Here is a 55,002-nt window from a genome sequence, read left to right on the forward strand (position 1 = left end):
GGGGTATGAAGGCCGGCTTGTCGCCACGCCCGACCCCTCGATTCCTAGCGGCGACTGCAGGATTGAATGGCGCGGCGGCGGCGCGGAACGCAGCATGCAGCATTTGGAAGAAGCTATCGGCGAGGTCATTGCCCGTCGGATAAGCCAAGACGGTATGAAAGGATAAGCCATGGCCGGCAACGATGACATCGACCTGCCCGACCTCTCGCACGAACCGCAACAAGGTTCTGGCTCCGCTCTGCTGACGGGCGCCAATACGGGCGAGGCTGAAGTCAAACATACCGCGCAAGATCTGGAAGCGGTGTTCGACGTGCCGGTCACGGTCTCCGCAGTCCTGGGCAAATCCGCGATGGAAGTGAGCTCGCTGTTGAAGCTTGCCAAGGGAACCATCGTCGAGCTCGACCGCAAGGTCGGCGAAGCCATCGATATTTATGTGAATGACCGGCTGGTCGCGCGCGGAGAAGTGGTGCTGGTAGAAGACCGGCTGGGCGTGACCATGACAGAAATCATCAAGGCCGGCCAAAGCTGACCTGGACCGAGGAATAAGGAACTAGACCATGCGGCTTCTCATCGTCGGCTCTCTTTCGGGTCAGATCGGTGCGGCGACCAAGATCGCGATGGATCGCGGCGCCAAAGTCACCCACGCTTCCTCCATTGATATGGCGCTCGCCATTCTTCGCGGCGGCTCGGGCGCGGATCTCGCTCTTTGCGATATCGTTTTGGATATCGGCACTCTGGTTCGAGGCCTAGCCGCAGAACATATCTGCACCCCGGTTGTCGCCTGCGGCGTGGGCAGCGATGCCCGCAAAGCCGTGGATGCCATTCGCGCGGGTGCCAAAGAATACCTGCCCCTCCCCCCCGATCCGGAACTGATTGCGGCCGTTTTCGCGGCGGTGGCTGACGAAAGCCATCAGATGATCGCCGAAGACGAGGCGATGCTGTCGGTGATCGGTCTGGCTGATCAGGTCGCCCCCTCGGAGGCCTCGATTCTGCTCACCGGCGAAAGCGGTACGGGTAAGGAAGTTCTCGCTCGGTATGTACATAAGAAGTCGAACCGCGCTGACAAGCCCTTTATCTCGGTAAACTGCGCGGCCATTCCGGAAAACCTGCTGGAATCAGAATTGTTCGGCCACGAAAAGGGCGCCTTCACCGGTGCCATTGCCCGGCGCGTCGGCAAGTTCGAGGAAGCCAATTCCGGCACACTGCTGCTGGACGAAATCAGCGAGATGGATGCGCGGCTGCAGGCGAAGCTCTTGCGCGCCATTCAGGAGCGCGAGATCGACCGTGTAGGCGGCACGCGTCCGGTGAAAATCGATATTCGCATTATCGCCACCTCCAATCGCGATCTTGCTGAGGAAGTGCGCAAAGGCACTTTCCGCGAAGACCTTCTCTATCGCCTCAACGTCGTGAACCTGCGCCTACCGTCTTTGCGAGAACGTCCCAAGGACATTCTCGCCCTGTCGCGCCACTTTGCCCGCAAATACGCCGAAGCCAATGGCGTGGCCTTCCGTCCTATCGGTTCTGCAACCGAACGCCTCTTGGTGCAACACCCCTGGCCGGGTAACGTTCGCGAACTGGAAAACACCATTCACCGCGCCGTGCTCTTGGCGAGCGGCAATGAGATCGGGCCTGAGGCCATTCGCCTGCCGGATGGCAAGCAGGTCGGCAGCAGCACTTTTGCGGCTGGCACGACCGACCTTCCCACCCCAGTCCGCTCGGCTGTAGAATCGGCGGCGGCCGTGACCCGCGGATTGGTGGGCCGGACTGTGGCGGATGTGGAGCGCGATCTGATCCTCGACACGCTGGATCACTGCCTCGGCAATCGCACCCATGCGGCCAATATACTCGGCATCTCCATTCGCACGCTGCGCAATAAGCTGCGTGAGTATTCGCAAGCCGGTCTTGCCATTCCAGGCCCCGGTGAGCAGCGCGCCGTCGGATAATCTTCCCGGCGTCAGATGTCCAAATCTGGCGCCGGTTCTTGCGTAAATGCGTTAACGTTAGCGGGATAACTCGATTATGGCCGACACCAACAGCGCGACGCCGACCGCCTTAGGCGGGCTCGACCTGTCGCCCGCCGGCATTCTCGATATCATCAAGCGCAGCGACCTCGGCCTCGCCATCGGCATTATGGCGATTCTGGTGGTCTTGATCCTGCCGCTGCCGACGCTGCTGCTCGACTTCATGCTGGCGCTGTCGCTCAGCTTTGCCATCCTGATCCTGATGACGGCGGTCTTTATCCGCCGCCCGCTGGAATTCTCCTCCTTTCCGGCAGTGCTGCTCATCACCACGATGCTGCGCCTGTCACTGAACCTTGCCTCCACCCGACTGATCCTTAGCCACGGCAATAACGGCACAGCATCCGCCGGCCATGTGATCGAGGCATTCGGCAAGCTGGTCATGCAAGGCAACTTCGTGATCGGCTTCATCATTTTCGCGATCCTGGTGATCGTGAACTTTGTGGTCATCACCAAAGGTTCTGGCCGTATCGCCGAAGTGGCCGCGCGCTTCACCTTGGATGCGATGCCGGGCAAGCAGATGGCGATCGACGCCGATCTTTCCTCCGGTCTCATCGACGAGAAGGAAGCCCGCAAACGGCGCAAGGAGCTGGAATCGGAATCCAACTTCTTCGGCGCCATGGACGGTGCCTCCAAATTCGTCCGCGGCGATGCCGTCGCGGGCTTGATGATTGTCGGTATCAACGTGGTGGGTGGGATCATCGTCGCGGTGGTCCAGCACGGCATGAGCATTGGCGATGCGACGAAGACCTTCACCCTGCTCTCAGTCGGTGAAGGCCTGGTGGCCCAGATGCCGGCCCTCATCATCTCCATCGCCGCCGGCCTTATGGTCTCCAAGGCGGGTGTCGAAGGCTCGACCGACCGCGCCCTGATGACCCAGTTTTCCCATTACCCGCAGGGCCTTGCCATGGCTTCCGCGGTGATGGGCTTTGTCGCGCTGCTGCCCGGCATGCCGAACTTCATCTTCGCCGCGCTTTCGGGCGGCATCGGCTTTCTGTCGTACAAAGCCTTCGAACACAAAAGGAGCGAAGAGAGCAAAGTCGTCGCCGAGACCGAAGCCGCAAAGACCACCGAAGCGGCCAAGGAAGAGCCGATCTCGACCGCGCTTGCCCTCGACATGCTCAGGGTGGAGCTAGGCTATGCCCTTCTCGCCCTGATCAATGACGTCAAAGGACATCGTATCACAGATCAGATCAAGGCGTTGCGCCGCCAGTTGGCTCAGGAAATGGGCTTCGTCATGCCCGCCGTGCGCATCCTCGACAATATGCAGCTCAGCGCCAACGAGTACCGCATCTCGGTCAAGGAAGTGGATGCGGGCCGCGGCGAGCTGCATCCCGGCAGCTTCCTAGCCATGGATCCGCGCGGGCTTCCCATTGATCTGCCCGGCACGCATACGACCGAACCCGCCTTCGGCCTGCCCGCGACTTGGGTTTCCTCGTCGTTGCGCGAAGAAGCCAATTTCCGCGGCTATACCGTGGTGGATCCGGGCACCGTGCTTACCACCCACCTGACTGAAGTGCTCAAGACCCATATGGCCGAGCTGCTCTCCTATGCGGAGACCAAGAAGCTGCTCGACGATCTGCCGGCCGAACACAAGAAGCTGGTCGAGGAACTCATCCCTTCGCAGATCTCGGTCACGGGCGTGCAGCGCGTGCTGCAGACCCTCTTGGGCGAACGCATCTCCATCCGCGACCTTCCCGCCATCCTGGAAGGGATCGCGGAAGCCGTCGGCCACACCAAGAACGCACTCTACATCACCGAGCATGTCCGCGCACGGCTGGCGCGCCAGATCTGCAACGCCAACATGTCACCCAATGGCTATCTGCCGATCCTGGCCATGTCGCCCGGCTGGGAACAGGCCTTCGCGGAATCCATCATCGGTCAGGGCGAAGATCGCCAGCTCGCCATGGCGCCAAGCCAGCTGCAGCAATTCATCACCGCTGTGCGCGATCGCTTCGAGGAAGCCACCGGCCGCGGCGATATTCCGGTACTCCTTACCAGCCCGCAGGCGCGGCCCTTCGTGCGTTCCATTATCGAGCGCTTCCGCCCGCAAACGGTGGTGATGAGCCAGAACGAAATTCATCCTTCCATTCGTCTTCGCACGATGGGACAGGTGTAACGCGTCATGCAGCTTCGCACCTTCCTTGCCAAGGATATGAGAGAGGCCCTCACCGAGGTGAGGAATGCCATGGGGCCGGAAGCGGTCATCGTGGCAACCCAGCCGACCAAAGGTGGCGGGGTGATGGTGCGTGCCGCCCTGGAAGAGCCCGATCCGGAACCTCTGCCACCGCCCGAGCCGGAGCGGTCTAGCACATCGCAAGACTATGATCCCGACGATATCGATGCCCTGTTCCAGCAGAGCATGATCCGCCGTCTCAGGGAAAAGAAAACCACGCTGCAGGGCAAGCGCAAGTTCGACCGCACCGAGATGCTGGCCGCCTTCGCCAAGAGCCGCCTGCCCGAAGCGCTCGGCCATTCCCTGGCCGAGGCCGCCGCCAAAACCGGGCTCAACGACATGACATTGGCCTTAGCAGCGGCCATCGATGCGCGCATGACCTCGGCCCCGGTCGACTTCGTGAACGCCAAGGCGATGCTTCTTGTCGGCCCCAATGGCGCAGGCAAGACCGCCATCGCCGCCAAGATCGGTGCCCATGCCCGCCTTGCTGGGCGTCCGGTGCGCCTCGTCGCCCATGACGTTACCGGCGCTGGCGCGGTGGCGCGCCTTAAAGACTTCGCCGATCATCTCGACGCACAGATCGTCACCGCCGAAAGCGCCCTCGCCTTAGCTGGTGTCGTCAATCAAGCGGTGCGCGACGGCGCGCTTGCCGTGATCGACACAGCGGGCTTTGATCCGCGCCAGCCTAAAGCTGCCGCTGCTTTCGGCGCGCTGGCCCAGATCGAGCCGGTTGAAATCATCGGCGTGATCTCCGCCCTCACCGATAGCGAAGAAGCCTCCGAAATGGCGGAGGCGCTCGCCAAGCTCGGCGCCACGCGCCTTGTCATCACCGCCGCCGATATGACCCGCCGCATGGGCGCGCTGGCGGCTGCCGCGATGACGCCCGACCTCGCAGTCGGCTTTGTGACCCGCTCGCCCTTTGTGGCAGGCGAACTTGAAACCCTGACGCCGCTGGCGCTTGCCCGGCTTCTCGTCGAACCAGCGGAGGGCGCGCAATGAGCCTTTTCGGACCTCGTCTTACCGCCATCGGCTCCGGCAAAGGCGGCACGGGCAAAACCTTCATCTCGTTGAGCCTTGCCCAATCCTTCGCCGATCTTGGCGAACGCGTTCTGGTCTGCGATGCCGATCTTGGCCTTTCCAATACGGCGGTGCATCTGGGCCTCGCACGTTCCGGCGATCTGCCCGGCTTTCTTGCCGGACGCACACCGCTCGCCGCAGCCGTGGCAAAAGTTGAAACCCAAGGCCATCAGAGCTTCGATCTTCTGGCGGCACCGGCGGGATCAGGCGCGCTTTCCAATGCCGATGGCGCGATGGCCGAAAAGCTCACCCAGCTTTTGCGCCGTACCAATTCCTATGACCGGGTGGTGATCGATCTCGGCGCCGGGATCAGCGAGCCAGTCCTTACCATCGCGGCGGATGCCGATGATGTTGTGGTGGCGATGACGCCCGACCCTGCCGCGCTCACCGATGCTTATGCCTTTGTCAAACTGGTCTTGAAGCGGACGGGCGGACGCTGCCCCTCGCTGATCGTCAATATGGCGGCGGGCGCCCCCGAAGCCAAACGCACAGCCGAAGCGCTGACCAATGCGGCGCGCACCTTCTTGAAGGCGACCCCGGCCTTCTTAGGCTTTGTGCCGAGCGATGCGCGGGTGGTGGATTGTTTGCGCCGTCAGGCCTCGCTCTTCATCGCGCATCCCAACTGCCCCTCGCTCACCGCCATTGCGGCGCTGGCGGGCAAGCTGGGCGGCGCCGGGCAGCATATGCGCGCGGCAAGCTCGATCCGGTGAGCCTTACTTCCTCTTCCCGCCACCGCCGCCTTTGACGTTATCAACAGCAAGCGGCCCAGGCCCCATACCGACCAGGAGCAAAAGCCCCCCCGCAACCGCCGCGTTGGAGACAAAGCGGTGGAACTCGGCGGCGCGCTCGGCGGCGTTTGGGATGCGCCAGTAATCGTTCAAGGTAACAGTGGCGACAATGGTGACGATGAAGAGGATCAGCGCGCCATAACGGGCATGAAAGCCGAAAATCAGCGAGATCGATCCCATCACCAGGAGCAGCAGCACCAAGGCCAGGATAAAGGCCGCCCCCGGCACGCCGCGAAAATTCATCAGGGTGATCGTGTTCTCCCAATCCCCCGCATAGGTGACCACCTGGACCAGGAAGAACCAGGCAAAGACCAGCCTCCCCACCAAAGGTGAGAGTTTCTCGGAGAACGACATTCGACAGCCCCACAACGCAGAGTAACCTGGACGTCAGTTTTACAGAACTGACCCAAAATGTGACAGTGCGGTCAGGGTTGAAATTGCACACAATATATGGCGTGTCGTATATCGACTCCACCAATATCTTGATCTTTGTTTGTCGCCTCTACGATGAAATGGGAGGGGGGAGACCCCACACCGGGAAAGCGATACTGCCTGCGCGGAATGATTCGGGTGACAGGGGCGGGGATAAAGACGGCCGGGGCTGAAATTGAATTTTTTGCGTTCGAGTGCCCGATTTTATGCGTAAGTCATTGAAATCGTGCAGTTTTCGCCAGAAAGTTTGGTGGTAAGCAGTGTCCCCTGCGGCTAAGGGTATCCCGGGAAGCCCCCGGCGGCGGACATCTCGCGAGGTCAAACAGCCTTCAAGATGTGGGAAGCCGACCGGTGATGCGCAAGGCGGCGCGGCGAGAAGGTGGGGCCAGCCTCCTTCCCCCCTTCGCGGAGAGGTCGGAAAATCGAGACGCACAGCGGTGCGGTTTTTCGGGCGTGGCCCCCACCCGATCGGCCTTCGCTACGCAACGCCGGACCGCTTATACGCTGGCGCTACCCGCCCCGCGAGGGGAGGTTAAAAGCATCTCGGACAACGCGAGAACGCATGTGCAGTGATCTTCAGAAGCCTTCGTTGCGCTCTAATGCCTTCTTCATGTTCGGACACGGTCCGCCACGGCTCATAGATCCGCTTGCACTGAAGAGCAGATACCCTCACCCGCCGCGCTGCAGCGTCTTCTGCACCCGGGTGATGTCGTAGCCTTGGGCTTTGGCACGCGCGAGGATGGCGGTGTAGAGCGCCTCGTCCATCCGCGGCTTGCGGGAGAGAATCCAGAAATAGTCGCGGCTGGGATGGCCGATTACCGCGTAGTCGTAATTCTCGCCCAGTTCGATGATCCAGTAATCGCCATAGAAGGGCCAGAAGAAGGTGACCTTGAGCTTGGCGTTCGTCGCGCTGTCCACCACCTTGGCCCGGCCATGGGCTTCATCACGCGGACCATCAAGGCTGTTCTTGGCACAAGCATTCAAGACATCAATCTGACCATCTTTGCGCAAGCTATAGGTCGCGGTGGTGGCGGTGCAGCCCTGCTGGAACCATTGCGGAATGGCGCCGATTTCGTACCAGGTCCCAAGATAGCGATTAAGATCGACATGGGAGACGGTTTTGAGCGGCGGCAACTCTTCTCTTGAGTGGCTGCACGCGGCCAGCGCAAAAGCCGCAGCGAGAAGAACGAGCGCGGACATAGTGAGGCGCTTGGAGCTTGGCATCGGTGCGGGTTCCAAAGAATGCGACAGCAAAACTATCCGCTGATGCGCCAAGGCTTGCAAGGAGGGCCGCCAAATCTGCTAGAGAGACGTGTTCCATCAGGCATGAAGACATGATTGAGATCGCTGAAGGCATTCACCCCATTAAAGCTTGCGCCGTGCGGCGCGCGGGCGAGTGCTGGGCCTTTGCCGAGGCGAAGAAGAACGAGATCGACACCCATTGGCAAAAACGCCTCGCCGAGAATCCCAAATTCTTCAATGGGCGGGTTTTCATCATGCCACGCGGCACCATTGTGGACGGCGTGCTGCGCGGAGATGTGGTGGAGACGGATTTCTCAGCATCCCTCTATTGGCGCGATAGAGACTTTGCCGACAAAAGCGTGGTCGATTGCTTTGCCGTGGCGCTTTTGTTGAGCGCCGATGGCGCGCTGATCTATGGACGGCAAGCACCGGGCAATGTCAGCTCCGGCTTGACCGCACCGCCGAGCGGTTTTTTGGATAGGCGCGATGTGGCAGGCGACGGCGTGGTGGATTTCGAAGCCAGCGCGGCACGCGAAATCTTGGAAGAGACCGGATTTGATGCCAGCGAGATGGCACGCGCGAATGGGTTCCTCGCCGTGCGGCAGGGACCTTATCTCTGCATCGGCGTCAGCTATCGTTTGCCGATGACGGCGGAGGCCTTCATCACCGCGGTGGCGCACCGCGATAGAGACCCCGAACTGGAAGCGCTGGTGGCGCTCAGGCGGAGAAGCGATGCCGCCCAATATAGGATGCGCGATTTCTCGCGGCAGATCGCCGAATACCTATTGCCGGAGTAGCGCACCCATGATCCTGAGGTTTCGCTCCACATCGGAATGTAAACGAAAAATTGCATAGCCCACAGCGGGACCAAAATGTTTGCGTTACCAATTGCTGTTGGTGCGTTTTGTCCATGCCACATCGTCACGGCATCTGCGCCTTTCAGCTCACCGCCGATATTCGCAGCCTGAAGCCTGCAAATATGGCCTTATAAATCAACAAAATGCACGTGCGCACAGCCTCCCGCGCAGCTTTACCCACGGCCCACATTGCGCGCGCGACGATGGCGCGGAGCAAGAAAATCCATTCGCGATTTCAACGGGAGGGCAAATCTATCCAGGTCCAGACGATATCCTCCATTCCAAGATGGCGCGCGGCGACGTAAGCAGATTTATAAGATAAATGCCGCAAAGAGCTACAAAAGTAGTCAGGAGGATGAAAAGGGGGGCATTCATGCGGAGATAGGGACAAACTATTTGTTTGCGCAAATACCGGCTTTTGCCGCGATCGAGATTGACCTCTGCGTGAAATCCGAACGAAGGAGAACCCTGGCGGTATCACAGCAGCCCCGGTCATCGCGCGGGCAAAAATCGCACGGCATTTGACGCGAAGCGGCTTGCTGCCATCGCCGCCAATATAAAGAGAGAAATATCGCAGAACGCACCGGCCCGCAGAGGCGCGGGTTCTGCAGCATCTCTCAGGCAGCGGAAAATCGAAACAGTTACGTCACCTGCAAGCAATGCAGCCGTGAGGCTGCACGGCCCGCCATAACTTTGCCTCTGCAAACCAAAAACCAATACCGCAGAGGATCAGACGCCATAGAAACAAATCAGGGAGGTTTGGATCGTGCGTAAATATGGACTTATAAGCAGCGCATCGACGCTGGCACTCATAGCAGCCTTTCAATGCGCCTCGGCGCAAAATGCCGAAACGCTGGAAACCGTCGTGGTTTCAGGCGTGCGGGATACCTTGGCTTCGGCGCAGACCGTGAAAGCGCAATCGCAGGCGATCGTAGATGCCGTAGTCGGCCTCGATATCGGCAAGCTGCCGGACAATCAGGCCGTTGAAGCGCTGTCGCGCCTGCCCGGCATTCAGGTGAACTATTCCGAAAACGAAGCCCGCAGCCCCAGTGTGCGCGGCCTTCCCAATCTTATGACCACCTTCAATGGCCGTGAAATTTTCACCACGGACGGACGCGGCACGCATCTGCAGGATTTTCCCGCGGGCGCGCTGGCCGGTATTGAAGTTTATAAATCGGTTACGGCCGATTTGATCGATCCTGGCATTGCCGGCCTTATCAATGTGCGTCTGCGCCGGCCGCTGGATTTCGATGGCTTCGCGCTGAAAGGCAATCTGCAATTTTCCTTAAGCGAGCAAACCGGCCGCGTTGATCCCGTCGGCAGCCTGCTTCTGTCGGATCGCTGGAGCACCGGCGTCGGCGATATGGGCTTGCTGGTCAATTTCGCCATCGTGCGCAGCAGTTGGCTGACCTCTGATCGCTGGGCCTCCAGTTCCTATTCCCCGCTCAATAGCAACGGCACCAACGTCACGACGACGGGCATTTCCCCCACCATCAACATGCCGAACCAGGTCGGCGTTTATTATGGCCGCGGTTCGCGCACGCGCCCCTTCTTCAACGGCGCGTATCAGTGGCGCCCGAGTGACAACTTCGAAGTCTATGTCGAAGCCTTGTGGCAGGGCTATCGCGGCCAGAATTCCGATGACTGGGCCGGCGACAACCTGATGGATACCGATAACGGGCGGGATTTCAGCGGCAGCTCACTGAGCGCTTCCCAGAAATATTGGAAGAACTGCTCCGACGCAGGGACTTGCATTGTCAATCGCCACGCGACACTGAGCAATATCGTGCTCGACGCCAGAGATCCCAACAGAGTGGGAAGCCTGGTCAAGGCGGGCGGCGTGCCGCTGCAGACCTATCGCTCCACCACCAACGACCGCGGCGACACTCTGCAAGCCGCCTTTGGCTTCAAATGGACGGCAGGCATCGCGGAAGTCACGAGCGATTTCGCCTGGACCGACAGCCGCTATGACTCCATGAGCTATAGCGTGGACGGCCAGACGGCAGATCCTGTGCGCATGAGCATAAACTTCAACGCGGATGGCGGCGAAGGCTTTGCCCTGAACGGATTTGATGGCCTCAATCCCGACAACTGGATCTGGCGCGGCTATTACGAATCCAAAAGCTTCTATGCGGGCGATGGGCTTCAGGGCCGCACCGATGTGAAGCTGACACCCGGCTGGAACGTTATCGACGAGATCGATTTCGGCGTCCGCGCCACCACCCACCATGCCAGCGCCAACTCTATCGACCGCTATGCCTGGCTGGCGGACCTCGCCATGGTCGGCAAAGGGATTCCTTTGGCGTCAACGCCGGTCGGTTCGCTCCAAAAAGTTACGGACGCATTCCGCGATGATGGCGCACAAATTTTCCAGAACTGGCTCGCTCCAACCCGCGAGGCCATCCGCACCCGTCACGGCGACATGCGCGCAGCCGCATTGGCAGCGCTACAGCTCAAAGCTCAGCTCGGCATTGGCGGCGACAACTTTGCTTCGGATATCGCCAATTGGAGCAAAGCCTCGGTCGAATATGATCCCAATCGCGGCTATGGCGCCGACGAATACACCTACGGAGGCTATGCCCAGGCGCATTATAATCTCAAATCGCTGATCGGCCTGGATGTGGATGGCACGGTGGGGCTTCGCATCGTCAACACAGATGACAAGACATTCGGGGCGTTGACGCTGACGGATGCCAAGGGCAACACCACCATCACGCCGACAACAATGGCCAGCAACTACACCTATCTGCTGCCCTCTTTCGGCGCCCGCTGGAAAATCGACGACGCCTTTGTCTTGCGCGCCGCGGCGACGCGCACCTTCACCCGCCCGGGCTATAGCGATATGAGCCCGACCACGACGGTGACGATCGTCGACGCCTCCAACAGCAACAGCACGTATAATGCCTCGATCAGCACCGGCAATCCGAATCTGCGGCCGCTGACGGCGACCAACTACGACACCTCTCTTGACTATTACTTCTCGGATGTCGGCTACCTCTCCGTCGCGCTGTTCTGGCATGACCTGAAAGGCTTCTTCAGCAACTACACCCAGATCCTGAAGAACTATCCTACCTATGGCACGGTCCAGATCTCGCGGCCGGAAAATGCGGGCGATGGCGCGGTCAAAGGTGTCGAACTCTCCGGTCAGACGGTGTTCGACTTCCTGCCCGGTTGGATGTCGCATTTGGGCCTTTCCGGCAACGTCACTTTCCTCGATGCGCAAAATCAGATGCCGCAGGCCTTGGGCGTGAACAGCCAGATGGTTCAGCTTACCGGCATCTCTAAATGGGCCTATAGCCTCACCGGCTTCTATGAAGACGGCCCTTATGGCGTCCGCATGGCCTATAATTGGCGCAGCCAATATGTGAACAGCTACAACCGCAACGCCAACGAACAGCAATATGCGGGCGAGCTGGTGCGGGCACGCGGGCGGCTGGATTTCTCCACCTATTACAATGTCACCGAAAAGCTCAACCTGTCTCTCGAAGTGAGCAATCTGCTCGCCGAACCCTTCGAGAGCTATCGCTATATGAACCAGACGTCTTACTACCCGCGCGATGTGCGCGATGAAGGCAGATACCTATCGCTGGGTCTGCGCTTCTCCTACTGAGCGATCTGACTGCCTCTCCCCTCGGTCCCGCATCCTTCAAGGTGCGGGACTTTTTTATGAGCTGGGCCCGGAGCAAAAAAAGGGCGGGAGTGATCCCGCCCTTTAAACTTTCGATGTAGGAGCGTTGTTCAGGCTGTGTTGCGCAGCGCGTGTTTGCGCAAGTGGCGCACCAGGGCCATTTCGTCGAGACGGCTTTGCGAGCGGCGTGCTTCGATTTCGGCGAGGCGCTTTTCCTGCTGCTCTTGCGCGAATTCGAGACTCTTCAGCTCCTGGAAAGCTTCGGTGAGTTCTTCCTGACAGGCGGCGCGCTCGCGTTCGATGTCGCGCAGCGTGTCCTTCAGCTTGTCCCGGCGAATTTCAATGGATTTGAGGAAGGACGGAAAAGCGAGACGCCCGATGTCGGTGTCACCGGCGCGCTGGCGTTCACGCGCCACGCTCTCATCGAGGTCGGCGAGCTTGTGTTCCACATCGGCACGCATGCCTTCGATGGTGCCCATGCGGCGCTTCAGTTCATCTACACGGAACCTGCGCAATCTGAGCAAGGTATCTTGCTTCTTCATACCGCCTTACCTTCTCCCACCCTGCAATATAGTGCCTAACTCGTCATACCCTTCGGTTAACAAGGCCCGTTCGTCCTTGCGCTGTGTCAGAAATTTTTCCAACAGCGGGTGCAGCTGTATGGCATCGTCCACTTCAGGATGCGTGCCAGCTTTGTACGCGCCCAGCCGGATCAGCTCGGCCATGTCTTCATAGGTCGCCATCGACTTGCGGGCGGCGGCGACAAGTGATTGTTCGTACTCGGTATTGCAGCCCGGCATGGTACGGCTGACAGAGCGTAAGATATTGATCGCAGGGAAGCGTCCGCGTTCACCAATCATGCGTTCCAAAACGATATGGCCATCGAGAATGCCGCGTACGGCGTCCGAAATTGGTTCATTATGGTCATCGCCTTCGACCAGCACGGTAAAGAGTCCGGTGATCGAACCGTTGCAGCCTTCCGGCCCGGGACCGGCCCGTTCCAAGAGTCGCGGCAGTTCCGCGAAGACCGTCGGCGTATAGCCCTTCGAGGCAGGCGGCTCACCCGCCGACAAGCCAACCTCGCGCTGTGCCATTGCGAAACGGGTGATGGAATCCATCATCAGAAGAACGTTAAGACCTTGGTCGCGGAGCTGCTCGGCAATGGTCATCGCGGTATAGGCCGCCTGACGGCGCACCAGCGGCGGCTCATCCGACGTGGCCGCCACGATCACCGAGCGCGCGAGACCTTGCGGGCCAAGATCATCTTCGACGAACTCTTTTAATTCGCGGCCACGTTCGCCCACCAGGCCGATGACAATCGCATCCGCACTCGAATAGCGCGCGAGCATAGATAATAGAGTGGACTTGCCGACGCCGGAGCCCGCGAAGATGCCCATACGCTGGCCTTCGCAGCAGGTGATGAACTGATTGAGGGCACGCACGCCCAAATCGAGCTTGCCGCCTACTCTATTACGGGACTGCGCGGGCGGCGGTGCGGCTTTGATGGGATAAGCGACAGGGCCTTGCGGCAGCGGGCCTTTGCCATCGGTCGCCTCGCCAAATCCGTTCAGCACGCGGCCCATCCAGGCCTCGCAAGGATAAAGGACGGCGCTCATGCCTTCGAAATCGGCCCGCGCCCCCAATGTGATTCCATCCAGCGACCCCATGGGCATGGCGAGCGCCCTGCCGTCGCGGAAGCCGACTACTTCGCAGGGAATGGCAGGGCCATGCTGAGGCCGAATGCGCAACTGACCGCCCAAGCCAATGGCGCCAGCGGCACCCGTGACCTCGACCATCAGCCCTTCCACACGGGCTACCCGGCCAAAACGTCGCAAGACCGGAAGATTTTCTATCTCCGCGTGCAAAGAGGGCATTCAGGCATCTTTCGCTTCGTCAACGCGGCGATTGTGCCTGGAAGGAATTAAGTCGAGGTAAAGTTAACAAATTCAATCAATGGGATAGTCACGGAATAGCCGCTGGAGTTACCGCTGTGGGAAGGTTTCTGAAGGCCTGTTAAGTGACATTCGCTTTATCTGAAATGTCGTTCGTGACAAAAAGGGGATATTAACCTTTTCCGTTTACCGTCTTGCCGTGGTTAACCAGTCCGGTAAAAAACACGGTACCGGCTTCATGACCAAAAGGGGTCTGACATGCGCGTGCTCCTGATCGAAGACGATAGCGCTATGGCGCGCAGCATTGAACTCATGCTGCGGTCGGAGGGCTTTAACGTCTATACAACGGATCTGGGCGAGGAGGGGATCGATCTCGGTAAGCTGTACGATTACGACATCATCGTTCTCGACCTTCAGCTTCCGGATATGAGCGGCTTTGAGGTCCTCAAGGGCCTGCGTGTGGCGAAGGTTCAGACGCCGGTGCTTATCCTTTCCGGTAACGCCATTGTCGAAGCCAAGGTTAAGGCGCTGGGTTTCGGTGCCGACGACTATATGACCAAGCCCTTCCACAAGGATGAGCTGGTCGCGCGAATTCAAGCCGTGGTCCGCCGCTCCAAGGGTCATTCCCAGAGCGTCATCACCACCGGCAAGCTGGTGGTTAACCTCGACGCCAAGACGGTGGAGGTGGATGGCCAGCGGGTGCATCTGACCGGCAAGGAATATCAGATGCTGGAGCTGCTTTCCTTACGCAAGGGAACAACGCTCACCAAGGAAATGTTCCTCAACCACCTCTATGGCGGGATGGACGAGCCGGAACTGAAGATCATCGACGTCTTCATCTGCAAGCTCAGGAAGAAGCTGGCCGCCGCTACGAACGGCGACAACTATATCGAAACGGTCTGGGGCCGCGGTTATGTGCTGCGCGACCCGTCAGAAGAAGCCATCGCGTCCTAATCAAAAAAAATCAGGGACGTTTTAAGTTTAGGGACACCAGGGGGCAGCAAAGGCGCCGTCGCGAATACGCGGCGGCGCTTTCGTTTTAGGCACAGGCCCCTCCACCAAAACTTCACCGAAACTTTGCTTCTGCGCAGATTGCAGAACGGCAAAGCTCTAAAGCAATTCTTTCACACCCCTGTTTTCGCGCTGTCACACCGCTCCCGTTAGGTGTGCCCCGACCGCATCTCGCGTCGCATCGTTTGAGAGAACAGGGGTATCGAGTGAAGAAGTCTCTGCTGCTGGCCTCCGCCAGCCTTTTTGCGTTTCCGGCTTTCGCTGCGGAAAATACTGAGCTCGCTATGGCGGATACCGGCGCGAATTCGGAAATCGTCACCATTTATGGCCAGGGCGAAACCCGTCAGATTCAGACGGTGACCCAAGCCGATCTGTCGCTTAAGGAACCCGGCGCCAGCCCCTTCCAGGCGGTGGCGTCTCTGCCGGGCGTGAACTTCCAGTCTTCCGATTCCTTCGGCGCTTATGAGTGGTCGACCCGCATTTCGCTGCGCGGTTTCAACCAGAATCAGCTCGGTTTTACGCTTGATGGTGTGCCGCTCGGCGACATGTCCTACGGCAACTACAACGGCCTGCACATCTCCCGCGCCATTTCGTCTGAGAACATCGGCCGCACCGAAATCGCCCAAGGCACCGGCTCGCTCGGCACCGCCTCGACCTCCAATCTCGGCGGCACGCTGGCCTTCTATTCCATCGACCCCAGCGACAAAATGGGCCTGACGGCGTCGACCTCTTACGGCAGCTTCAGTTCCCTGCACGAATATGTCCGCCTGGATTCCGGCGAACTGCCGACCGGCACCCGCGCTTATGTCAGCTACAGCTTCCAGCAGTCGGACAAATGGAAGGGCGACGGCCTGCAGAAGGCGCAACTGATCAACGGCAAGGTGGTGCAGACCATTGGCGCCGATGTGACCCTGACCGGCTTTCTGAATTACTCGGTCCGCCGCGAGAACGACTATCAGGACATGTCGCTCGATATGCTGAACCGCTTAGGCAGCGATTGGGATAACATCTCGAACAACTGGCCGCTGGCGGTGCAGGTGGCCAATGCCTATCAGCAGGGCAAGCCCCTGCCGGCGCCTTTCGCCACGGTGGATGATGCCTATTACAACGCCGCGGGCCTGCGCAACGACGTCCTTGGCGGTGTCACGGCCGATTGGTCGATCACCCCGAATCTCGAATTCAAAGTCACCGGCTACGGTCACAACAACACCGGCCGCGGCTTGTGGTGGACGCCTTATGTCCCGACCAGCGCCTTCATCCCCGGCGGCGCGCCGATTTCCGTGCGCACCACCGAATATTCCATCAGTCGTTACGGCACCATTGCCTCGCTGGTCTACACGCTCGACAATCACGAGATCGAAGGCGGCGTCTGGTACGAGAACAACAACTTCCGTCAGGCGCGCCGCTATTATGCGCTCGCCGCCGATGGCTCGGGCGTGACCAGTCTGCAGTTCCCCTCCAATCCGATGGCGACGCAATGGGCCTTCGCCTTCAACACCACCACGCTGGTCTTCCACCTGCAGGATAGCTGGAAAGTCACCGATGCCTTGAAGGTCAATTTCGGCTTCAAGACCCAGACGGTGAACAACGGCGCGCACTTCCTCGCCAATCAGGTGACCGAGCCCTTCAAATCGGGCCTGGCCGCGACCCAGTTCACCGGCGGTAAGATCAAGACCGATAATGGCTTCCTGCCGCAGGCCGGCGTCAATTATCAGATCGACGAGAGCAACGAAGTCTTCGCCGATTACTCCAAGAACCAGCGCGCCTTCGTGAGCGCGGCCACCTCCGGTCCGTTCTCGACCACCCAGCCGGGCTTTGATGCCATCAAAACCACGCTGAAGCCGGAAACCTCACAGACCGTCGAAGCCGGGTATCGCTTCAACAGCGAAAAGCTGCAGGCGCTAATCGCGGGCTATTATGTGATGTTCAAGAACCGCCAGCTCGCCACCCAGGCCGGCGCGGGCATCGTCGGTGCTCCGTCCGTGCTATCGAATGTCGGCTCGGTGACCTCGAAAGGTATCGAAGCGGCAGCCACCTATCACTTCACCCACGAGCTGTCGCTCTCCGGCTCCTATTCCCTCAACGAGTCGACCTATGATGATGATGTGACGAACGCCTCCGGCACTGTTCTGATGCACACCAAGGACAAGACTACGACGGATGCGCCCAAGCACATCTTGAGCGTCGCGCTGGGCTATGACGACGGCGCGCTGTTCGGCAACGTCAACGTCTCGGCCATGAGCAAGCGCTATTTCACCTATGAGAACGATCAGTGGGTGAACGGCCGCACACTGGTGGGCCTGACGGCAGGCTACCGCTTGCAGACCGACAACTTGCTGGACGGCCTTGAGCTGCAGGTGAACGTCGACAATCTGTTCGACGAAAAATACATCTCCACCATCGGCTCCAACGGCTTTGGGGCCAAGGGCGATAACCAGACGCTGCTGCCCGGTTCACCGCGCGCGGTCTTCGTCAGCCTGAAAAAGAGCTTCAATTAAAGTAGCTTGTTTGTCAGGGGCGCTGACACGGGCAGCGCCCCTTTTCTTTAGCGGCCAAAGCTTTCAGCCGCAGCCACCGCTTCCGCCGACAGCTGCGGCGCGTTTACGAAAGCCGCATCGGCGCCGACTTCGATAATACTGGTTTTGCGCCCCGGATCAGAGAATTGGCGGATGGTTTTCAAGGACACGCCCGCCGCGATCAGGGTGAGGGCGACCTGCTTGACTTGGGCCAAGGGCACATCGCGCCCGAACCACACCGCATTGGTTCCCACCCGCGAGATATATCCCCTGCCCGGCACCACCTGCACCGCGTAGCCAAGATTGGAAAGCTTGGGGAAGACCACCTTCTGATTCAGATCTTTCTCGAAATTCTTGGCGTAGAAGGTGACGGTCACTGGCGCCCGTCCCTGACCCGACGCAACAGTCTGGGCGAGCTTGTCAGCCTTCAATCCCTGCACAACCTGGCTGGCCGTGACGGAGCGCTGTTGCGCGATTCCCAATGTTTCCGCGCCCACCGCGGTGAGGGCTTTGTTTTCGGCCAAAAGCCGTTTCTTGGCAGCTTCCAGATTTGTGATCTCGTCGCTGACATGGGCCTTTTGGGCATTCAAGCGGTCCACCTCAACGGTAGCTTGCCGCACCGTAAAGACCGCGAAGGCCAGCGCCCCAATGATGATCGCCGCCCCTGCCCCGGTGACCAGCGAAGCGCGATGCGATTTCTGCCGAATCTCCGCCAGCGCTGCCGGGTCCATCCCTCACCCCTCCGGCTTGGTATATTGCTGCTGAAGCAGCGCGAAAGCCTGATCCCACATATGGAGCAGACGCCCAATCGAATAGGTGATGAGGCCCGACGAGCCGAAGAGCGCCGTGACCACCGCATAAAGACTCATGCCGTTCTCGGAGGGCTTGAGCAGCAGCACCACAGCGCTAGCGAAGAGCATCAACAGCGCGATCACATTGACGGCAAGATAAGTGTAGCGCTCCACGCGGAAAAGGCTGAGCATTTCGCGCACGGCACTCAGCTGCTGAGCTGGATCCGGCATAGGAATCCCTCGATTCATCTACCCACGTATCACGGGAGGCAGTATTTATGCGGAGCCGACAGTTGTAAAGGTTGACGTTGTTACTTGGCTATTTCACCCGCAGAAAGGGCGGACCGAATTAATGAACAGGCTTTCGATTCTGGATGCCCCACGCGGCAATGGCGCCGCGCTGGAAGCGGGCAAGGTGGTGATGCTGCCCAGGGGCGGCTTTACGTTGTTACCCACAGAGGAAGCCTTGCGCGATCCGGCCCTCTTGGGCGGGGCCAAGAACATCTCGCTTTCGCCGGATGGCAAGGTGAAACACACCGCTGCGTCAGGAGACGCGCGTGACAGGCTTGCCGCGTTGATGGCGCGCTATGCCGATTTCGCGACCGCGCTGGTGGAGACGATCGCTCCGGCCTATCGCGGCAAGCTTGTGAGGGGGCGCACCAGCTTTCGCCCGGCGGAAATCGAGGGGCGCAAATCCACGGCTCTCGCAGACGACACACGGCTGCATGTCGATGCCTTCCCCACTATGCCGATGCGGGGGCGAAGAATTCTGCGTGTCTTCGCAAATGTGAACCCCAGTGCGGCGCGGGTTTGGAATCTGGGCGAGGATTTTGCGGCAGTAGCGGAGCGATTTATTTCGCAAATCACGGTCAAACCTGATGCATGGCATGCCCTTCTCGCGGGGCTGAGGATCACCAAGGCGCGTAGAAGCGCTTATGATGACGTGATGCTGGGGCTGCATGACCGCGCCAAGCTGGATGAGGCCTATCAAGCGACTTGCGATAAGGAACGGGTGGAGTTTCAACCCGGCTCAGTCTGGCTTTGCTATACCGATCAGGTGATGCATGCGGCCCTTAAAGGCCAGCACGCGCTGGAACAGACCTTTTATCTGAACCCCGAAGACATGGAAGATCCCTCAACCACGCCGCTGGCGATGCTGGAAAAGATGATGGGACGGCGGCTTATTTAGCACACGCCACAAGGCTCTTATCCGTGCCGATGAGCAGAGTGCCATTAAGCTCGGCGGCGGCGCGGATCTCTTCGCCTTTCTTGGCATAGAGAAGCGTTGCAGTTTTCGGCGCACCATTCTCGAGGCTGACGCGATAGACTTCCGCGGCCCCAGTTTTAGGACGCGCGGCGACGATCAGGCTGTCATCCGGCGCGGTAGAGATGTGCAGCGGGCCCGATGGGAGCGTGAGCGCGACAGGATTTTCCACCGCGCCGGAAAAATCATTGCGGGCGATCGCGACGAGGCTGCGCGGATAATCCTGCGCGATGAAGAGGCGTGCATTATCAAAGGACAGCGCAAGGCCGCTGGGCGTGTTGAGATGCTCGGCGACATTCACGAATTTCATGCCATCGAACCACATCAGATGCGCGCGCGGCAAAAGCAGGGTGTTGTCAAGAAAGCGCCCGAACGCGGTTTTGCTTTCGCTGCGATTGACGACATAGAAGCGCTCAGGATCGGGCGCGGCGATGGCGGCGGGATCTGTCAGCATATCGGTGGTGACCCGCCCCACCTCTTCGACCGCATCCGGCTTGACGCGAAAAAGCGCGATGGCGAAGCGGCCTTCGTCTTGCGTCAGCACGGTGCGCAAATAGGTTTCGCCGGTGACGGCGCGCGACAGCGCCATGGCGCGCACATCGAAGGATTTTGGCGTGCCGGAGAGCTTCGTCAGCTTGCCGCCGTCAAAAACATACAAGGCATTGCCGGACGCGATATAGGCGGATTTGGTGTTGGCCGTGATATCGCCCACCGGCCCCGCCAACACGCGGCATTGGCCCGGCGAGGTCTCATGCACGCCGTTGAAAAGCCCTTGCGCATTGGCGAAACGATAGGCCGCTGCGACGCCCAGCACCGACACCATGGCGAGCGCGGTGGCGCCAATCCGGCGAAGGCGATTGGACTTTTTCATGGGAGACCCCACTTACTGTGCCGCCGCCGCAAATTGCAGCGCAGCGAGGCGCCCGTAAAGACCGCCTTTAGCCACAAGCTCGTCATGGCTGCCTTCAGCGACGGCCTTGCCGTCTTCCATCACCACAATGCGCTTCAGCTTTTGAATGGTGGCAAGGCGATGGGCGATGACAAGGGTGGTGCGGCCCGCCATCAGATTGGCAAGACCTTGCTGCACCAGACGTTCATTCTCCGCATCCAGCGCCGAGGTCGCTTCATCAAGGAGAAGCAGCGGCGCATCGCGCAACATGGCGCGCGCAATCGCAAGGCGCTGGCGCTGGCCGCCGGACAGGGTGATGCCACGCTCGCCGAGGCGCGTGTTGAACCCATCGGGCAGCTTCTCGATGAACTCGAGCGCGGCGGCGCCTTCGGCGGCATTGCGCACGGCCTCATCATCAGCGCCAGGGCGGCCATAGCGGATGTTATCGGCGATGGTGCCGGAGAAGATCACCGGGTCTTGCGAAACCAGCGAGATATGTTTGCGCAATTCGGTGGGATCAAGCTCGGCGATATCGGTGCCATCGAAGGAAATCTTGCCCGATTGCGCCGCGTAGAAGCGCAGGAGCAATTGGAAGACGGTGGATTTGCCCGCGCCCGAAGGCCCGACCAAGGCGACAGCCTCGCCCGGCTCCACGCTCAAGGACATCTCATCCAGCGCGGCGGTATCGGGGCGCAAGGGGTAGCGGAAGGACACATTCTCGAACCGCACCGCACCCTTGGCCGGCGTGATCAGCCTTTTCGGATTGGCGGGCGGAGTGATGGCGGGCTTGGTTTCAAGCAATTCGACGAGGCGCTCCGAGGCGCCCGCGGCGCGTTGCAGATCGCCCCACAACTCGCTCACCGCTGCGAAGGCACCGCCGACCAGAATCGCATAGATGATGAACTGCACGAGCTGGCCCGGAGACATAATGCCCGCCAGCACTTCCTGCGCACCAACCCAGCCGACACCGACAATGCAGCCGAAGACCGCGAAGGTCGCCACCGCCGTCATCACCGCGCGGGCGCGGGTGCGCAGGATCGCGATGACAAAGGACTCTTCCGTCGCCTTCGCATAACGGGCGCGCTCGTCATCCTCACGGCTGAAAGCCTGCACAGTAGGAACGGCGTTCAAGGTTTCGGCGGCGTGGGCGCTGGTATCGGCGAGGCGGTCCTGGCTCTCACGGCTCAATTTGCGCACCCAGCGGCCAAAGGCGATCAAGGGCAGGATGACGACGAAGACCCCTGCCACCACCAACGCCGTGAGCTTCCAGCTTGTCAGGAACATCAGCGCGATGCCCGCTACAGCCATCAAGACATTGCGGATGGCAAAGGAAGCTGAGGAGCCCAGCACGGTCTGCACCAGGGTGGTATCGGCAGAGAGCCGCGACAATACCTCGCCCGTGCGGGTGACCTCGAAAAAGGCAGGCGTCAGACCAAGGACATGATCAAACACGGCCTTGCGGATATCGGCAGTGACACGCTCGCCGATCCAGGTGACGAAATAAAAGCGGGTGGCGCCGGACACCCCCATCGCTCCCGCCGCGGCCAGGAAAAGGAAGAAATAGTGCGAGATTTCCTCGATCCGGGAGGCGGAAAAGCCCTGATCCACCAAGCCGCGCAACATGGCGGGCATAATCAGGGTGGCGGAAGCTGCCACCACCATGGCGAGTACAGCCCCAATCAAGGGGCCCCGGTAGGGGCGCAGGAACGGCAGCAAAACCCTTAAGGGCTTGAGGGAACGGCCTTTTGCCCGCCCTTGGGCGACATATTGCACCGTTTCCGCATATTCCGCACCAGACTGCGTCATTCCTGAAAGCCCTTCCGAGAGGATGACGCCTATATAGGCCTTGGCGACAAAGGTTAAACCCAAAGCGCGCGATTTGGCCCGGCATTGCAGCTTCTTAGGGGCAGAAAGCCCTTGATAGATTGTCCGCTTGCGCTTCTGGCCCCTTTCCCCTATAAGCCGCGCCTCTTTACGTGAAAAAGGTCCGGCGCCATGAAAAAGGGCATTCACCCCAACTACCATTTTGTGAACGTGCAGCTGAACGACGGCTCCACCTATCGTACGCGCACGACCTATGGCGAAGCCGAGCAGAAGCTGCTCCTGGACATCGACCCCACCACGCACCCGGCTTGGACCGGCGGTCAGGCCCAGCTCCTCGACCGCGGCGGCCGTCTGACGCGCTTCAACAAGAAGTTCGGCGGCTTCGTGAAGGCCTAAAGCCTTACACGCTTGGCGTATGCGAAAAAGGGGACCGCAAGGTCCCCTTATTTGTTTTTAGGCCGAGGTTGAAGCGGCGCCTATTGGATCGAGAAAGCCCGCTCCAGCATGGCGAGCGCGCCGCGCGCACCGGCAGGCGCCTTCTTCTCGCCGAACAGCACATCATCAAGGCGCGCGATGCGGCGATAGAGATTGTCGCTGCGCGCCAAAAGAAGCTGCAGGGTTTTCGGCAAGGTCTCTACGCCCTCATCGGCGGCACCGCCGAAACAGATTTCCTTGGAGCCCAAGCGATAGCGTTCGCTGGCCGCGTCCTCAGGCTTCATCTCACCCTCGTGCACGGCGCGCTGCACCAGAAGCCAACTTGCGGCCTGCATCAGGCGCGTGGTCACGCGCATGCTTTCGCCCGCATAAAGCAGCGCTGTTTTGCGCGGCAGATTGCGCTGCTCATCACGGCCAGGACCATCGAGATAGCGCGCGGTCTCTTCCACCAACGACATGCCTTCATCGAAGGTACGCTGGAACAGCGCTGACCCCGTGAAGGATTGCAGCGTGAGATCGCGAATGTTCTCGTCGTCGTCTTCGTCGAGATATTCCATGTTTACCCCATGCCCCGCGCCCGCGTACCAATACCAGCACGCTGATGAACAAGAGGCTATCAACTCGCACACCGCGCGCAAGACGTAAGAATGCGAGAAAAAGCGTTAACACTCTTATCGGTGGCCGCGCCGCCACGCTTTCCTGTTTGTATTAAGGATAAGCCAAGCGTTAACGGATCGGAGGATCATCCTCCGCTTTGATCACCGTTTGAAGAACGCATCAGCGGCGGAGCGTGTCGACTGTCGCGCGAGGATGGCAGCCTCACAGCGTTCAACCTCTTCCTTCAACGCGGCGATGCGCGCCTTCAGCTCGAATTCAGAGAGGGTGGAGAGGTCTTGGCCGATGAGGATTTCCGGGGCTTTTTTGCGTGGCAGGAGTTCTTCCGGATCGATCGCCATGGTGTATCCTCCTGCTGCAATGCTCTCTTAATGTGGGCAGAGTTTCCGCCGTTACCCCACCTCAACGCAAGGTGTTCCATGCGCGCCATTAGCATTCGCAACCCCGGGCCGGACTATGTGCTGGAGTTGACGGAGGCGGAAACGCCACGACCCAAAGGGCGCGAAATCCTTATCAAAGTGGTGGCCGCGGGGCTTAACCGCGCGGATGTGTTGCAGGCACGCGGTAAATATCCGCCGCCGCCCGGCGCATCGCCCATTCTCGGCATGGAGGTGGCAGGCATCGTCACCGAGACCGGCCCCGCAGTACAAAATTTCAAAGCCGGCGATAACGTCGCAGCGCTGATCCCCGGTGGGGGGTATGCGGAATATGCGCTGGCGGAAGAAGGCTCCACCCTCCTCGCCCCCAAAGGACGCAGCCTGACAGAGGCGGCGAGCCTGCCTGAAGCCTATTTCACCGTCTGGACCAATCTGTTCGACACCGCGGGGTTAAAGCCCGGCGAGACGGTGCTGATCCATGGCGGCTCAAGCGGCATCGGCACCGCCGCCATCCAGCTTTGCAAGGCGCTCGGCTGCACCGTGATCGCCACGGCGGCGGGCGAAAAGAAAGGCATCTGCTGCGGCCAGCTCGGCGCCGATTGCGTCGTCGATTACACCAAAGACGATTTCGTCCGCACCGTGAAGGATTTCACCGGCGGGCAAGGTGCCGATGTCATCCTCGATATGGTGGGCGGCGATTATATCGGGCGCAATTTTCAGGCCGCCGCCTTCAAGGGCCGCATTGTGAATATCGCCTTTCAGAAGGGCGCCAAGGCGGAAGTCGATTTTTCCTTGATGCTGCTCAAGCGGCTGACCCTCGCAGCCACCACCCTTCGGGGGCGGACCCCGGCTGAGAAACAGACAATCCGCGATGCGGTGCAAAGCGAGGTCTGGCCGCTGATCGAAACCGGCCGCATCAAGCCGGTGATCGACAGGGTATTTCCCCTGGCCGAAGCGGGTGCCGCCCACGCCCGCATGCGCGAAGGCAGCCATATCGGCAAGATCGTGCTGACGGTGTGAATCTGCCGCCTATTTGCCCTTCTTCATGCGGGTCTTGCCGTCGAGCACCAGCACGCCGTTGTCCATCACCCAGCGCATGGCAACCGGCGCGGCGCTGGATGGCGAAAGGGTCAAGACATCACCCGAGACGGCATAGCTGCCTTGATGAGCGGCGATGATCGGGTTCACACCACTGGGATAGGTCTTCAAGGCTGCAGCGGTGAATTTCGAGGTGAAGCTATAGGTCCCCGCCTTGTTCAGCGTCAGAATCATCACCGCGTATGAGATGCCGTCCTGTGTTCCACTCCACGTGCCGAACAGCTTATCGGCTGAGACAGACGGCGCGGCATTGGGGGCGAGGGACGACGGCGCCACGCCATAGGTTTTCACATTCGCCGGTTTGGCACCCGCGTCGCTCAAGAGCCGCACAATCTCGGAGCGGTGAAGCTGGGTCGCCATGGTGATCGGCGTTGCACCCGTTAAATCGGCGATTTCGAGATTGGCCTTGCGCTTGATCAGCACTTTTGCGGCGTCGGGCTCATTGGGAAAGACGGCGTAATGCAAGGCGGTGGCACCGCGAGCCTGGCTTTTCAGGTCGATCGACGCGCCATGATCGAGCAGCAGCGCGACCATGTCGGCGTGGCCGAATTGTGCCGCCAGATGCAGAGCCGGAACGCCGCCGAGGCCGCCCGGCAAACTCTTCTGCAAGTCGAGATTGGGCTTGAACGATAGGAAGTAGTCGATGAAGCCGCGAATGGTCCGGCCATCCTCGCCTTTCAAAGATAGGATCGCGGCATCGAGCGGTGTCAGGCCCTTGCCGGAGACGCGGTTGATGTCGGCGCCTTTCGATACGAGATAGTCCAGCACGGCGCGGTTCTTGTGCAGGAAGGTCGTGGTCAGGATGGACTCGCCCTCATTATCGGCGATGTTCACGGCTGCCCCGTGCTCGCAGAGAAGTTTGACTGAGGCGAGGTCTTCAGCTTCAGCCGCATACCATATCGCGGCGTGGCCGAAGCGGTTCTTGGCATTGAGGTCGATGCCCTTGGCCTCTGTTACCAGCAGCCGGATGGCATCGGCGTGGCGGTATTGCGCCGCCTTGATGAGGGCGGTGCTGCCGCGCGATTCCGGCATATCGTCCGAAATATCCCTGGTATTTACCGCAGCGCCCATTTTCAGCAAGGTGCTGACGATCTCTGTTTTGCCCATGGCCGAGGCCAGGATCAGCGGCGTGCGCGTCCACGAACCCATGTCGTTGTTGAAGGTGCCGCGCTTATTCACATCGATGCCCGGCGCCGCCAGCAGTATCTTGGTGATCTGCGCGTCTTTCTCCCGTATCGCGCGGTTGAGCATGGTCTCGCCATTATAAGTCGCGTTCACGTCAGCGCCGTTCTGCAACGCTGCACGCACACCTGCCACATCGCCGGTTTGGATCGGATCGTAAAGCGGTGGCTTGGTCTCGGCGATCGCTGTCCCCGAGAACGATATGCCCGCCACGGCCAACGCCAGCGTGGCCGCGTAAATCATGCCCTTCACGTGTATCCCCCAGATGCCCCGCGCAGATACCTCCGCGCCGCCTTCCCCTAAGATTTGCGGTGCTAAAAGTGCCCCCGAGGGAATGTACATAAAGGTTTTGGGGTTTACAAACGGGCGGCCTTCGCGTGTGGGCGGCCCCCATGCCATGCCGCCGCCCCGCAACCTCACCGGGCAGAGACGGCATGAGCCCTAAAATGGGGAGAAACATCCCCTTTCCTTCCGGGAAAAACCCCGGTAAAAGCTCTGCCATTCCTCGAAAAGGGTAAGCCTTGAGAGGTCGGTGGGAGGGTGACAGCTTCCCCGGCACAGGGAGAAAATTATCATGGCCGCTGACAATAAGCCTTTGATGCCCAAGGCCACCGCCGTCTGGCTGGTGGACAATACCTCGCTTTCCTTCGACCAGATCGCCGATTTCTGCGGTCTGCATCCGCTCGAAGTGAAGGGTATCGCTGACGAAGACGTCGCCAAGGGCATCCGCGGTATGGACCCGGTTTCGGCCGGTCAGCTCACCCGTGAGCAGATCGAAGCCGCCGAAAAGAACCCGGTTCTGCGCCTGAAAATGGCCCCGCCCAAGCACAAGATGCCGCCGGTAAAGCAGAAGAAGGCGCCGCGCTATACCCCGGTCTCCAAGCGCCAGGACAAGCCCGATGCGGTCTATTGGATTCTGCGCAATCATCCCGAAATGGCCGATGCCGACATCATCAAGCTGATCGGCACCACCAAGGCGACCATCCAGAAGATCCGCGAGCGCTCGCATTGGAACGCCACCAATCTGAAGGCGGTCGATCCGGTGACACTGGGCCTGTGCAGCCAGCTCGAACTCGACTTGGCCGTGTCGCGCGCCGCCACCAAGCGCCCCAGCGCGCGTTCGGGCAAGGCGGGCACCACCATCATGCCGCTGGATGGCCAGCCGCATCGCGCCCCGGCCGACGAGCCGGAAGAACTTCACGAAGAGGGTGAGGAAGAATAATCAGGGCTTTACCGCCGACATGAGGGCGAGCGGACGGCCTTCCAGATCATTGAAGAAGGCCATCCATTCTTCCGTGCCGTCCTCATGGCGGTGAATCCTATGCGGCGCGCCAAGAAAAGCGACGCCGCGCGATGAGAGTTCCTCATAGGCGGTTTGAATATCGGGCACGCGGAAATAAAGGATCGATTCCGCTTTCACCCCGCCTTTCGACAGAAATAGCCGCGTGCCACCGCAATCAAAGAACGCAAGCTCCCCGAATGTATAGAGGTGCCTGAACCCCAGCACCTCGCCATACCAGCGCATCGAGGCGGCAATGTCTGCCACGCTGCGCGAAATCTGACCGATCGATCCGAGCTGCATCTCATCCTGCCTTTCCTGTTTTGAAAGCGCCGAGGCGCGCTCCACGCCGCGAAACGCGCGCAACTGAGCCCGGTTCTGAAGCCCCAGCTTGGCCAGGATATTAGCCAGATGGTACTTGACCGCGTTGACGCTGAAGCCGTGACGCGCCGCAATGTCCTTGTTCGTGAGCCCATGCCGGACCGAATCCGTCACCCGCCATTCGGCAGGAGTGAGCGCATCCAAATGAGGCGGGCGTCCACGCGGCATGGGTCGAGCCTAGCAAAGCCAGGAGCGAATTACCCTACCCACATGCAAAAAGGGCGGCGCAATGGCCGCCCCTGCAAAAGTCACTTGGTGAATTCGAGCCGCGTTCAATATTCGGTGCCGGTGAAGGCACGGAATTTGTTGAAATCGGCCACCTTGGCCTCGGCTCCCGATTTCGGCGTCAATGCTTCCAGCGTCTTTTTCATTTCAAGATCACGCTTCTTGCTGGGATCCAGAACCGCAAAGCTCGTCTGGTGCTCGATCAAGAGCACGTTCGGGCCCGGGCCGGTATTGCCAAAACGGCAGCTAGGGCGCGGGGTCGTGCTTGGGCGCGACAAGCTCGAGGGTCGAGGGAGAAGCCTCTGGCGGCAGCGGCGTGAAATGCTCCTGCATCGGCGGACGCGATTTCTGCGTCAGGCGGAAGAGCGTGAAGACCAGCATGCAGCTATGCACGGACGCCGTGAAGAAGAAGAGCGCGCGTGCACCGAAAAGATCCATCACCGAGGCCGCGAAGGTTGGCCCGATCACCGAGGCGATGGAGTTGATCAGGAGCAGCGTCGCTGAGGCTTCGACATAACCGCCCTTCGGCATGCGGTCATTGGCATGGGCCACCGACAAGGCATAGAGCGGCAGCATGAAAATGCCGAAGAGGCCGAAGCTCCACAGCATGGTGTTGCGGTCGTGGCTATCATAAAGCGCGATCAAGATACCTGCCGTCGCGGCCAATGCGCAGGTGCCCGCCATGACCCAGCGCCGGTCGATATGATCGGAGAGACGCCCGACCGGAATCTGCACCAGCGTGCCGCCCATGGTGAAAGCCACCATGAAGAGCGCGACATTGCCGCTCGAGAGCCCCTGGCTTTGGGCATAGACGGGCGCGAGCGTCCACATCGCATTGTTGGCAAAGCCCACCGCAATACAGCCAGCCACTCCCACGGGCGAGATGCGAAACAAATTCCAGGGGCGAAGTTTGCGCACCGGAGCGGGCGCGGGCTGTTTCAAATCGGTGAGCCCGACCGGCACCAGGCACAGCGTGTAGAAGATCGTCGCCATGCTGAAGAGGACAAAGCTTGAGGGCCGTGCGGTGGCGAAGAGAAGCTGGCCCATCATCATGCCGGCGAAATTCACCCCGAGATAGGCGGCGAAGACGACGCCGCGGGTCTCGTTCTTAACCTTATCATTCAGCCAGCTTTCCAGCGTGATGAAGATATTGGCGGCGGCAAAACCAAACAGCGCGCGCAAAAAGAGCCATGCGAAATCGGCCACGAAGATCGACATGATCAAGGTGACGGCGGCACAGAGCGCAGCGCAGACGCTGAAGGTGCGCACATGGCCGACACGGTTGAGCCAGCGCGGGCCGGTGAAACAGCCGAGCACGAAGCCCGCAAAATACGCCGAGCCTATCAGCCCAATGGTGAGGGTGGGAAAGCCTTCGAGATGGGCGCGCACCGGAATGAGGGTGTTGAGCAACCCATTCCCGGTCAGGAAGATCAGCGTCGTAAACAGGATGGTGGCCAGAGAGGCCAGTTGTGGGACCATGCGCTGATCCTTGACCCCGCCTTGGGGCAACTTCAAGGCGGGGCGAAGCTTGCGATGTCGCTACATCACCACGGTGACGAGCACGATGCCGACCACCACCGCCACCAGGAACACGATCAGAGCCGCTTCCATATATTTATCGAGGATCGCCTGCGCCTGGGCCCCGAAGAAATGCACCAGGAGCCCCTCGATCACAATGAAGCGCACGCTGCGGGCAAGGCAGGCGAAAAGCACGAAAGCCAGAAGCGGAACATTGGCGAGACCGGCCGAAATCGTGACAAGCTTGAAAGGAATGGGCGTGAGACCCTGGATCGCGATCCAATACGCATTGGCGGCATAAAGCACGCGATAAGGTTCGACATTAAAATGGAAGGCCGCCGCGATGGGCTTACCGATAGCTTCCCAAGCGAGGGCGCCGATGGCATAGCCGAATAGACCGCCGATCACGGACCACAGCGCGCACCACGCCGCCAGCCGGAAGGCACGCTTGCGGTCGGCCAGCATCATCGGCAAGAGCATCACATCCGGCGGAATGGGGAAAAAGGAGGCTTCCGCAAAAGCAAAGGCAGCCAAAGCCCACAACGCATGCTTGCCTTGCGCTTTTTCCATCATCCAGGCGTAACCGCGCCGGATAAGGCCAGTCTTCTTGCCGGCTGCTGAATCCTCGATCATTTCCGCTCACCCCTCTTGGACGCCCCTTCGTAGCAACCCCTAAGCGAAGCGTCCATGCCTGTTGCTGGCGCCTGCGAGACACGCGCGCCACGATTTTGCCGCAAAGAGAAACATCACACGCGGAAGTGAAGTTGACACGCGCCAGCCTTCACGCGCTGCGATAACCAAAAAAATCTCGCCATGAGGGCATGGGGTGCGTGTGTTTTCGGCTTGAAATTAAATATTCCGTACGCGTAGTTAGTTCGCACGGCGACAACCCATTCCCGCGGCTAGAGCCGATTGCTGCATGCGTGTCAGTGAGTCTGTATGTCACCTCAACCGAGACAGTATTTTCCTGAAATCACAAGCGCGTCGGCTTTTCAAGAAGTTGCGTCGGCAAAGGGCTGGCCGATCATCTGTGATGAGAAGCTGCGATTCGATTCGCCCATGCTGCACGACATGCTTGCGCTGTGGCAGAAGGAAGCCGCAGGCGGCATTCCCGAACGCAATGCACTGACCGCGCGCAAGCTGCAGCCCTTCATGCGCGACATCGCGATTTATGAACGCAATGGCGAAGGCCTGCAGCGGCGCTATCGCGTACGCCTGATGGGCAGCGGCATCGTGCAATATTACGGCGAACTGACTGGGAAATATTTCGAAGAAGCCATCCCGGAAAAGTTCCAGGAACGCTGGTACGCCTCAGCCGATCTGGCCTTGCAGACGCAGAAGCCGATCCGCTTGATCCTGCGCGCCGATACCTTCGAGAAATCGCATATGACGGCGGAATACCTCTATGCGCCGCTGAAGGCCGATGGGGGCCTCGTTAAATTCGTTCTGGTCGGCATCGCCTTTGATGGCAAACGATCCTGGGCGACCGTGGAAGCCGAAGAGCGCCAGAAACAAGAACAAGGTTAATACAGCGCGGCATCATTAGCCGGGGGCTCGACAGGTCTTATATTTCGATATATGTAGAAATATAGAACAGGAGAGCACATGGCCACACGCGACGAGGACATCACCCGCTTCGCCGATATGCTGTCCGCGATGGGGACGGAGCCGCGGCTGCGTATCGTACGGCTGCTTCTGACCGCGCACCCCGTGGGCATGGTCGTGGGCGAAATCGGGGACGAACTCTCCATCCCCAATTCAACGCTCTCGCATCATCTGGAAAAACTGAAGAATGAGAGCCTCGTCACGGTGACGCGCGAAGGCACGTTTCTGCGCTACGCCGCCAATCATGAGGCGCTGCAAGAGCTGCTCGCGTTTCTTTACGACGAATGCTGCACCCGTAACCAAGTGGTTGAACCCAAGAAAGTGACCTGCTGCCAGGCCCGATAGATCAGGGAGGACATCTATGTCCGACATCAAGGAAGCCGTCCGCACCAAATATGCCGAAGCCGCCAAGCGCGTGAGCGAGGAAAGCTCTTCGTGCTGCGGCGAGAAGAAAAAATGCGGCTCGGCGGAAGCTGTGACCTCCACCCTCTACAACATCGATGAAGTTGGTGCCTTGCCGGATACCGCCGTACTGGCTTCGCTGGGTTGCGGCAACCCTACCGCCTTGGCGGAACTCGCCGCGGGCGAAACGGTGCTGGACCTCGGCTCAGGCGGCGGCATCGATGTGCTGCTCTCGGCGCGCCGCGTTGGGCCCACGGGCAAAGCCTATGGCCTCGACATGACCGACGAAATGCTGGCGCTCGCCAATCAGAACAAAGAGAAGGCGGGACTTTCCAATGTCGAATTCCTGAAAGGCGAGATCGAAGCCATTCCGCTGCAGGATAATTCGGTAGATGTCATCATCTCCAACTGCGTCATCAATCTTTCCGCCGACAAGGACAAGGTGCTGCGCGAAGCCTTCCGGGTGCTGAAACCAGGCGGGCGCTTTGCGGTCTCCGATATCGTAGTGCGCGGAGAGGTTCCCCAAGCCATTAAAGGCGACATGCTGTTATGGGCGGGCTGTGTGGCGGGCGCGCTGCAAGACAGCGAATATAAGGCCAAGCTGGAAGCGGCAGGGTTTACCGCCGTGGGGGTGGAAGCCACGCGCGTCTATGAAGCCGAAGTCGCACGCGATTGGTTCAAGAATAAGGGCGTGGATTTTGAAACCGTGGCGCCGCTGATCGACAAGAAATTCGTCAGCGCCTTTATCCGCGCCGTCAAACCGCGCCCGCCCTGCTGCTGCGGGAGCAAATGATGCGCGCACCATCCAACGCTTGCTGTGTCGGCGGCCCTGACCGCGAGATGCAGCCCCTTGCGGGGCGCGTGGTGTTGGCAATCGCTTCTATTTACGGAGCCATCGCCTTCTTCGCCTATGCCGTAATGGTCCTCCATCCCTAGTCACAGGTGTCCCATGGCCGAGAAGGTCTATAATGTCTTGTTCCTGTGTACGGGCAACTCCGCCCGCTCTATTCTTGCGGAGAGCATTCTGAACAAGGATGGAGCGGGACGCTTTCGCGCTTTTTCCGCCGGAAGCCACCCCAAAGGGGACGTTCACCCTACCGCCCTTAAAGTGTTGGAAAGCTTTGGCTACCCAACCGAAGAGGCGCGATCAAAAAACTGGGATGAATTCGCCACGGCGAACGCCCCCAAGATGGATTTCGTCTTCACCGTTTGCGACAACGCCGCTGGCGAAATTTGCCCCGTATGGCCGGGCCAACCCGTCACCGCCCATTGGGGAATTGAAGACCCGGCAGCCGTAGAGGGTTCGGATTTGGAGCGCGAGCGCGCCTTTGTGCTGGCCTTCCGGTACCTGAAGAACCGCATCACCGCCTTTCTGTCGCTGCCCATCACCAAGCTGGACAAGCTCGCCCTCACCCGCGAGGTGGAAATCATCGGCGCCTCGGACGGGGCAACGGCGAAGGGCTTGAAGGCCACGATCTATCACAACCCCGATTGCGGCACCTCGCGCAATACGCTCGCCTTGCTGCGCCATTTCGGGGTTCTGCCGCATGTGGTGGAGTATCTGAAAACCCCGCCGTCACGCGCTGAGATCGAAGCGATCCTGGCCAAAGCCGGTCTCAGCTTGCGCCAAATCCTGCGCAAGAAAGGCACGCCTTACGCCGAGTTGGGTTTGGATGCAGCAAGCGATGACGCACTGTTTGAAGCCATTGCCGCGCATCCCATTCTTCTCAACCGCCCCTTGGTGGTGACGGGCAAGGGCGCCGCGCTCTCTCGCCCCTCTGATGTGGTGCTGGATCTATTGCCGATGATGCCGGGGATTGATCTGAACAAGGAAGATGGCGCGCCGTTTCTGCGCGATGTGCAGATCGGCGGTGACGATGCCGGTCTGATCGCCGCCTTGCACGATGAAAAGCTGGCGCTGGACGATTTGCGTGAGCCTAACCGGCGCTTCTTTGTCTATCGCACGCTTTCGGGTGCGGTGCTGGGCTATGGCGGCTACGAGCTTTATGGCGCGGATGTTTTCCTGCGCTCCATCGTGGTGCTGTCCGAAGCGCGCGGAAAAAAGATTGGCCGTAACATTGTGCCGCTTCTGATGTATCGCGCCTATCGCGAAGGCGCCAAGACGGCCTGGCTTCTCACCACCACGGCGAGCGATTTCTTCGAGAAGAACGGCTTTAGCCGCAAGACCCGCGAGGACGCGCCGCAAGCCATCCTTCAAACACGCCAAGCAAAATCGCTCTGCCCGGCGAGTGCAACCCTCCTCTCCAAGAAGATCAGCTTCTGATGTCAAACTTCGAACGCTATCTCACCCTCTGGGTGGGGCTTTGCATTGTCGCCGGAATCGCGCTCGGACAAATCCTGCCGGGCGCATTCCAAGCTATCGGGGCGCTGGAGATCGCCAAGGTCAATCTGCCGGTGGCGGTGCTGATCTGGCTGATGATCATTCCGATGCTGCTCAAGATCGATTTCGCCGCATTGAAAGAAGTAGGCCAGCATTGGCGCGGCATCGGCGTGACGTTGTTCATCAACTGGGCGGTCAAACCCTTCTCCATGGCGTTGCTGGGCTGGCTTTTTATCGGCACGCTGTTTCGCCCGCTTCTGCCCGCAGCCCAAATTGACAGCTATATCGCGGGGCTGATCCTCCTCGCCGCTGCACCCTGCACCGCGATGGTGTTCGTGTGGTCGAACCTGTGCAAAGGCGAGCCGCATTTCACCCTGACCCAAGTCGCGGTGAACGACCTCATCATGGTCTTCGCCTTCGCGCCCATCGTGGGGCTGTTGCTCGGCCTTTCCGCCATCACCGTGCCTTGGGACACGCTGGTCCTGTCGGTGGTGCTTTATATCGTTGTGCCGGTGATCGCCGCGCAACTGATCCGGCGCTCCATCCTGGCGGCAAAGGGCGAGGCCGGGCTTGCCGGATTGTTGAAGACGCTTTCGCCCATCTCGCTGGTGGCGCTTCTGGCAACGCTGGTGCTGCTGTTCGGTTTCCAAGGCGAGCAGATCATCGCCCAGCCCATGGTGATCGCGCTGCTGGCGGTGCCAATTCTGATCCAGGTCTATTTCAACTCCGGGATCGCCTATCTTCTGAACCGCATGGCGGGCGAGCAGCATTGCGTGGCGGGACCGTCGGCTTTGATCGGTGCCTCCAACTTTTTCGAGCTTGCGGTGGCCGCCGCCATCAGCCTGTTCGGCTTTCACTCGGGCGCGGCACTGGCCACGGTGGTTGGTGTGCTGATCGAAGTGCCGGTGATGCTGAGCGTGGTTTGGACCGTCAATCACACCAAAGATTGGTACGGCAAGGTGCGCGCGGCCTGAGATTACTTGCCTCAACCCTCTCCGTCTGCCAGCTTGCCCCACGTTTTCGGTAGGGGCAGGCGGGGAATGGCAAATAGTGGTGCGGCACAGGGGGCGGGCAAACATGCGCTCGCTTTCATCTTTGTCACCATCGTCATCGATTCCATGGGGCTCGGCATCATTCTGCCGGTGCTGCCCAAGCTGATTGCGACCCTTATTCATGGCGGCATGGACGATGCGGCGCGCTATGGCGCCTGGCTCGCTTTTTCCTATGCCGGGATGCAGTTCCTGTTTTCGCCGCTGCTGGGAAATTTGAGCGATCGCTTCGGCCGCCGCCCCATTCTGATCTTGTCGCTTCTCGGCATCGGCGTCGATTACGCCATCATGGGGCTTGCCCCGACCATCGGCTGGCTGTTTCTGGGCCGCGTGCTCTCGGGCTTTGCGGGTGCGAGCTACACCACGGCCTCCGCCTATATCGCCGACGTCGCCCCGCCGGAAAAACGCGCCCAGAGCTTCGGCATGGTGGGGGCGGCTTTCGGCATCGGCTTTGTGGTCGGCCCGGCACTTGGCGGTCTTATCGGGGAATACGGCGTGCGCCTGCCCTTCTTTGCCGCCTCGGCCTTCGGTTTCTTGAATGCGCTCTACGGCTTCGTGGTGCTGAAAGAATCGCTTGCCAAGGAGCATCGCCGCAAATTCGAACTCTGGCGCGCCAATCCTTTGGGCGCTCTCATTGCGTTGAAACGCTATCCCATCATCCTGCCGCTCTGCGCCGTTCTGGTGTTGATGCGCATCGCCCATGATGCCAATCCGGTCGTCTTCTCCTATTACACCATGGAGAAATTCGCCTGGGGACCGCAGCAGGTCGGCTGGTCCTTGATGGTGGTCGGGATTGTTGTGGCGATCGCCTATTCCACCTTGCCGAGGCTGGTTCCGAAGATCGGCGAACGCGCGGCTGTGTATTTGGGCCTCTCCGGCGGGGCGATCAGCTTTGCCGGCTATGCGCTCTCCACACAAGGCTGGATGATCTATGCCTTCATGCTGCCCTTTGGGCTGATGGCGATCGCCATGCCTGCGATCAATGCGCTTCTGTCCAAAGTGGTGGGGCCCAAGAGCCAGGGCGAATTGCAGGGCGCGCTGGCCAGTCTCGGCGGGCTGACCTCGGTGGTCTCGCCGCTCTTTCTCGGCAACCTTTTCGCCTACACCTCAGACCGCCATCACGGCGCGTTCTATTTTCCGGGCGCGGCCTTCATGGCCTCGGCCATCTGTCTGGTGCTAGCAATGGCGCTGTTCGCGATCATCCGGCCGGTGGCACGCGCTGCGTCCTGATAGGGACGGCTCCTGCGCGTGCCCGGCTTTGGTGCAGATGATTTTGCTGTTCAGTGAACGTCGCTTCTAAGGCGTTCGAGCTCGTCCTTGATGCGGAGTTTTTGTTTCTTGAGGGCGGCGACCCGGTGTTCGTTCCAATCCGGATGGGCCATTTCGTAAGTGATCAGTTCTTCGAGTTTCTTATGTTTTTCGGAGAGTTCCTGGATATGCCCTTGCAGTGCCATGCTTGCACCTCTTGCTTTTGGGACAAGAAAGTAAACCACCAAGTCACCGTTCTGTCACGCGCCCCTTTCCGCTCTGGCTTATGACCTGTAAAGAAATGGCGATGGGAAAAAATGCAGTGAAGACATCCGTAAACGAGCGCATGGTGGTGGGCATTTCTGGCGCCACTGGCGTCGCCTATGGCATCCGCCTGCTCGAGGCTTTGCGGGAACTCGGGATTGAATCCCATCTGGTCGTTTCCAAAGCGGCGCAAATGACGCTGGCCCTGGAATCGACAATTAGTCTCAAAGACGTACTGGCGCGGGCCGATTATCATTACAGCCCTGAAAATATCGGCGCGACCATCGCCTCTGGCAGTTTTCCCGTGCTGGGCATGGTGGTGGCACCCTGTTCCATACGCTCCATGAGCGAAATCGCCACGGGGGTCACAACCACACTTCTCACCCGTGCCGCCGATGTCACCTTGAAAGAGCGCCGCAAACTGGTTCTGGCAGTGCGCGAAACCCCGCTCCATCTGGGCCATCTGAGGACCATGACCGCCCTGACCGAAATGGGCGCGATCATCATGCCACCGGTTCCCGCCTTCTATGCCGCACCCAACAGCTTAGAAGACCTCGTCGATCATTTCGTCGGACGCATTCTCGATTGTTTCGGGTATAATTGGGACAAAGCCAAACGCTGGGACGGGCCCTCCAAGCGTAACGAAGAGCCATAAGGTATCCCATGTCGAGCGAAGTCACGGCTCCCGAACAAGTTATCCTCAGAGCCAAGCTCACCGAGCTGGTGCAGGAGCATCGCGATCTCGATGCCGCCATCGATGCCATGAACGACGCGCCTGATATCATGCAGCTGACAAGGCTGAAGAAGAAGAAGCTGGCACTGAAGGATCAGATCGCCAAGATCGAGAACCAGCTTTTGCCGGATATTATCGCTTAGCGTCCCGCGCGCTTCTGGGCGTACATGGCTTCGTCAGCGCGGGCCATGGCGATGTCTGGCGTGTCAGAGCCCTTGATCTCGAAAGCGCCATAGGAGAAGGCGATCGGAATCTGCTGGCCCTGCCAGATGGTGGGATTCTTGCGCAAGGTTTCGGCCAGCACATCGGCTTTCTTGCGGCCCTGCTCGACATTGGCATGGGCGAGCAGAACGCCGAATTCATCGCCGCCAAGCCTCCCGACCACATCAGTATCGCGGGTCTGATCCTGCAGCACGCGCGCGAAATGGGCGAGCACCGCATCGCCCGCGGCATGGCCGTAGGTGTCGTTGACCTGCTTGAAACCATCGAGATCGAAATAAAGCAACGTCGCCGGCGTGCCATAGCGCCCCGCGAAAGAGATATAGCGTGTCAGCTCGCGCACAAAGGCGCGGCGATTGAGCAGCGGCAGGAGGTGATCCTGATCGGCATAGCGTTCAACCTCTTCCAGCCGCTCGCGCGTTTTCTGAAGTTCTTTGCGCAGATTATCGACCTCGCCCATCAGGGTCATGATGGCGTCGCGTACCCGCGGGGTGAATTCAGTTTCAGGGATGCCCAGCACACTGGCCGAGGCAGAGACCGGGGCAACGCCTTGCGCGGCCTCGACAGCCTTGGCCTGGCGCGCATAGGCCGTAGCGCCCACGCTGCGAACTTGGGACGGGGAGCCCGTCTTCTCGATCTTCATGCCCTACCTCGCCGGCACCGCGTTAAGAACTCGCTTAAGATATCAAACAAATCGTTAACGCCGCAGCGGAAGGGACGCGGCAAAGCTTGCCGGGTCTCGCGAAAACCCCGGAAAATCCGCCCAAACTAGATTACTGCTTTGAAATATAAAGGCAATTACGCAGGAATGCGGGGGCAAGCCCGATTCGCCCAAAAAGCGGAATTGCTGGCTTGGGCGGCACCGCGGCGCTTTCGTATCGGCCCCGCCCCCCCTATAAGGGCGAAAGTTTCGCGAATCGGGGCTTAAGGACATGGCCGAGGTCGGTGTGATCATGGGGAGCGGGTCGGATTGGCCTACCCTGAAAGCTGCCGCCACCATCCTTGAGACCCTCGGCATCGCCTTCGAGACCAAGATCGTCTCGGCCCATCGCACCCCCGACCGCATGGCGGACTACGCCAAGAGCGCCAAGGCGCGCGGGCTGAAGGTGATCATCGCGGGTGCGGGCGGCGCGGCCCATCTGCCGGGCATGGTCGCCTCCATGACCACCCTGCCGGTTTTGGGCGTGCCGGTGACCTCCAAAGCGCTTTCGGGCGTCGACAGCCTTTATTCCATCGTGCAGATGCCCGGCGGCGTGCCGGTGGCGACCTTCGCCATTGGTGAAGCGGGCGCCAAGAACGCCGCCCTGCATGCCGCCGCCATCCTTGCCCTGGCCGATCCGGCGCTTGCCGAGCGGCTTTCGGCCTGGCGCCAAGCCCAGACGGACTCTGTTCCAGAAGACCCAACAGACGCATGACCAAGATCCTTCCGCCGGGGGGCGTTATCGGCATTTTGGGCGGCGGCCAGCTTGGCCGCATGCTGAGCCTTTCCGCCGCGCGGCTGGGGCTTAAGACCCATATCTATTGCGACGAAGCCGATTCCCCCGCCTTCGAAGTGGCGAGCGCCTTCACCTGCGCGCCCTATGAAGACCAGGCCGCGCTGGCTGGGTTCGCGGATGCTTGCGACGCGGTTACTTATGAATTCGAGAACGTGCCGGCGGAGACCGCGGCTTTCGTCGCCGCGCGCACCGCGCTGCGCCCGAATGAGAAAGCGCTCGCGCTGACTCAGGACCGGCTGGTGGAGAAGGATTTCGTTTCCTCGCTGCGCCTTTTGACCCCACCCTATAAGGCGATTTCCTCTCGCGAGGATGCGCTGAGCGTCAAAGGCAAGGCGGTCATCAAAACACGCCGTTTTGGCTATGACGGCAAAGGCCAGGCGATGATCGATGGCGGCGAGGAAGCCGCGGCAGCCTTTGAACGCTTAGGCTCTGTGCCCTGCATCGCCGAAGGCTTTGTCGATTTCGCGTATGAGGCGTCGGTGATCGCGGCGCGCGGCGTGAACGGCGATTTCGCCGCCTATGATCCGCCGCATAACGTGCACAAGAACCATATCCTTTCGACCTCCACAGTGCCCTCGCCGCTTTCGGCAAATGCGGCGGAAGATGCGGTGCGCATCGCCCGCTCCATTGCCGAAGGGCTCGATTATATCGGCGTCTTCGCGGTGGAGCTGTTTGTCACCCGCGATGGTGCGCTGATCGTCAACGAGATTGCCCCGCGGGTGCATAACTCCGGCCATTGGACCATGGATGCCTGCCTGGTTAGCCAGTTCGAGCAGCATATCCGCGCCGTGGCGGGCTGGCCGCTCGGAAACCCCGCGCGCCATAGCGATGCGATGATGCTGAACCTGATCGGCGAAGATGCCGCCGATTGGCAAGGCCTCGCGCAAAATGGCGGCGCGCTGCATCTCTATGGCAAGCGCGAAATCCGCGTAGGCCGCAAGATGGGCCATGTGAATTTCCTGGCGCCGAAGAAATAGCGAAGCGGGCGGCCGGATGTGAGCAGCAAACGGACCAAGCCAGCGGACAATACGGCAGCTATCGCCGCGCAATTCGGCACCTCGATCAAGGCGCTCCGGCTTTATGAAAGCATGGGCTTGCTTGTCCCGCCGCGAACAGAAGCAGGCTGGCGCAGCTACGGCAGGGCCGAGATCGAGCGGCTGAACGTTATCCTCTCCCTGAAGCAGCTCGGCTTATCGCTGACGCGCATCGGCGAATTGATAAAAGCCGGGAAAGCCGATCTTCGCTCGGTGCTGGCTCTGCAAGAGCAGTCAATCCAGGAGCAGCGACGGGAAAGCGAAAAAGCGCTGGCGCTGATCAAGGCAGCCCAAAACAGCCTGGAGGAGAATAGCCTTCTGTCCATCGAGCAATTGGCGGGAATCGTGCGCGCGACCCAGCGCATGATGATCAGCTGGACGCCGGAACTCGAAGACATCGCCAAGCGGAGCTACACACCCCAACAGATGGAAGCTTTTTCCAATCAGAAATGCGATCCAGAGAAGGCGGCAAAAGCAAGCCGCGCTTGGGCGGAATTTTATAAAGACCTCGACGCCGTGATGGCAAAAAGTGATCCTCTTTCCGATGAAGGCCTGGCCGTTGCGCGGCGCATGGCGGCCCTCATTCAAGAGGCCACGGGCGGCGATAGGACGTTTTGGAACAGTGCCGCCAAATTCTGGAAAGAGGCCGTCCATGATCCCAGAACGGCCCCCAATTTACCCATGACCAAGGCCCATTACGCGTTTCTGGCCCAAAGTTTTCAGGAGCTGAGACGCCGCGGTGAACTTCAGCCCCTGAGTTAGATTACTGCGCCGCGATTTTTGCGAGGAAGGCTTTGGAAGCCGCCCATCCCGCATCGCGCGCCTTTCGTGTTCCCTCCAGCGAGCCGCCGAAATTCATCTCCCAGATATAGGGAATGCCGAGTTTTATGAGGCCGGGACCATATCCCATCAAGAGATGGCTTGAATCGGCGTACTGCAGGTTTTCGACCGGATAGCAAAAGCCCCTGGCGTGGAGACGCGCAGCAACCGCATCCGCCATTTGGGAAGAAGGCCAGAGCCCATCCGATTTGGACGAAATGAGCAGCACCGGGCCGTGAATGTTTTCGACAGGGATTGTCGCCCTTTCGCGTTCCGCGGCCGGGGTCTCCGCCAGGGCCTTTTGGAACATCGACAGGAGCGATGCGCCGAAGGCGTATCTGGTGCGCAGGAAGGGCAGCGGCTTTCCATTCAGCGTCCAAGCCGGTTGGTCATATGTCGGGTTGAGACCCGCCCAAACAAGATGGCTGGGCGAATAGGCAATCACGCCCGCAACATCGGGCCGGTGCGAGGCCAGAAGCAGCACAAGCTCGCCACCGCGTGATTCCCCCATCAGAATAATCCGCTCCGGGTCGATTTCGGTGCGGGTTTTCATCCAATCGAGCGCGCGGAAAAAATATTCCAGCTCGATATTGGCGAGGTATTTGGGGCGACTTTTCGGATTGCCCGTCATGTCTTGAAAATACGCCAGCGCGAAGACGGGATAACCGGAATTGGCCAAGTCCTGCGCCGCCGCGTCATAAGGATAACCGCCATTGGACCCGCCGAGCATCAAGACGGACGTGTGATGCAGGACGCCTTTGGGCGCATAAAACCGGCCTATAAGCCCATTCTGATGAATCTCGACACCGCCATGATGGCTGAGGCTGGCAAAATAGCCGGAGCTTTGGTGCCGAACATACATATAGCCCGCCACTCCCGCGATGAGGACAACACCCACCAGCGCACCCAAACCGAGTAATGCGAATTTAAACCAAACCATAGAGCCCCCTTTGCTTCGATCCAAGCTGAGGTCTGCCCTATGGGCCGGGTCAATACCGTTTAAAAAATTTCTGAGCATTCAGGGGCGCTAACGGGCATGTGAATTTCCTGGCGCTGAAGAAATAGAGAAGCCCACGGCGATGCTCATATTGTACGCGCCATAAACCATCCCGCGCCGTTTCGCCGCGCGCGTGCGCAAAAGAAAAAAACACGCCCAACCGAACAATTGCGGCGGCGACATTAAAGCTGAATTCAGAGGTGACGCCTACTTTCTCCGTGTACGTTCCAATAGGGCCGAAAAACCAAACCAGATAGGTAGTTTTCCGCGCACACAGCGATCCACGGGGACTTCATGGCAATCATCACCATCGGCAAAGGCAAGATGTATAGCTGCCCGTATTATGCGGCACCGCATGTACAGGCCGGAGATACCGTCGAAATCTATCCGGGCACCTATGGCGGGGCCTGGTTCTGGTCCTCCAACATCACCATCAAGGGCATGGGACCGGGCGTTGTCATCCAAGGCACGCTGACACAGGGCAAAGGGCTCTTCGTGCTTTCGGGCCCCAATGTCACGGTCGATAACATCACCTTCAAGAACGCCAACAATTATGATGGCAACGGCGCAGGCATCAATTTCACCGGCACCAACCTGACCGTCACCAACTCCACCTTCCTGAACAATCAGGACGGCATTCTGACTACGCCCAATGGCGGCAGCACCATTACGGTGAAAAACAGCACCTTCGACGGCAACGGCTCCAATGCGGGCGCGCATGGCGCGGCGCATGGGATTTATGCTGGCACGGCGGCGCTGCTGGATGTGGAGAATTCGACCTTCACCAATACGCTGGAAGGCCATTCGATCAAGTCGCGTGCCAAGAATACCATCATCAAGAATAACACCATTACGGATGGGCCGAATGGCACCTCCAGCTATCTCATCGATATTCCCAATGGCGGTGCGGCGACCATCACCGGCAATTATCTGGAGAAGGGGCCGAAATCCTCCAACTCCTCTTACGCCATCACCATGGGCGAGGAAGGCGTGAAGAATCCGGCAGGGACCATTCTGATCGCCGACAATACCTTCGTGAATGACGACAAGGCAGGCGTGGTCTTTGCCCATAACGAAACCGGCAATGCCGATTTCACGGTCTCGAATAACAAGATCTCTGGCCTTGCCACCACGATTCTGACGGGCAAGGGCACGGTGATCGATCCCAATATCTCGACCGGCACCACGACACGGCCGCCGGGCGCCCCTGAGATTACGGCAAAGCCACTCGCTGCCGATTTCAACACCGATGGCAAAGGCGACATCGTGCTGCAGAACAAAAGCGGCCAGGTGATGGTCTGGACCATGAACGGTACCGAGAAGACCGGCGCCGCCGCCTTGCGCGATGCGGGGGCGAACCTGAAAGTGATCGCCGCCGCCGATTTCAATGGCGATGGCAAGACCGACATCCTCTTGCAGAACAATTATGCCGATGTGCAGATATGGACCTTCAACGGCATCGGGCTGACCAGTGCCGTGACCGTGCCCACCAAAATCGAAACGAGCTGGCATGCGATAGGGGCGGGCGATTTCAACGGCGACGGCAAAGCCGACATTCTATTCCAGAACAATGACCATCGCGTCTGGGTCTGGACCATGAATGGCACCACCAAGACCGGTAATCTGATCGTCGGTAATCCGGGTGTGACCTGGAACACCATCGGTGCCGCCGATTTCGACGGCAACGGAAAATCCGATATCCTGTTCCAGAACGTGAATACGGGCGCCGTGCAAATCTGGACCATGGACGGCACGACGGTGCTGTCCAAAACGGTGGTGAGCACACCCCCTGGTTCAGGCTTCAAGGCGGTGGCGACTGGCGATCTCGACGGCGATAGCCGCGCCGACATCCTGTTCCAGGATTCCAGCGGCCAAGTGCTGGTCTGGACGATGAATGGCACGGCGGTGAAAAGCGCGAGCGTGATCGGTACCCCGGGCGCAGGCTGGTCCGTTGCGGGAACAGACGATTACAATGGCGATGGTAAGGACGACATCCTTTTCCAGAACAGCACTGGCCAAACCATGGCCTGGACCATGAGCGGGACGAGCGTGCTTTCCAAAGGCCCAATCAATGATGCGGGCACCGGCTGGCACGCTATCGCGGGCTGAGTTTGTTAAAAATATGTCGCGGGATGGCCGGGGCCGCGCCCGGCCATGACCGCAAAAAGGGGCTGTCGCAGGGCAGATCGCCGCGACCGGCGCGCTGGCGGATAGATTTCGCGCGCGTTTAACCTCTTGGCGAGAAGCATTCCGTATATGCCCGAACAGGCGCCCCGGCGCCTGAGGGGGAAACGTCATGAGCCTGCAACTGCGCAACACTTTCGACCTTCCAGACGAGACCACGCTCGACTTCTTCGCGCTGGACGAGCTGCACAGCGACGTGCTGCGGAGCGCGGTGGCCCATTGGCAGGAGCTGCGCGGGGCCCGCCGCTATCCCGCGCGCGAGGAGCTGGTGCCCAGCCGCTTTGCCTCTGCCCTTCGCCATATGGCGCTGGTCCGGGTGATCGATGGCGGCGCGGATTTCGAATACCGCATCGTGGGCGAGACGCTGGCGGGAGCCTTCAGCGTGCCGCTGCATTATCAAAAACTTGGCGGGATCGAGACCGAAGCCTTCAACACCACGAAGGTGGTTGGAGGCGTCTACCGGCGTTGCCTTTCAAGTGGCGAAGCCTTCGGGGTGCGCGGCGTGACGGGAAAAAATGCGCGCAGCGTCGCCTTCACCCATTTCGAAAGCGTCGTGCTGCCGATTGGGCCATCGGACCGCGAGATCGACCACCTCCTCACCTTCATGATCTATGAGCTGCGCGCCCAATAAAGCGCACGTTAGGCCGGTAACGTCACGCGGAACACCGTGCCCTGAGGGCCGGAAGCCAGAAGCACGACATCGCCGCCATGAGCGCGGGCGAGGTCGCGGGCGATAGAGAGGCCAAGGCCCGAGCCGCCGGGACGGCCAGAGGTGACGAAGGGCTGAAAGAGTTTTTCGCGAAGGCTGGCGGCAATGCCGGGGCCACTATCGGCGATGTCGATGGCGAGCACGCTTTCAAGGTTTGAGGCGCGCACCTCCACGTTGCCCGTCTCACCCGCCGCTTCGCAGGCATTGCGCAAGAGATTGAGGATAATGCGGTAGAGCTGGTCGCGATCCGCCTTGGCCATGGTGCCGGGTGCGATGCGATTTGCAAAGCTATAGCCGTGTCGGCCTTCCATGGTGGCGGCGATCTCGTCCATCAGCGCGCAGAGACAGAAGAGCGAGAGCACGGGGGGATGATCCTCGGCTTTGCCGTATTTCAGCGTCGAGGTGGCGAGCTGGATGGCGCGATCAATCGCGGTGATCAGCCGTGGCGCAAGACGCTTCACCTCGGGATCGGCGCTGGCGGTGAGCCGGTCGGAGGCAAGCTGTGCATTGGCCAGGATGTTGCGAAGGTCATGCTGGATGCGGCTGACCGCGGTGCCCAAGGCCGCCAGACGCTCCTTCTGGCGCAGGAAGCCATAAAGGTCCTTTTGCATGGCCGAAAGCTCACGCTCGGCGAGGCCAATTTCATCGGCGCGGGTGGACGGGGCGAGAATGCGGCTCGCATCTTCCGGATTGGCGTGGAAATACGCCATCGCCTTGGTGAAGCGGCGGACCGGTGCCACCACCACATAATAAAGGCTGAGATAAACGAGGAGCCCGGTCAGGCAGGAGATGAAAGCGGCCGCCCACACCACCCGCCTGGCGGAGGTGATGAGCTCTGCCCGGATATGGCTTTCCGACAAGATGATCGAGATCGACTGCGCGTCCTTGATGTTGGTGGGCGCGATGACATGCAGGGTGCGCCCGCCGCCGCGCAACAGGCATTCCAAGGCATTGGCCGTATAGGCCCAGAGCGGGGCCTTGGTGATGTCGATGGTGCGATCGATCTTGGAATGCAGCGCCCCGACCTGGAAGTAATCCCTCTGATAGGGGCGACGCAGCAGCACCTCGTCGGCATTGGCGTGGGTGAGCAGTTCCTGGCGCAGCGCCTCGGGCCAGGACTGACCTGGGGTGGTGAAGGGCAGAATCGTCAACTCTGCCGAGAGAATGTGGTTTTCGAGGATGTCGCGCTCGGCGATGCCCATGGCGGGCAGAAAAATCAGCGCCCCGCTGATCAGGACGTACAAAATAGTCAAAAGGAGAAGACGACCTGACAGGCTATGTGCCACGAGGCCCCATCCCCCCTTAAGCTTCCTCTTCCGGTTTCGTAGCGGCCGGATTTCCATAGGGCGGCATCAGGCCCCAAGCCTCGGGCAAAAAAAAGGCTTTTTGCGCGAAAAGCCAAAATGGAGGCAGGACTTGGTGTCCCAAGAGCCGCAGTGTCCGTTTCCAGGGCTGATTCCGGCCCCAAGGCGTTGACAGGGCCAAATCCTTTGCCTAGAACCCGCGCCTCTTTTGCCGACCGGAGTTTTGACCATGAAGCGCACTTTTCAGCCGAGCAATCTCGTGCGCGCACGCCGCCACGGTTTCCGCGCCCGCATGGCCACCAAGGCCGGGCGTAAGGTGCTGTCGCGCCGCCGTGCCCACGGCCGCGCCAAGCTGTCTGCCTAAGCATTCCTGGAGGGTCTAGAGCCCTCCTTGTGGCTGGCCATGGCAGGACTCAAGGCCGAACGCCTCAAGACACGAGCCGATTTCCTGAGAGCCCAACGCGGTATCCGCCGGGGTTCCGCCGGACTGAATCTCGAATTATGTGAAACGCCCGAGGCTTTCCAGGCCGCCGGGCGTTTTCGTTTGGGCTTTACCGCCTCTAAAAAGGTGGGCGGGGCCGTGGAGCGCAATCGCGCCAAACGCCGCCTTCGCGCCGCAGCCCAGGCCGTTTTGCCCGGCATCGCGCATGAACGTTGCGATTATGTTCTCATCGCCAAGACCGCGACCCTCACACGACCGTTTGAAGAGCTCCTGAAAGACCTTGCCCAAACGCTCGCGGCAGCCCATGTGAAGCTGGCCCAGGGAAAGACCATCCCCAATTCAGGGCCGGGAGACGGAAACCATGCTGAAAAGCGCGCTTGAGGCTGTGCGGCGGATTGCCGTTGCGCTTCTGATCGCGCCTATCCGCTTCTACCGCTATTTCATCTCGCCGATGTTTCCGCCTGCCTGCCGGTTCACCCCGACCTGCTCGCAATACGCGATCGAGGCCTTAAGGGTTCACGGACCGCTAAAAGGCCTGTATTTGACCGCCCGCCGGCTGTCCCGTTGCCATCCCATCAGGTGGCTTGGCGGCAGTCACGGGTTTGATCCCGTTCCACCACGTTCCACCGAATAGGATTTTTGGACTTCGATGTCTGACAACCGCAATATGCTCGTGGCGCTCGCCCTCTCGGCCCTGTTCATGATGGGGTGGTGGTTTCTGGTCGGCGAGCCCCAGGCCAAGCTGGCCCAGCAGAAACAGCAAGCCCAGATCGCGCTTCAGGAAAAGCAGAAGAAGGCTGGTACCACCCCTGTAGCCCCGGCGGCGCCGGGCGTTGGTGTGGCGCAATCAGCCCCGCAGGCGCTGAGCCGTGAAGCGGCGCTGGCCGCGGGCGGCGCCCGCATTGCGGTGAAGACCCCGACGGTGGACGGCTCTATCCAGATCAAAGGCGCGCGCTTCGACGATCTGAAGCTCAAGAAATATCGCGAGAGCGTCGACCCCAAGAGCCCGGAAATCGATCTTCTGGCGCCCTCGGGCTCCAAATACCCCTATTTCGCCCAGTTCGGCTGGAGCGCCCCGCAAGGCGTCGCGGTTCCGGGCGACAACACGGTGTGGAAAGTGGAGGGCAATTCCACGCTTTCCCCCGGCAAGCCGGTGACCCTTTCCTGGGATAACGGCCACGGTCTTCTCTTCACCCGCACGGTCACCATCGATGACCAGTACATGTTCACGATCACCGACAGCGTGAAAAAGACAAATGGCGGCGGCGCGGTGACGCTTTATCCTTATGCCCTCGTGGTGCGTGACGGCCTGCCCCAGCATCAGAGCTATGCCCTTTTGCATGAAGGCTTCATCGGCTCAGCCAAGGGCAAACTCGAAGACGCCACCTATAAGGATTTCGACAAGGAAGACGCCAAGCCGAAGGCCTTTGACTCCACCGGCGGCTGGCTCGGCATCACCGACAAATATTGGATGGCCGCCGTCATCCCGCCGCAGAACGATGCCTTCAACGGCACCTTCCGCGCTACGCCCTATGGTGCGGGAAAATCCTATCAGGCCAATTACCTCCTGAGCGCCAAGAAGCTGAACGCAGGCGGCACAGTCACCGTCACCCATCATTTCTTCGCAGGCGCCAAGGTGGTGAACACCCTCAACGCCTATGAGAAGGACCTCGGCATCAGCCGCTTCGACTATGCGGTCGATTGGGGCTGGTTCATCGCGCTGACCAAGCCGCTCTTCTGGGTGCTGGACCATATCTCGCGCTACGTCGCGAGCTTCGGCATCACCGTGAGCTTTGGCCTTGCCATTATCCTGGCGACCATTGCGCTGCGCATCATTCTTTATCCCCTGGCGAACGCCTCGTTCAAATCCATGGGCAAGATGAAGAAGGTCCAGCCGCAGCTTGAAGAGATCAAGAAGAAGTACGCCGACGACGCGCAGAAGCAGCAGCAGGAAATGATGGAGCTGTACAAGCGCGAGAAGATCAACCCGGTCTCGGGCTGCCTTCCCATGCTGGTGCAATTCCCGATCCTGTTCGCCTTCTATAAGGTGCAGATTGTCACCATCGAAATGTATCACGCCCCCTTCTGGGGCTGGATCAAGGACCTTTCCGCGCCCGATCCGACGACCTATGCCAACCTCTTCGGTCTTCTGCCCTACACGGTGCCGACCGATCTTCCCTTCGGGCTTGGCTTCCTTCTGCACATCGGCATCTGGCCGGTGTTGATGGGCATCACCCAGTGGATCCAGTTCAAGATGAACCCCGCCCCCACCGATCCGGTGCAGGCCAAGATGTTCGCCCTGATGCCGGTGATCTTCACCGCCATGTTCGCGAGCTTCCCGGCTGGCCTCGTCATCTACTACACCTGGAACAACATCCTCTCGATGGCGCAGCAGGCCTATATGATGAAGCGCGAGGGCGTGGAGATTCATCTCTTCAAGAATCTTCCCTTCAGCCGTAAGGCTGCCTGAGGTGACGATGCGCGGCAGGCAGGAAGACGAAACCGGGCGCCTGGTGGTGGATGTGGCGGAGGCGCGAAAGCTCTTCGCCACGGAGTGCCACTTCGTTTGGGGCACGGCCAAGAAAGACGACCTGCCGCCGCCGGCCCAGCCGGAAGTGGCTTTTGCGGGCCGATCCAATGTGGGCAAATCGAGCCTCATCAACGCGCTGACGGGCCGCAAAGCCTTGGCGCGTGTTTCCCAGACGCCGGGGCGCACACGCGAGATCAACTTCTTCAATCTGGGCGACCGGCTGATGCTGGTCGACCTGCCGGGCTATGGCTATGCCAAGGCCAGCAAGGAACTCGCCGCCGAGTGGCAAGACATGATCTTCGCCTATCTTCGCGGCAGGGCGAATCTGAAGCGGGTGGTGCTGCTGATCGATTCCCGCCGCGGGATCATGGCGGTGGACCATGCGGTGATGGAGCTTTTGGACAAGGCGGCGGTCTCCTATGCCATCGCGCTCACCAAGACCGATACGCTGAAACCGGCCGAGCTCGCCAAGATCACGGCCGCGGTGGAAGCCGACGCCAAAAAGCATGTCGCGGCCTATCCTGACCTCTTCGCCACCTCGGCACAGAAATTTGATGGGCTGGACGGGCTGAAAGCGCATTTAACGGCGCAAGCTTGGCAGGCTGTGCCGTAAAATTTTTGGCGAGGCCGTAATTATCTTGTTATAAGGCCCGCCGACCAAAACCCCCTGTTGGCGGGAGACTTAACCGATATGGCCTTTTCAGACGATCTGGGTCAGGAGAAAAACTTGCGCTCCATGGCGCGCTGGCGTTCGACCGCCCGCGTCCTGGTTGAGGCCCTGCCCTATATCCTGAAATACGACCAGAAAATCGTCACCGTGAAGTTTGGCGGCAACGCCATGTCGGACGAGAGCGCGCGCGACTTCGCCCAGGACATCGTCCTGATGAAGCAGACCGGCATGGAACCCATTGTGGTGCATGGCGGGGGCCCTCAGATCGGCTCGATGCTGAAGCGCATGAACATCCATTCCGAATTCATCGATGGCCTGCGCGTCACCGACAAGGCTGCGATGGAAGTGGTTGAGATGGTGCTGACCGGCTCCATCAACGCCCAGATCGTGACCGGCATCAATCATGCAGGTGGCCATGCCATCGGTCTTTCGGGCACGGACGGCAATCTGATCCTGGCGCGCAAGCTGGAAAAGATGCGCAATGACCCGACGACCGGCGTGACGGCGCCGATCGATCTTGGCTTTGTCGGCGAACCTGAAGCCATCAACCCGGAAGTGCTGCGCACCTTCATCAAATCCGACCTTATCCCAGTGATCGCACCGGTGGGCGTGGGCCGCGACGGCCAGAGCTACAACATCAACGCCGATACGGTGGCGGGCGCGGTGGCGAGCGCGATGAAATCCGAGCGCCTGCTTCTTCTCACCGATGTCGAGGGCGTGCTGGACCAAGAAGGCAAGCTGATTCCGAAGCTGACGCTCTCCGAGGCACGCACTCTGATCTCCGACGGCACAATTCGCGGCGGTATGATCCCCAAAATCGAAACCGCGATCGAAGCGGTGGAGAGCGGGGTTTCGGCGGCGGTCATCCTGGACGGGCGCATTCCCCATGTCTTGCTGCTCGAACTCTTCACCGAACATGGCGCAGGCACGCTGATCACGGCGGAATAACGATGCGGCGGGTATTTTCCGGTTTGGTTTTGGCGGCGGCGCTTACCGCCTCTCCCGCCAAGGCCGGGCTGACCGCCTGCAACGCCACAAGCTATGTCCTTTATGCGGCGGGTGCGGCGCTCAATCCGCCGGATCTCGCGCTAAAGGGCTGGACGCGGCTGGTGCCGGGCGCTTGCGCCGAGGTGCTGACCGGCGATCTCAGCGCGGCGGGGTATTTCCTCTTCGCCCGCTCCTCAAGGGCCCATTCCGGGCCGCCGCGCGCCTGGAGCGGCAACGCCAATTTCTGCGTCCGGGACAAGGATTTCACCCTGCGCCAAAGCTTCGGAGGCGCCTGCCCTGCCGATGCCTATGAGGCGGGGTTCGCTCAAATCGACACCCATCATCAGAAGAGCTGGACAGCGACCTTTCGCGACTCACCCGATCTCGGGCCCATGCCAGCGGCGGCGAAGGCCGGGCTTGTGCGCTTGGCCAAGGATGCGGGGCTGAAAGAGGCAGGTGATCCCAAAAAGTTCCCTGCCGCGCTCGCCGCCTTTAAAGCCCGCATGCACCTCGCGGCTAACGCGCCGGACCGCGCGATCTTCGATGCCTTGGAGACCGAGGCGATGAAATCGGCCCAACCCGCCGGCTACACGCTCTGCAACGACACCAATGCTCCAGCCTATGCCGCGCTGGGCCAGCAAAAGGGCGTGGTGTTCTCCGCCAGGGGCTGGTGGACGCTGGCCGCAGGAAGCTGTTCGCATCTCATCACGGACCCCATCGCCGGACAGAAAATCTGGCTGCGGGTGGAGCGGGCCAAAGGCGCCCCGCTGGTGACGGGGCCGGTGAATTTCTGCGTCACCACGATCGAGTTCGACATTCAGGGGCGAGAAAACTGCCAGAAACGCGGATTAGTTGCGGCGGGTTTCATGGAAACCAACAGCAAAGCTGCCCCGGGGTTTACCGCCCATGTGACAACAACCGGATTGCGATAGGGATTTACCGCACTCCAGGCGTAAGACGGGTGGAACTCTAAAATTAAGGCATTCCTGCTAATGGAAATGCCGCAATCGAATGCTTAGCTACACAGCATGGATATGGCTCTTCCCGATTTTCGGCACGTCGATAGCTGGATTTTTGATCTCGACAACACGCTTTACCGCGCAGATTCGAATCTCTTCGCCGAGATCGAAAGCCGGATGAATTCTTACATCATGGCCAAGCTCGCGCTGAGCGAAGCCGAGGCCAAGGCGCTGCGCTCCGGCTATTACCGCACCTATGGTTCGACACTTTCCGGGCTGATCGCCCATCACAACGCCGATCCCGAAGATTTCCTTTGCTATGTGCATGACATTGATCTTTCGGGCCTGAAGCCGGAGCCCGGCCTCGCCGAAGCCATCGAAAAGCTTCCGGGCAAACGCTTTGTCTTCACCAATGGCTGCCGTAACCATGCACTGCGGGTGCTGGAGAAGACCGGGCTTTCCGGGCTGATGCATGGGATCTGGGATATTCGCTCCATGCGCTTTCAGCCCAAGCCCCAGCCGGACGCCTATCGCCGGATTCTGGAAGTGGAAGGGTTGAAGCCGGAACGTGCCGCGATGTTCGAAGATATGGCGGTGAACCTTCTGCCCGCCCATGATCTCGGCATGACCACGGTTTGGATCGCCAATGGCTCGGCCTGGTCGGACCAGGGACCGGATGCGGGGTTGAGCTCGACCGCCCACATCCACCATACGATTGACGATCTCGGCAATTTCCTTCAGACCATCCGGCTCTGAAACTTAAGTTCCGAAAAGCGCCGCCAATGTCGTCTGAACTTGCTCGCGTCCTGGATGCTGCCTGGGAAAACCGCACCGAAATCAATTTCGCCACCACGGGCGAGGTGCGCGAGGCGGTGGAAGAAGTTCTGGCGGCGCTCGATGCCGGACGCCTGCGTGTCGCCGAAAAGGGCGCCGATGGCTGGGTAGTGAACCAATGGGTGAAGAAGGCGATTCTGCTCTCCTTCCGCCTCACCGATAATGGCGAGATTTCTTCTGGCCCGGGCGGCAGCGTGTGGTGGGACAAGGTGCCAACCAAATTCCAGGGCTGGGGCGAGGCCGAGTTCCGTGCTGCCGGTATCCGCAGCGTGCCGGGCGCCTTCGTCCGCCGCGGCGCCTATTTCGGCAAGGGCGTGATCGTGATGCCGTCCTTCGTGAATATCGGCGCCTATGTCGACGACGGCACCATGGTCGATAGCTTTGCCACCATCGGCTCGGCCTGCCAGATCGGGAAGAACTGCCATATCTCGGCCAATGTGGTGATCGGCGGCGTGTTGGAACCCCTGCAGGCTGGCCCGGTGATCATCGAGGACCATTGCTTTGTCGGCGCTTGCGCCGCCGTGACCGAAGGCGTGCGTGTCGAAACCGGCGCAGTGATCGCGAGCGGCGTGACCATTGGCGCATCCACGACCATTATCGACCGTGCCACCGGCGAGACCTTCTTTGGCCGGGTGCCGGCTTACTCCGTGGTGGTCTCCGGCACCCTGCCCGCCGCCCCCGGCAAACCCGCAACCTATGCCGCCGTGATCATGAAGCGCGTGGATGAAGGGACGCGGGCCAAGACCTCGATCAACGAGCTGCTGAGGGGATAGTGCGCGCCATCGCGAGAGCTGGAGCGGATCAGCCGAGGCTCGCTGCCCAAACAGAACCGGAAAACTTGCAGAACCGTCGCAGCTGACACCACGATGAGTTGTGATATGATACCCGTACAGATTATGGGGGCATAGATGTTGGGCTTTCTGTTCAGTTTTCGCGGCCGGGCCAGCCGGGCCGATATCTGGAAATTCACCATCGCCGGCATAGTGTTGGTGCTAGTCCTGAGAGGAAGTTTTGCAACCATTCGGGATGCCGATGTATTCGCACAGGCGCCGGAGATACTGAGCCACGCCCCCACCGCGGATAAGTTACTTCTGCTATCTATCTTACTCACCTTCTGCGTCATCACGCTTGCTGGGCTGGCTGTTACCACGCGGCGGCTGCATGATCGCGAGAAAAGCGCCTGGTGGCTGATACCGTTTTGGGCGCTGCCGGAGCTGGCAAGGCTGCTCTTTCCCGGCGGATTGTCTGCGCACACGCCTTACGGATGGTTCGGCGTTCTCGTTACCCTGATCAGCTTTGGCTTGAGCTTTTGGGCGTTCCTGGAGCTGCTTTGCTTTGGCGGCAGCATTGGAGAAAACGAGTATGGCCCTGATCCTCTGCCTCGGCCGGTGATCAACCCGTTTGCCGGAGAACCGGCGCAATAAACGGGAGGCGCAGCGAGCGGGGCGTCATGGCTACTTTTCGTCCTGGTTCGAGCAATAAGGCTGGATGGCCGGGTCAAGCCCGGCCATGACGAATAACGTCAAAGCGCCTTTTCGGTTTTCGCGAAGTAGAGCCACTCGGTGAGGGGCTTGGCGTCCGTGTACGGAAAAACGATTACGCCGTCATAAGGCGCTTTGACTTCACCCTCGCCTTCGAGGATGGCGACGGGCTCGCCCTGTTTGATCGGATCGAAGTGCTTCCACAGCTTCACAAAGCGATCCGCAGGTGAATGGCGGATAATGGCTTCGGTCAAGCGATAGGTGGCGGGCGAGACGGGCGCGAAATCTTCCACCGGCTCGACCAGTTTCAAATGATTGAGCGCCCCCATGATGGCGCGTTTGGCAACCTCTACATTATGCGGGTCCTGGTGCTGGCCGCATTCCAGCGTCACGGCATAACCGCCCAGGCGGCGCATCAATTCGGTGGTGCCGACGCCGATCATCGGATTGACCAGCGGTTCCGCCTCGCCCTTTTTCGCCGCCAACTTCTTCACCGCAATGACGGCTTTTTCATAGGCCGAGAGCCATCCCATCAGCACGGTATCGACGCCCAAGGATTTGGCGAAAGCACGCTCGGCGGCGGCATGGGAAAAGGGTTCAAGATTGCCGTTGTTATCCTCTGGCCCGACGAAGACAAACGCCTTGCCCGGATCGGCGAAGGAATGCAGATCGAGCAGCACGTCATGCTCGGCGAGGATGGGGAACAGCGCATTGGCGATATGGTCTTCATATTCGGCAAAGACCGTCTTGAAGCGCAGATCGCGGTTGAAATTGCGATCCCCCATGCGCGTGCCTTGCGCGTAAGCCTTGGCATTCACCACTGGCACAAAGGTGAGCTGGCCGCGGGTGAGGCTGAGCTTTCCTTCGGCAAAGAGGGACTCGATCTCGCGGATCGCCTTGGGTCCGGCAATCTCGTCGCCATGTACGGCACCGGTGATGAGAAGCTTGGGGCCCGGACGCCCGGAGCGGTAGGTAAGGACGCGCAGGGACGGGTTTTTCTCGCTATAGGCGGACATTTAAGGCTCCGGGGCGGCACAATGAGGGCGCAACATGCCCCCTTTCCAAGCGCCGGAAAAGGGCGCAAACAGCCGGGGCAAACCCCGCCCCCACTCCGCTATGAACAACGCTCCTATCGGTGTTTTTGATTCCGGCATGGGGGGGCTGACCGTGATGGCGGCGC

At 60.1% G+C, this 55,002-nt stretch carries 58 protein-coding genes (2 of these 58 running past the window's edge); 38 read left to right on the forward strand and 20 right to left on the reverse strand.

Annotation, left to right across the window (positions count from 1 at the left end):
• The 6 genes from FHS83_RS05595 to FHS83_RS05620 all read left to right on the forward strand — a co-directional run.
• Nucleotides 1-166 carry the 3' portion of a FliH/SctL family protein gene (locus FHS83_RS05595; protein WP_167081714.1) on the forward strand. 464 nt of this gene lie to the left of the window's left edge, so 166 of the gene's 630 nt are visible here — the last part of the coding sequence; its start codon lies off the left edge, out of view; it ends in the stop codon at nt 164-166.
• Between the two features lie 3 nt (nt 167-169).
• On the forward strand, nt 170-529 hold the full coding sequence (gene fliN / locus FHS83_RS05600) for a flagellar motor switch protein FliN (RefSeq protein WP_167081716.1): 360 nt from the start codon (nt 170-172) through the stop codon (nt 527-529).
• A 28-nt stretch (nt 530-557) separates the two neighbouring features.
• Complete coding sequence (gene flbD / locus FHS83_RS05605; protein WP_167081718.1) at nt 558-1,943, forward strand: sigma-54-dependent transcriptional regulator FlbD; 1,386 nt, start codon at nt 558-560, stop codon at nt 1,941-1,943.
• 76 nt (nt 1,944-2,019) lie between these two features.
• Nucleotides 2,020-4,137: a flagellar biosynthesis protein FlhA gene (gene flhA, locus FHS83_RS05610; protein WP_167081720.1), complete on the forward strand. Its 2,118-nt coding sequence runs from the start codon at nt 2,020-2,022 to the stop codon at nt 4,135-4,137.
• A gap of 6 nt (nt 4,138-4,143) precedes the next feature.
• Nucleotides 4,144-5,193, forward strand: a complete 1,050-nt coding sequence (locus FHS83_RS05615) for a flagellar biosynthesis protein FlhF (protein ID WP_167081722.1) — start codon at nt 4,144-4,146, stop codon at nt 5,191-5,193.
• Complete coding sequence (locus FHS83_RS05620) at nt 5,190-5,981, forward strand: nucleotide-binding protein (protein ID WP_167081724.1); 792 nt, start codon at nt 5,190-5,192, stop codon at nt 5,979-5,981. Before FHS83_RS05615 ends, FHS83_RS05620 begins: the two co-directional genes overlap by 4 nt.
• 3 nt (nt 5,982-5,984) lie before the next feature.
• Here the strand turns inward: FHS83_RS05620 and FHS83_RS05625 are convergent, their stop codons facing one another.
• Nucleotides 5,985-6,413: a DoxX family protein gene (locus FHS83_RS05625; protein WP_167081725.1), complete on the reverse strand. Its 429-nt coding sequence runs from the start codon at nt 6,411-6,413 to the stop codon at nt 5,985-5,987.
• Between the two features lie 747 nt (nt 6,414-7,160).
• A complete protein-coding gene (locus FHS83_RS05630) occupies nt 7,161-7,691 on the reverse strand; it encodes a lipocalin family protein (RefSeq protein WP_167081727.1) in 531 nt (176 codons plus the stop codon).
• Between the two features lie 134 nt (nt 7,692-7,825).
• Between FHS83_RS05630 and FHS83_RS05635 the strand changes: the two genes are divergently transcribed.
• On the forward strand, nt 7,826-8,530 hold the full coding sequence (locus FHS83_RS05635; RefSeq protein ID WP_167081729.1) for an NUDIX hydrolase: 705 nt from the start codon (nt 7,826-7,828) through the stop codon (nt 8,528-8,530).
• 826 nt (nt 8,531-9,356) lie between these two features.
• The gene (locus FHS83_RS05640; RefSeq protein ID WP_167081731.1) at nt 9,357-12,200 is read left to right on the forward strand and encodes a TonB-dependent receptor; all 2,844 of its coding nucleotides are present in this window, start codon (nt 9,357-9,359) and stop codon (nt 12,198-12,200) included.
• 128 nt (nt 12,201-12,328) lie between these two features.
• Here FHS83_RS05640 and FHS83_RS05645 read toward each other — a convergent pair whose 3' ends face one another.
• Nucleotides 12,329-12,760, reverse strand: a complete 432-nt coding sequence (locus FHS83_RS05645; protein ID WP_167081733.1) for a flagellar FliJ family protein — start codon at nt 12,758-12,760, stop codon at nt 12,329-12,331.
• Nucleotides 12,761-12,766: 6 nt separating this feature from the next.
• Nucleotides 12,767-14,092, reverse strand: coding sequence for a flagellar protein export ATPase FliI (gene fliI / locus FHS83_RS05650; RefSeq protein WP_167081735.1), 1,326 nt, complete (start codon nt 14,090-14,092; stop codon nt 12,767-12,769).
• Between the two features lie 276 nt (nt 14,093-14,368).
• Between fliI and ctrA the strand changes: the two genes are divergently transcribed.
• Together ctrA and FHS83_RS05660 are read left to right on the forward strand one after the other, a co-directional pair.
• Nucleotides 14,369-15,064 carry a response regulator transcription factor CtrA gene (gene ctrA / locus FHS83_RS05655; protein ID WP_167081737.1) on the forward strand — a complete coding sequence of 232 codons (696 nt, stop codon included), beginning with the start codon at nt 14,369-14,371 and terminating at the stop codon, nt 15,062-15,064.
• Between the two features lie 263 nt (nt 15,065-15,327).
• Complete coding sequence (locus FHS83_RS05660; protein WP_208414245.1) at nt 15,328-17,619, forward strand: TonB-dependent receptor domain-containing protein; 2,292 nt, start codon at nt 15,328-15,330, stop codon at nt 17,617-17,619.
• A gap of 47 nt (nt 17,620-17,666) precedes the next feature.
• Here FHS83_RS05660 and FHS83_RS05665 read toward each other — a convergent pair whose 3' ends face one another.
• Together FHS83_RS05665 and FHS83_RS05670 are read right to left on the reverse strand one after the other, a co-directional pair.
• Nucleotides 17,667-18,368, reverse strand: a complete 702-nt coding sequence (locus tag FHS83_RS05665) for a hypothetical protein (RefSeq protein ID WP_167081739.1) — start codon at nt 18,366-18,368, stop codon at nt 17,667-17,669.
• Nucleotides 18,369-18,371: 3 nt separating this feature from the next.
• On the reverse strand, nt 18,372-18,659 hold the full coding sequence (locus tag FHS83_RS05670; RefSeq protein ID WP_167081741.1) for a hypothetical protein: 288 nt from the start codon (nt 18,657-18,659) through the stop codon (nt 18,372-18,374).
• Nucleotides 18,660-18,780: 121 nt separating this feature from the next.
• Between FHS83_RS05670 and kdoO the strand changes: the two genes are divergently transcribed.
• Nucleotides 18,781-19,617 (forward strand): Kdo hydroxylase KdoO, encoded by an 837-nt coding sequence (gene kdoO, locus FHS83_RS05675; protein WP_167081743.1) that lies wholly within the window; start codon nt 18,781-18,783, stop codon nt 19,615-19,617.
• On the opposite strand, the gene FHS83_RS05680 is transcribed toward kdoO, so the two are convergent.
• Together FHS83_RS05680 and FHS83_RS05685 are read right to left on the reverse strand one after the other, a co-directional pair.
• Nucleotides 19,610-20,563: a hypothetical protein gene (locus FHS83_RS05680; protein WP_167081744.1), complete on the reverse strand. Its 954-nt coding sequence runs from the start codon at nt 20,561-20,563 to the stop codon at nt 19,610-19,612. The genes kdoO and FHS83_RS05680 overlap by 8 nt on opposite strands.
• Before the next feature lie 12 nt (nt 20,564-20,575).
• Nucleotides 20,576-22,387, reverse strand: coding sequence for an ABC transporter transmembrane domain-containing protein (locus tag FHS83_RS05685; protein ID WP_167081746.1), 1,812 nt, complete (start codon nt 22,385-22,387; stop codon nt 20,576-20,578).
• Nucleotides 22,388-22,576: 189 nt separating this feature from the next.
• Between FHS83_RS05685 and rpmE the strand changes: the two genes are divergently transcribed.
• The gene (gene rpmE, locus FHS83_RS05690; protein WP_167081748.1) at nt 22,577-22,801 is read left to right on the forward strand and encodes a 50S ribosomal protein L31; all 225 of its coding nucleotides are present in this window, start codon (nt 22,577-22,579) and stop codon (nt 22,799-22,801) included.
• Nucleotides 22,802-22,881: 80 nt separating this feature from the next.
• Here the strand turns inward: rpmE and rcdA are convergent, their stop codons facing one another.
• On the reverse strand, nt 22,882-23,397 hold the full coding sequence (gene rcdA, locus FHS83_RS05695) for a protease adaptor protein RcdA (RefSeq protein ID WP_167081750.1): 516 nt from the start codon (nt 23,395-23,397) through the stop codon (nt 22,882-22,884).
• Nucleotides 23,398-23,598: 201 nt separating this feature from the next.
• A complete protein-coding gene (locus FHS83_RS05700) occupies nt 23,599-23,796 on the reverse strand; it encodes a DUF1192 domain-containing protein (protein WP_167081752.1) in 198 nt (65 codons plus the stop codon).
• A 78-nt stretch (nt 23,797-23,874) separates the two neighbouring features.
• On the opposite strand from FHS83_RS05700, the gene FHS83_RS05705 reads away from it, so the two are divergent.
• Nucleotides 23,875-24,852: an NAD(P)H-quinone oxidoreductase gene (locus tag FHS83_RS05705; RefSeq protein WP_167081754.1), complete on the forward strand. Its 978-nt coding sequence runs from the start codon at nt 23,875-23,877 to the stop codon at nt 24,850-24,852.
• 9 nt (nt 24,853-24,861) lie between these two features.
• Here the strand turns inward: FHS83_RS05705 and FHS83_RS05710 are convergent, their stop codons facing one another.
• Entirely contained in the window at nt 24,862-26,355 is a 1,494-nt protein-coding gene (locus tag FHS83_RS05710) for an ankyrin repeat domain-containing protein (RefSeq protein ID WP_243846294.1), read from the reverse strand.
• A 331-nt stretch (nt 26,356-26,686) separates the two neighbouring features.
• Here FHS83_RS05710 and FHS83_RS05715 point away from each other — a divergent pair, with 331 nt between their 5' ends.
• A complete protein-coding gene (locus FHS83_RS05715; RefSeq protein WP_208414246.1) occupies nt 26,687-27,334 on the forward strand; it encodes a DUF1013 domain-containing protein in 648 nt (215 codons plus the stop codon).
• Here the strand turns inward: FHS83_RS05715 and FHS83_RS05720 are convergent, their stop codons facing one another.
• The 4 genes from FHS83_RS05720 to FHS83_RS05735 all read right to left on the reverse strand — a co-directional run bounded on the left by FHS83_RS05720 (nt 27,335) and on the right by FHS83_RS05735 (nt 30,148).
• The gene (locus tag FHS83_RS05720) at nt 27,335-27,940 is read right to left on the reverse strand and encodes a LuxR C-terminal-related transcriptional regulator (RefSeq protein WP_167081758.1); all 606 of its coding nucleotides are present in this window, start codon (nt 27,938-27,940) and stop codon (nt 27,335-27,337) included. It abuts the gene before it with no gap.
• Nucleotides 27,941-28,044: 104 nt separating this feature from the next.
• The gene (locus tag FHS83_RS05725) at nt 28,045-28,209 is read right to left on the reverse strand and encodes a hypothetical protein (RefSeq protein ID WP_167081760.1); all 165 of its coding nucleotides are present in this window, start codon (nt 28,207-28,209) and stop codon (nt 28,045-28,047) included.
• 34 nt (nt 28,210-28,243) lie between these two features.
• Nucleotides 28,244-29,476: an MFS transporter gene (locus tag FHS83_RS05730; protein WP_167081762.1), complete on the reverse strand. Its 1,233-nt coding sequence runs from the start codon at nt 29,474-29,476 to the stop codon at nt 28,244-28,246.
• Between the two features lie 60 nt (nt 29,477-29,536).
• Nucleotides 29,537-30,148 (reverse strand): YqaA family protein, encoded by a 612-nt coding sequence (locus FHS83_RS05735; protein ID WP_167081764.1) that lies wholly within the window; start codon nt 30,146-30,148, stop codon nt 29,537-29,539.
• 426 nt (nt 30,149-30,574) lie between these two features.
• On the opposite strand from FHS83_RS05735, the gene FHS83_RS05740 reads away from it, so the two are divergent.
• The 6 genes from FHS83_RS05740 to FHS83_RS05765 all read left to right on the forward strand — a co-directional run bounded on the left by FHS83_RS05740 (nt 30,575) and on the right by FHS83_RS05765 (nt 36,142).
• Nucleotides 30,575-31,042: a PAS domain-containing protein gene (locus FHS83_RS05740; RefSeq protein WP_167081766.1), complete on the forward strand. Its 468-nt coding sequence runs from the start codon at nt 30,575-30,577 to the stop codon at nt 31,040-31,042.
• A 78-nt stretch (nt 31,043-31,120) separates the two neighbouring features.
• Nucleotides 31,121-31,465 carry an ArsR/SmtB family transcription factor gene (locus tag FHS83_RS05745; protein ID WP_167081768.1) on the forward strand — a complete coding sequence of 115 codons (345 nt, stop codon included), beginning with the start codon at nt 31,121-31,123 and terminating at the stop codon, nt 31,463-31,465.
• A gap of 16 nt (nt 31,466-31,481) precedes the next feature.
• A complete protein-coding gene (locus FHS83_RS05750) occupies nt 31,482-32,315 on the forward strand; it encodes an arsenite methyltransferase (protein WP_167081770.1) in 834 nt (277 codons plus the stop codon).
• Between the two features lie 156 nt (nt 32,316-32,471).
• Nucleotides 32,472-33,806 carry an arsenic resistance N-acetyltransferase ArsN2 gene (arsN2, locus tag FHS83_RS19895; RefSeq protein WP_167081772.1) on the forward strand — a complete coding sequence of 445 codons (1,335 nt, stop codon included), beginning with the start codon at nt 32,472-32,474 and terminating at the stop codon, nt 33,804-33,806.
• The gene (arsB, locus tag FHS83_RS05760; protein ID WP_167081774.1) at nt 33,806-34,837 is read left to right on the forward strand and encodes an ACR3 family arsenite efflux transporter; all 1,032 of its coding nucleotides are present in this window, start codon (nt 33,806-33,808) and stop codon (nt 34,835-34,837) included. The genes arsN2 and arsB overlap by 1 nt, the downstream gene beginning before the upstream one ends.
• Nucleotides 34,838-34,903: 66 nt before the next feature.
• Nucleotides 34,904-36,142 carry a TCR/Tet family MFS transporter gene (locus tag FHS83_RS05765; RefSeq protein ID WP_167081776.1) on the forward strand — a complete coding sequence of 413 codons (1,239 nt, stop codon included), beginning with the start codon at nt 34,904-34,906 and terminating at the stop codon, nt 36,140-36,142.
• Between the two features lie 50 nt (nt 36,143-36,192).
• Here FHS83_RS05765 and FHS83_RS05770 read toward each other — a convergent pair whose 3' ends face one another.
• On the reverse strand, nt 36,193-36,366 hold the full coding sequence (locus FHS83_RS05770; RefSeq protein ID WP_167081778.1) for a YdcH family protein: 174 nt from the start codon (nt 36,364-36,366) through the stop codon (nt 36,193-36,195).
• A 101-nt stretch (nt 36,367-36,467) separates the two neighbouring features.
• Between FHS83_RS05770 and FHS83_RS05775 the strand changes: the two genes are divergently transcribed.
• Together FHS83_RS05775 and FHS83_RS05780 are read left to right on the forward strand one after the other, a co-directional pair.
• Nucleotides 36,468-37,079, forward strand: coding sequence for a UbiX family flavin prenyltransferase (locus tag FHS83_RS05775; RefSeq protein ID WP_167081780.1), 612 nt, complete (start codon nt 36,468-36,470; stop codon nt 37,077-37,079).
• Nucleotides 37,080-37,087: 8 nt separating this feature from the next.
• Nucleotides 37,088-37,300, forward strand: a complete 213-nt coding sequence (locus FHS83_RS05780; protein WP_167081782.1) for a YdcH family protein — start codon at nt 37,088-37,090, stop codon at nt 37,298-37,300.
• Here the strand turns inward: FHS83_RS05780 and FHS83_RS05785 are convergent.
• Nucleotides 37,297-38,019 (reverse strand): GGDEF domain-containing protein, encoded by a 723-nt coding sequence (locus FHS83_RS05785; RefSeq protein WP_167081784.1) that lies wholly within the window; start codon nt 38,017-38,019, stop codon nt 37,297-37,299. The two genes, FHS83_RS05780 and FHS83_RS05785, sit on opposite strands and share 4 nt — an antisense overlap.
• A 289-nt stretch (nt 38,020-38,308) precedes the next feature.
• Between FHS83_RS05785 and purE the strand changes: the two genes are divergently transcribed.
• From purE to FHS83_RS19755, 3 genes are read left to right on the forward strand one after another with little or no spacing between them, the layout of a single operon-like run.
• Nucleotides 38,309-38,791, forward strand: coding sequence for a 5-(carboxyamino)imidazole ribonucleotide mutase (gene purE, locus FHS83_RS05790; protein ID WP_167081786.1), 483 nt, complete (start codon nt 38,309-38,311; stop codon nt 38,789-38,791).
• Nucleotides 38,788-39,849 (forward strand): 5-(carboxyamino)imidazole ribonucleotide synthase, encoded by a 1,062-nt coding sequence (locus FHS83_RS05795; RefSeq protein ID WP_167081788.1) that lies wholly within the window; start codon nt 38,788-38,790, stop codon nt 39,847-39,849. Before purE ends, FHS83_RS05795 begins: the two co-directional genes overlap by 4 nt.
• Before the next feature lie 18 nt (nt 39,850-39,867).
• Complete coding sequence (locus FHS83_RS19755) at nt 39,868-40,668, forward strand: MerR family transcriptional regulator (RefSeq protein ID WP_167081790.1); 801 nt, start codon at nt 39,868-39,870, stop codon at nt 40,666-40,668.
• A gap of 1 nt (nt 40,669) precedes the next feature.
• On the opposite strand, the gene FHS83_RS05805 is transcribed toward FHS83_RS19755, so the two are convergent.
• On the reverse strand, nt 40,670-41,665 hold the full coding sequence (locus tag FHS83_RS05805; protein WP_167081792.1) for an acyl-CoA thioester hydrolase/BAAT C-terminal domain-containing protein: 996 nt from the start codon (nt 41,663-41,665) through the stop codon (nt 40,670-40,672).
• 351 nt (nt 41,666-42,016) lie between these two features.
• On the opposite strand from FHS83_RS05805, the gene FHS83_RS05810 reads away from it, so the two are divergent.
• Nucleotides 42,017-43,831, forward strand: a complete 1,815-nt coding sequence (locus FHS83_RS05810) for an FG-GAP-like repeat-containing protein (protein ID WP_167081794.1) — start codon at nt 42,017-42,019, stop codon at nt 43,829-43,831.
• Between the two features lie 187 nt (nt 43,832-44,018).
• Entirely contained in the window at nt 44,019-44,537 is a 519-nt protein-coding gene (locus FHS83_RS05815) for a PAS domain-containing protein (RefSeq protein ID WP_167081796.1), read from the forward strand.
• An 8-nt stretch (nt 44,538-44,545) separates the two neighbouring features.
• Here FHS83_RS05815 and FHS83_RS19760 read toward each other — a convergent pair whose 3' ends face one another.
• Nucleotides 44,546-45,901: an ATP-binding protein gene (locus FHS83_RS19760; protein WP_167081798.1), complete on the reverse strand. Its 1,356-nt coding sequence runs from the start codon at nt 45,899-45,901 to the stop codon at nt 44,546-44,548.
• A gap of 247 nt (nt 45,902-46,148) precedes the next feature.
• On the opposite strand from FHS83_RS19760, the gene rpmH reads away from it, so the two are divergent.
• The 10 genes from rpmH to FHS83_RS05870 all read left to right on the forward strand — a co-directional run bounded on the left by rpmH (nt 46,149) and on the right by FHS83_RS05870 (nt 53,765).
• Nucleotides 46,149-46,283: a 50S ribosomal protein L34 gene (gene rpmH, locus FHS83_RS05825; protein WP_167081800.1), complete on the forward strand. Its 135-nt coding sequence runs from the start codon at nt 46,149-46,151 to the stop codon at nt 46,281-46,283.
• A 39-nt stretch (nt 46,284-46,322) separates the two neighbouring features.
• Complete coding sequence (gene rnpA, locus FHS83_RS05830) at nt 46,323-46,742, forward strand: ribonuclease P protein component (protein WP_167081802.1); 420 nt, start codon at nt 46,323-46,325, stop codon at nt 46,740-46,742.
• Nucleotides 46,723-46,995: a membrane protein insertion efficiency factor YidD gene (yidD, locus tag FHS83_RS05835; protein ID WP_167081804.1), complete on the forward strand. Its 273-nt coding sequence runs from the start codon at nt 46,723-46,725 to the stop codon at nt 46,993-46,995. The genes rnpA and yidD overlap by 20 nt, the downstream gene beginning before the upstream one ends.
• Before the next feature lie 15 nt (nt 46,996-47,010).
• Nucleotides 47,011-48,831 (forward strand): membrane protein insertase YidC, encoded by a 1,821-nt coding sequence (gene yidC, locus FHS83_RS05840; RefSeq protein WP_167081806.1) that lies wholly within the window; start codon nt 47,011-47,013, stop codon nt 48,829-48,831.
• A 7-nt stretch (nt 48,832-48,838) separates the two neighbouring features.
• Nucleotides 48,839-49,504 carry a ribosome biogenesis GTP-binding protein YihA/YsxC gene (gene yihA, locus FHS83_RS05845; RefSeq protein ID WP_167081808.1) on the forward strand — a complete coding sequence of 222 codons (666 nt, stop codon included), beginning with the start codon at nt 48,839-48,841 and terminating at the stop codon, nt 49,502-49,504.
• A gap of 78 nt (nt 49,505-49,582) precedes the next feature.
• The gene (argB, locus tag FHS83_RS05850) at nt 49,583-50,509 is read left to right on the forward strand and encodes an acetylglutamate kinase (protein WP_243846189.1); all 927 of its coding nucleotides are present in this window, start codon (nt 49,583-49,585) and stop codon (nt 50,507-50,509) included.
• A 2-nt stretch (nt 50,510-50,511) separates the two neighbouring features.
• Nucleotides 50,512-51,480, forward strand: coding sequence for a DUF1036 domain-containing protein (locus FHS83_RS05855; RefSeq protein WP_167081810.1), 969 nt, complete (start codon nt 50,512-50,514; stop codon nt 51,478-51,480).
• A 96-nt stretch (nt 51,481-51,576) separates the two neighbouring features.
• A complete protein-coding gene (locus tag FHS83_RS05860) occupies nt 51,577-52,263 on the forward strand; it encodes a pyrimidine 5'-nucleotidase (protein WP_167081812.1) in 687 nt (228 codons plus the stop codon).
• A 26-nt stretch (nt 52,264-52,289) separates the two neighbouring features.
• Nucleotides 52,290-53,114 (forward strand): 2,3,4,5-tetrahydropyridine-2,6-dicarboxylate N-succinyltransferase, encoded by an 825-nt coding sequence (locus FHS83_RS05865; RefSeq protein ID WP_167081814.1) that lies wholly within the window; start codon nt 52,290-52,292, stop codon nt 53,112-53,114.
• A 135-nt stretch (nt 53,115-53,249) separates the two neighbouring features.
• On the forward strand, nt 53,250-53,765 hold the full coding sequence (locus tag FHS83_RS05870) for a DUF805 domain-containing protein (protein WP_167081816.1): 516 nt from the start codon (nt 53,250-53,252) through the stop codon (nt 53,763-53,765).
• 98 nt (nt 53,766-53,863) lie between these two features.
• Here FHS83_RS05870 and FHS83_RS05875 read toward each other — a convergent pair whose 3' ends face one another.
• A complete protein-coding gene (locus FHS83_RS05875) occupies nt 53,864-54,838 on the reverse strand; it encodes a succinylglutamate desuccinylase/aspartoacylase family protein (RefSeq protein ID WP_167081817.1) in 975 nt (324 codons plus the stop codon).
• A 100-nt stretch (nt 54,839-54,938) separates the two neighbouring features.
• On the opposite strand from FHS83_RS05875, the gene murI reads away from it, so the two are divergent.
• Nucleotides 54,939-55,002 carry the start of a glutamate racemase gene (gene murI, locus FHS83_RS05880; protein WP_167081818.1) on the forward strand. It continues 743 nt past the right edge of the window, so only the first 64 of its 807 coding nucleotides appear in the window; it begins with the start codon at nt 54,939-54,941; the stop codon falls past the right edge of the window.

It is taken from the genome of Rhizomicrobium palustre, assembly GCF_011761565.1.
Lineage (GTDB): Bacteria > Pseudomonadota > Alphaproteobacteria > Micropepsales > Micropepsaceae > Rhizomicrobium > Rhizomicrobium palustre.

Excerpts from the sequence above, each read along its gene's own strand:
- rnpA (WP_167081802.1), top strand. The coding sequence starts at position 46,323 with ATGGCAGGACTCAAGGCCGAACGCCTCAAGACACGAGCCGATTTCCTG.
- FHS83_RS05810 (WP_167081794.1), top strand. The coding sequence starts at position 42,017 with ATGGCAATCATCACCATCGGCAAAGGCAAGATGTATAGCTGCCCGTAT.
- FHS83_RS05715 (WP_208414246.1), top strand. The coding sequence starts at position 26,687 with ATGGCCGCTGACAATAAGCCTTTGATGCCCAAGGCCACCGCCGTCTGG.
- FHS83_RS05780 (WP_167081782.1), top strand. The coding sequence starts at position 37,088 with ATGTCGAGCGAAGTCACGGCTCCCGAACAAGTTATCCTCAGAGCCAAG.
- FHS83_RS05735 (WP_167081764.1), bottom strand. The coding sequence starts at position 30,148 with ATGATCGAGGATTCAGCAGCCGGCAAGAAGACTGGCCTTATCCGGCGC.
- FHS83_RS05870 (WP_167081816.1), top strand. The coding sequence starts at position 53,250 with ATGTTGGGCTTTCTGTTCAGTTTTCGCGGCCGGGCCAGCCGGGCCGAT.
- FHS83_RS05645 (WP_167081733.1), bottom strand. The coding sequence starts at position 12,760 with ATGAAGAAGCAAGATACCTTGCTCAGATTGCGCAGGTTCCGTGTAGAT.
- FHS83_RS05635 (WP_167081729.1), top strand. The coding sequence starts at position 7,826 with ATGATTGAGATCGCTGAAGGCATTCACCCCATTAAAGCTTGCGCCGTG.
- FHS83_RS05615 (WP_167081722.1), top strand. The coding sequence starts at position 4,144 with ATGCAGCTTCGCACCTTCCTTGCCAAGGATATGAGAGAGGCCCTCACC.
- rpmE (WP_167081748.1), top strand. The coding sequence starts at position 22,577 with ATGAAAAAGGGCATTCACCCCAACTACCATTTTGTGAACGTGCAGCTG.
- FHS83_RS05795 (WP_167081788.1), top strand. The coding sequence starts at position 38,788 with ATGACCAAGATCCTTCCGCCGGGGGGCGTTATCGGCATTTTGGGCGGC.
- FHS83_RS05665 (WP_167081739.1), bottom strand. The coding sequence starts at position 18,368 with ATGGACCCGGCAGCGCTGGCGGAGATTCGGCAGAAATCGCATCGCGCT.
- FHS83_RS05630 (WP_167081727.1), bottom strand. The coding sequence starts at position 7,691 with ATGTCCGCGCTCGTTCTTCTCGCTGCGGCTTTTGCGCTGGCCGCGTGC.
- yidC (WP_167081806.1), top strand. The coding sequence starts at position 47,011 with ATGTCTGACAACCGCAATATGCTCGTGGCGCTCGCCCTCTCGGCCCTG.
- FHS83_RS05855 (WP_167081810.1), top strand. The coding sequence starts at position 50,512 with ATGCGGCGGGTATTTTCCGGTTTGGTTTTGGCGGCGGCGCTTACCGCC.
- FHS83_RS05620 (WP_167081724.1), top strand. The coding sequence starts at position 5,190 with ATGAGCCTTTTCGGACCTCGTCTTACCGCCATCGGCTCCGGCAAAGGC.
- FHS83_RS05765 (WP_167081776.1), top strand. The coding sequence starts at position 34,904 with ATGGCAAATAGTGGTGCGGCACAGGGGGCGGGCAAACATGCGCTCGCT.
- purE (WP_167081786.1), top strand. The coding sequence starts at position 38,309 with ATGGCCGAGGTCGGTGTGATCATGGGGAGCGGGTCGGATTGGCCTACC.
- argB (WP_243846189.1), top strand. The coding sequence starts at position 49,583 with ATGGCCTTTTCAGACGATCTGGGTCAGGAGAAAAACTTGCGCTCCATG.
- FHS83_RS05860 (WP_167081812.1), top strand. The coding sequence starts at position 51,577 with ATGGATATGGCTCTTCCCGATTTTCGGCACGTCGATAGCTGGATTTTT.
- yidD (WP_167081804.1), top strand. The coding sequence starts at position 46,723 with ATGCTGAAAAGCGCGCTTGAGGCTGTGCGGCGGATTGCCGTTGCGCTT.
- FHS83_RS05775 (WP_167081780.1), top strand. The coding sequence starts at position 36,468 with ATGGGAAAAAATGCAGTGAAGACATCCGTAAACGAGCGCATGGTGGTG.
- FHS83_RS05705 (WP_167081754.1), top strand. The coding sequence starts at position 23,875 with ATGCGCGCCATTAGCATTCGCAACCCCGGGCCGGACTATGTGCTGGAG.
- FHS83_RS05770 (WP_167081778.1), bottom strand. The coding sequence starts at position 36,366 with ATGGCACTGCAAGGGCATATCCAGGAACTCTCCGAAAAACATAAGAAA.
- rcdA (WP_167081750.1), bottom strand. The coding sequence starts at position 23,397 with ATGGAATATCTCGACGAAGACGACGACGAGAACATTCGCGATCTCACG.
- flbD (WP_167081718.1), top strand. The coding sequence starts at position 558 with ATGCGGCTTCTCATCGTCGGCTCTCTTTCGGGTCAGATCGGTGCGGCG.
- fliI (WP_167081735.1), bottom strand. The coding sequence starts at position 14,092 with ATGCCCTCTTTGCACGCGGAGATAGAAAATCTTCCGGTCTTGCGACGT.
- FHS83_RS05730 (WP_167081762.1), bottom strand. The coding sequence starts at position 29,476 with ATGGTCCCACAACTGGCCTCTCTGGCCACCATCCTGTTTACGACGCTG.
- arsB (WP_167081774.1), top strand. The coding sequence starts at position 33,806 with ATGTCAAACTTCGAACGCTATCTCACCCTCTGGGTGGGGCTTTGCATT.
- yihA (WP_167081808.1), top strand. The coding sequence starts at position 48,839 with ATGCGCGGCAGGCAGGAAGACGAAACCGGGCGCCTGGTGGTGGATGTG.
- FHS83_RS05815 (WP_167081796.1), top strand. The coding sequence starts at position 44,019 with ATGAGCCTGCAACTGCGCAACACTTTCGACCTTCCAGACGAGACCACG.
- FHS83_RS05670 (WP_167081741.1), bottom strand. The coding sequence starts at position 18,659 with ATGCCGGATCCAGCTCAGCAGCTGAGTGCCGTGCGCGAAATGCTCAGC.
- FHS83_RS05865 (WP_167081814.1), top strand. The coding sequence starts at position 52,290 with ATGTCGTCTGAACTTGCTCGCGTCCTGGATGCTGCCTGGGAAAACCGC.
- FHS83_RS05710 (WP_243846294.1), bottom strand. The coding sequence starts at position 26,355 with ATGATTTACGCGGCCACGCTGGCGTTGGCCGTGGCGGGCATATCGTTC.
- FHS83_RS05685 (WP_167081746.1), bottom strand. The coding sequence starts at position 22,387 with ATGACGCAGTCTGGTGCGGAATATGCGGAAACGGTGCAATATGTCGCC.
- FHS83_RS05720 (WP_167081758.1), bottom strand. The coding sequence starts at position 27,940 with ATGCCGCGTGGACGCCCGCCTCATTTGGATGCGCTCACTCCTGCCGAA.
- FHS83_RS05785 (WP_167081784.1), bottom strand. The coding sequence starts at position 38,019 with ATGAAGATCGAGAAGACGGGCTCCCCGTCCCAAGTTCGCAGCGTGGGC.
- rpmH (WP_167081800.1), top strand. The coding sequence starts at position 46,149 with ATGAAGCGCACTTTTCAGCCGAGCAATCTCGTGCGCGCACGCCGCCAC.
- fliN (WP_167081716.1), top strand. The coding sequence starts at position 170 with ATGGCCGGCAACGATGACATCGACCTGCCCGACCTCTCGCACGAACCG.
- FHS83_RS05700 (WP_167081752.1), bottom strand. The coding sequence starts at position 23,796 with ATGGCGATCGATCCGGAAGAACTCCTGCCACGCAAAAAAGCCCCGGAA.
- FHS83_RS05805 (WP_167081792.1), bottom strand. The coding sequence starts at position 41,665 with ATGGTTTGGTTTAAATTCGCATTACTCGGTTTGGGTGCGCTGGTGGGT.
- FHS83_RS05680 (WP_167081744.1), bottom strand. The coding sequence starts at position 20,563 with ATGAAAAAGTCCAATCGCCTTCGCCGGATTGGCGCCACCGCGCTCGCC.
- flhA (WP_167081720.1), top strand. The coding sequence starts at position 2,020 with ATGGCCGACACCAACAGCGCGACGCCGACCGCCTTAGGCGGGCTCGAC.
- FHS83_RS05745 (WP_167081768.1), top strand. The coding sequence starts at position 31,121 with ATGGCCACACGCGACGAGGACATCACCCGCTTCGCCGATATGCTGTCC.
- FHS83_RS05875 (WP_167081817.1), bottom strand. The coding sequence starts at position 54,838 with ATGTCCGCCTATAGCGAGAAAAACCCGTCCCTGCGCGTCCTTACCTAC.
- FHS83_RS05740 (WP_167081766.1), top strand. The coding sequence starts at position 30,575 with ATGCTGCACGACATGCTTGCGCTGTGGCAGAAGGAAGCCGCAGGCGGC.
- ctrA (WP_167081737.1), top strand. The coding sequence starts at position 14,369 with ATGCGCGTGCTCCTGATCGAAGACGATAGCGCTATGGCGCGCAGCATT.
- arsN2 (WP_167081772.1), top strand. The coding sequence starts at position 32,472 with ATGGCCGAGAAGGTCTATAATGTCTTGTTCCTGTGTACGGGCAACTCC.
- FHS83_RS05625 (WP_167081725.1), bottom strand. The coding sequence starts at position 6,413 with ATGTCGTTCTCCGAGAAACTCTCACCTTTGGTGGGGAGGCTGGTCTTT.
- kdoO (WP_167081743.1), top strand. The coding sequence starts at position 18,781 with ATGAACAGGCTTTCGATTCTGGATGCCCCACGCGGCAATGGCGCCGCG.
- FHS83_RS05750 (WP_167081770.1), top strand. The coding sequence starts at position 31,482 with ATGTCCGACATCAAGGAAGCCGTCCGCACCAAATATGCCGAAGCCGCC.